Origin of the sequence: Oscillibacter sp., assembly GCF_031978065.1 — a bacterium.
In the GTDB taxonomy this organism is placed as follows: Bacteria; Bacillota; Clostridia; order Oscillospirales; family Oscillospiraceae; genus Oscillibacter.
On the sequence record NZ_DALZCH010000008.1, the window covers coordinates 1 to 54,151 of the forward strand.

At 52.6% G+C, this 54,151-nt stretch carries 55 protein-coding genes and 2 pseudogenes; 27 read left to right on the forward strand and 30 right to left on the reverse strand.

Annotated features, from left to right (window positions below):
• The 15 genes and pseudogenes from RTK01_RS02130 to RTK01_RS02210 all read right to left on the reverse strand — a co-directional run.
• Window positions 1-143 (reverse strand): cysteine-rich VLP protein (locus tag RTK01_RS02130; protein ID WP_397352171.1); only part of this gene is annotated, 143 nt, incomplete at its 3' end.
• A gap of 207 nt (window positions 144-350) precedes the next feature.
• On the reverse strand, window positions 351-1,019 hold the full coding sequence (locus tag RTK01_RS02140) for a DUF4366 domain-containing protein (RefSeq protein ID WP_397352151.1): 669 nt from the start codon (window positions 1,017-1,019) through the stop codon (window positions 351-353).
• The gene (locus tag RTK01_RS02145; protein WP_312279396.1) at window positions 1,016-1,285 is read right to left on the reverse strand and encodes a DUF4315 family protein; all 270 of its coding nucleotides are present in this window, start codon (window positions 1,283-1,285) and stop codon (window positions 1,016-1,018) included. The genes RTK01_RS02140 and RTK01_RS02145 overlap by 4 nt, the downstream gene beginning before the upstream one ends.
• A 17-nt stretch (window positions 1,286-1,302) precedes the next feature.
• Window positions 1,303-2,874: pseudogene (locus RTK01_RS02150) on the reverse strand (CD1108 family mobile element protein).
• A 253-nt stretch (window positions 2,875-3,127) separates the two neighbouring features.
• Window positions 3,128-5,497 (reverse strand): VirB4-like conjugal transfer ATPase, CD1110 family, encoded by a 2,370-nt coding sequence (locus RTK01_RS02160; RefSeq protein WP_397352153.1) that lies wholly within the window; start codon window positions 5,495-5,497, stop codon window positions 3,128-3,130.
• Complete coding sequence (locus tag RTK01_RS02165; RefSeq protein WP_312279399.1) at window positions 5,445-5,840, reverse strand: PrgI family protein; 396 nt, start codon at window positions 5,838-5,840, stop codon at window positions 5,445-5,447. Before RTK01_RS02165 ends, RTK01_RS02160 begins: the two co-directional genes overlap by 53 nt.
• Window positions 5,841-5,887: 47 nt before the next feature.
• Window positions 5,888-6,283 carry a DUF7007 domain-containing protein gene (locus RTK01_RS02170; protein ID WP_397352155.1) on the reverse strand — a complete coding sequence of 132 codons (396 nt, stop codon included), beginning with the start codon at window positions 6,281-6,283 and terminating at the stop codon, window positions 5,888-5,890.
• Window positions 6,284-6,330: 47 nt separating this feature from the next.
• On the reverse strand, window positions 6,331-6,804 hold the full coding sequence (locus RTK01_RS02175; RefSeq protein ID WP_312279400.1) for a septation protein SpoVG family protein: 474 nt from the start codon (window positions 6,802-6,804) through the stop codon (window positions 6,331-6,333).
• 56 nt (window positions 6,805-6,860) lie between these two features.
• On the reverse strand, window positions 6,861-7,727 hold the full coding sequence (locus RTK01_RS02180) for a VirB6/TrbL-like conjugal transfer protein, CD1112 family (protein ID WP_312279401.1): 867 nt from the start codon (window positions 7,725-7,727) through the stop codon (window positions 6,861-6,863).
• Window positions 7,728-7,738: 11 nt separating this feature from the next.
• Window positions 7,739-7,951: a Maff2 family mobile element protein gene (locus RTK01_RS02185; RefSeq protein WP_010723056.1), complete on the reverse strand. Its 213-nt coding sequence runs from the start codon at window positions 7,949-7,951 to the stop codon at window positions 7,739-7,741.
• Between the two features lie 91 nt (window positions 7,952-8,042).
• Window positions 8,043-9,881, reverse strand: coding sequence for a VirD4-like conjugal transfer protein, CD1115 family (locus RTK01_RS02190; protein ID WP_312279402.1), 1,839 nt, complete (start codon window positions 9,879-9,881; stop codon window positions 8,043-8,045).
• Window positions 9,871-10,344: a PcfB family protein gene (locus RTK01_RS02195; RefSeq protein ID WP_312279403.1), complete on the reverse strand. Its 474-nt coding sequence runs from the start codon at window positions 10,342-10,344 to the stop codon at window positions 9,871-9,873. The genes RTK01_RS02190 and RTK01_RS02195 overlap by 11 nt, the downstream gene beginning before the upstream one ends.
• Before the next feature lie 75 nt (window positions 10,345-10,419).
• Entirely contained in the window at window positions 10,420-11,217 is a 798-nt protein-coding gene (locus tag RTK01_RS02200) for a DUF6674 family protein (RefSeq protein WP_312279404.1), read from the reverse strand.
• A 49-nt stretch (window positions 11,218-11,266) separates the two neighbouring features.
• A complete protein-coding gene (locus RTK01_RS02205) occupies window positions 11,267-11,620 on the reverse strand; it encodes a hypothetical protein (protein ID WP_010723027.1) in 354 nt (117 codons plus the stop codon).
• Window positions 11,621-11,923: 303 nt separating this feature from the next.
• Window positions 11,924-13,429, reverse strand: a complete 1,506-nt coding sequence (locus tag RTK01_RS02210; protein WP_312279405.1) for a ParB/RepB/Spo0J family partition protein — start codon at window positions 13,427-13,429, stop codon at window positions 11,924-11,926.
• An 874-nt stretch (window positions 13,430-14,303) separates the two neighbouring features.
• On the opposite strand from RTK01_RS02210, the gene RTK01_RS02215 reads away from it, so the two are divergent.
• From RTK01_RS02215 to RTK01_RS02240, 6 genes and pseudogenes are all read left to right on the forward strand, one after another.
• Window positions 14,304-14,663: a hypothetical protein gene (locus tag RTK01_RS02215; protein ID WP_312279406.1), complete on the forward strand. Its 360-nt coding sequence runs from the start codon at window positions 14,304-14,306 to the stop codon at window positions 14,661-14,663.
• A gap of 95 nt (window positions 14,664-14,758) precedes the next feature.
• The gene (locus RTK01_RS02220; protein WP_312279407.1) at window positions 14,759-15,229 is read left to right on the forward strand and encodes a methylated-DNA--[protein]-cysteine S-methyltransferase; all 471 of its coding nucleotides are present in this window, start codon (window positions 14,759-14,761) and stop codon (window positions 15,227-15,229) included.
• Window positions 15,216-15,647, forward strand: coding sequence for a hypothetical protein (locus RTK01_RS02225; protein ID WP_312279408.1), 432 nt, complete (start codon window positions 15,216-15,218; stop codon window positions 15,645-15,647). Before RTK01_RS02220 ends, RTK01_RS02225 begins: the two co-directional genes overlap by 14 nt.
• Window positions 15,648-15,756: 109 nt before the next feature.
• A complete protein-coding gene (locus RTK01_RS02230; RefSeq protein ID WP_312279409.1) occupies window positions 15,757-16,443 on the forward strand; it encodes a DNA alkylation repair protein in 687 nt (228 codons plus the stop codon).
• Window positions 16,444-16,458: 15 nt separating this feature from the next.
• A complete protein-coding gene (locus RTK01_RS02235; RefSeq protein ID WP_312279410.1) occupies window positions 16,459-17,022 on the forward strand; it encodes an Ada metal-binding domain-containing protein in 564 nt (187 codons plus the stop codon).
• Window positions 17,019-17,117, forward strand: a pseudogene (locus RTK01_RS02240) (DUF1848 family protein); the annotation flags it as partial. The gene RTK01_RS02235 and the pseudogene RTK01_RS02240, both read left to right, overlap by 4 nt.
• A 145-nt stretch (window positions 17,118-17,262) precedes the next feature.
• On the opposite strand, the gene RTK01_RS02245 reads toward RTK01_RS02240, so the two are convergent.
• The 9 genes from RTK01_RS02245 to RTK01_RS02285 form a co-directional block, all read right to left on the reverse strand.
• Window positions 17,263-18,210: a hydroxymethylglutaryl-CoA lyase gene (locus tag RTK01_RS02245; RefSeq protein ID WP_312279411.1), complete on the reverse strand. Its 948-nt coding sequence runs from the start codon at window positions 18,208-18,210 to the stop codon at window positions 17,263-17,265.
• A 65-nt stretch (window positions 18,211-18,275) separates the two neighbouring features.
• On the reverse strand, window positions 18,276-19,607 hold the full coding sequence (locus RTK01_RS02250) for a sodium/glutamate symporter (RefSeq protein WP_312279412.1): 1,332 nt from the start codon (window positions 19,605-19,607) through the stop codon (window positions 18,276-18,278).
• A 92-nt stretch (window positions 19,608-19,699) separates the two neighbouring features.
• Window positions 19,700-20,854: an iron-containing alcohol dehydrogenase gene (locus tag RTK01_RS02255; protein WP_312279413.1), complete on the reverse strand. Its 1,155-nt coding sequence runs from the start codon at window positions 20,852-20,854 to the stop codon at window positions 19,700-19,702.
• Between the two features lie 103 nt (window positions 20,855-20,957).
• Complete coding sequence (locus RTK01_RS02260) at window positions 20,958-22,394, reverse strand: aldehyde dehydrogenase family protein (protein ID WP_312279414.1); 1,437 nt, start codon at window positions 22,392-22,394, stop codon at window positions 20,958-20,960.
• Between the two features lie 698 nt (window positions 22,395-23,092).
• Complete coding sequence (locus tag RTK01_RS02265) at window positions 23,093-23,854, reverse strand: ATP-binding cassette domain-containing protein (RefSeq protein ID WP_312279415.1); 762 nt, start codon at window positions 23,852-23,854, stop codon at window positions 23,093-23,095.
• 16 nt (window positions 23,855-23,870) lie between these two features.
• Window positions 23,871-24,248, reverse strand: a complete 378-nt coding sequence (locus RTK01_RS02270; protein WP_312279416.1) for a hypothetical protein — start codon at window positions 24,246-24,248, stop codon at window positions 23,871-23,873.
• Window positions 24,249-24,305: 57 nt separating this feature from the next.
• Window positions 24,306-24,863 carry an ABC transporter transmembrane domain-containing protein gene (locus RTK01_RS02275; RefSeq protein WP_312279417.1) on the reverse strand — a complete coding sequence of 186 codons (558 nt, stop codon included), beginning with the start codon at window positions 24,861-24,863 and terminating at the stop codon, window positions 24,306-24,308.
• Window positions 24,864-25,033: 170 nt separating this feature from the next.
• Complete coding sequence (locus RTK01_RS02280; RefSeq protein ID WP_312279418.1) at window positions 25,034-25,465, reverse strand: ATP-binding cassette domain-containing protein; 432 nt, start codon at window positions 25,463-25,465, stop codon at window positions 25,034-25,036.
• Window positions 25,410-26,156 carry an ABC transporter transmembrane domain-containing protein gene (locus tag RTK01_RS02285; protein ID WP_312279446.1) on the reverse strand — a complete coding sequence of 249 codons (747 nt, stop codon included), beginning with the start codon at window positions 26,154-26,156 and terminating at the stop codon, window positions 25,410-25,412. Before RTK01_RS02285 ends, RTK01_RS02280 begins: the two co-directional genes overlap by 56 nt.
• Window positions 26,157-26,581: 425 nt before the next feature.
• On the opposite strand from RTK01_RS02285, the gene RTK01_RS02290 reads away from it, so the two are divergent.
• The 4 genes from RTK01_RS02290 to RTK01_RS02300 all read left to right on the forward strand — a co-directional run bounded on the left by RTK01_RS02290 (window position 26,582) and on the right by RTK01_RS02300 (window position 28,531).
• Entirely contained in the window at window positions 26,582-27,385 is an 804-nt protein-coding gene (locus tag RTK01_RS02290) for a hypothetical protein (protein ID WP_312279419.1), read from the forward strand.
• A 17-nt stretch (window positions 27,386-27,402) separates the two neighbouring features.
• Window positions 27,403-27,534 carry a hypothetical protein gene (locus RTK01_RS16795; RefSeq protein WP_397352173.1) on the forward strand — a complete coding sequence of 44 codons (132 nt, stop codon included), beginning with the start codon at window positions 27,403-27,405 and terminating at the stop codon, window positions 27,532-27,534.
• A 71-nt stretch (window positions 27,535-27,605) separates the two neighbouring features.
• Window positions 27,606-27,854 (forward strand): hypothetical protein, encoded by a 249-nt coding sequence (locus RTK01_RS02295; RefSeq protein WP_312279420.1) that lies wholly within the window; start codon window positions 27,606-27,608, stop codon window positions 27,852-27,854.
• Between the two features lie 197 nt (window positions 27,855-28,051).
• Window positions 28,052-28,531: a hypothetical protein gene (locus RTK01_RS02300; protein WP_312279421.1), complete on the forward strand. Its 480-nt coding sequence runs from the start codon at window positions 28,052-28,054 to the stop codon at window positions 28,529-28,531.
• 495 nt (window positions 28,532-29,026) lie between these two features.
• Here the strand turns inward: RTK01_RS02300 and RTK01_RS02305 are convergent, their stop codons facing one another.
• Window positions 29,027-29,296, reverse strand: coding sequence for a zinc-ribbon domain containing protein (locus RTK01_RS02305; RefSeq protein ID WP_312279422.1), 270 nt, complete (start codon window positions 29,294-29,296; stop codon window positions 29,027-29,029).
• A gap of 439 nt (window positions 29,297-29,735) precedes the next feature.
• On the opposite strand from RTK01_RS02305, the gene RTK01_RS02310 reads away from it, so the two are divergent.
• Together RTK01_RS02310 and RTK01_RS02315 are read left to right on the forward strand one after the other, a co-directional pair.
• Entirely contained in the window at window positions 29,736-30,575 is an 840-nt protein-coding gene (locus RTK01_RS02310; protein ID WP_312279423.1) for a pirin family protein, read from the forward strand.
• A 233-nt stretch (window positions 30,576-30,808) separates the two neighbouring features.
• Window positions 30,809-31,237 (forward strand): RNHCP domain-containing protein, encoded by a 429-nt coding sequence (locus RTK01_RS02315; RefSeq protein WP_312279424.1) that lies wholly within the window; start codon window positions 30,809-30,811, stop codon window positions 31,235-31,237.
• Window positions 31,238-31,470: 233 nt separating this feature from the next.
• On the opposite strand, the gene RTK01_RS02320 is transcribed toward RTK01_RS02315, so the two are convergent.
• On the reverse strand, window positions 31,471-32,178 hold the full coding sequence (locus tag RTK01_RS02320) for a GntR family transcriptional regulator (RefSeq protein WP_312279425.1): 708 nt from the start codon (window positions 32,176-32,178) through the stop codon (window positions 31,471-31,473).
• Window positions 32,179-32,474: 296 nt separating this feature from the next.
• Between RTK01_RS02320 and RTK01_RS02325 the strand changes: the two genes are divergently transcribed.
• The 8 genes from RTK01_RS02325 (at window position 32,475) to RTK01_RS02360 (ending at window position 40,224) form a co-directional block, all read left to right on the forward strand.
• Window positions 32,475-33,575, forward strand: a complete 1,101-nt coding sequence (locus tag RTK01_RS02325) for an extracellular solute-binding protein (protein ID WP_312279426.1) — start codon at window positions 32,475-32,477, stop codon at window positions 33,573-33,575.
• Complete coding sequence (locus tag RTK01_RS02330) at window positions 33,572-34,711, forward strand: CaiB/BaiF CoA-transferase family protein (protein WP_312279427.1); 1,140 nt, start codon at window positions 33,572-33,574, stop codon at window positions 34,709-34,711. The genes RTK01_RS02325 and RTK01_RS02330 overlap by 4 nt, the downstream gene beginning before the upstream one ends.
• A 17-nt stretch (window positions 34,712-34,728) precedes the next feature.
• The gene (locus RTK01_RS02335) at window positions 34,729-35,862 is read left to right on the forward strand and encodes a CaiB/BaiF CoA-transferase family protein (RefSeq protein ID WP_312279428.1); all 1,134 of its coding nucleotides are present in this window, start codon (window positions 34,729-34,731) and stop codon (window positions 35,860-35,862) included.
• 29 nt (window positions 35,863-35,891) lie between these two features.
• On the forward strand, window positions 35,892-36,347 hold the full coding sequence (locus RTK01_RS02340; protein ID WP_312279429.1) for a MaoC/PaaZ C-terminal domain-containing protein: 456 nt from the start codon (window positions 35,892-35,894) through the stop codon (window positions 36,345-36,347).
• 126 nt (window positions 36,348-36,473) lie between these two features.
• Window positions 36,474-37,511 (forward strand): C4-dicarboxylate TRAP transporter substrate-binding protein, encoded by a 1,038-nt coding sequence (locus RTK01_RS02345; RefSeq protein WP_312279430.1) that lies wholly within the window; start codon window positions 36,474-36,476, stop codon window positions 37,509-37,511.
• A 159-nt stretch (window positions 37,512-37,670) separates the two neighbouring features.
• Window positions 37,671-38,177 carry a TRAP transporter small permease gene (locus RTK01_RS02350; RefSeq protein ID WP_312279431.1) on the forward strand — a complete coding sequence of 169 codons (507 nt, stop codon included), beginning with the start codon at window positions 37,671-37,673 and terminating at the stop codon, window positions 38,175-38,177.
• Window positions 38,174-39,457, forward strand: a complete 1,284-nt coding sequence (locus RTK01_RS02355; protein WP_312279432.1) for a TRAP transporter large permease — start codon at window positions 38,174-38,176, stop codon at window positions 39,455-39,457. The genes RTK01_RS02350 and RTK01_RS02355 overlap by 4 nt, the downstream gene beginning before the upstream one ends.
• A 14-nt stretch (window positions 39,458-39,471) precedes the next feature.
• Window positions 39,472-40,224 (forward strand): SDR family oxidoreductase, encoded by a 753-nt coding sequence (locus RTK01_RS02360; protein WP_312279433.1) that lies wholly within the window; start codon window positions 39,472-39,474, stop codon window positions 40,222-40,224.
• Window positions 40,225-40,356: 132 nt separating this feature from the next.
• On the opposite strand, the gene RTK01_RS02365 is transcribed toward RTK01_RS02360, so the two are convergent.
• The 4 genes from RTK01_RS02365 to RTK01_RS02380 all read right to left on the reverse strand — a co-directional run bounded on the left by RTK01_RS02365 (window position 40,357) and on the right by RTK01_RS02380 (window position 45,575).
• Window positions 40,357-41,346, reverse strand: coding sequence for an ABC transporter substrate-binding protein (locus tag RTK01_RS02365; RefSeq protein WP_312279434.1), 990 nt, complete (start codon window positions 41,344-41,346; stop codon window positions 40,357-40,359).
• The gene (locus RTK01_RS02370; RefSeq protein WP_312279435.1) at window positions 41,343-42,782 is read right to left on the reverse strand and encodes a sensor histidine kinase; all 1,440 of its coding nucleotides are present in this window, start codon (window positions 42,780-42,782) and stop codon (window positions 41,343-41,345) included. The genes RTK01_RS02365 and RTK01_RS02370 overlap by 4 nt, the downstream gene beginning before the upstream one ends.
• Window positions 42,779-44,401 (reverse strand): response regulator, encoded by a 1,623-nt coding sequence (locus RTK01_RS02375; protein WP_312279436.1) that lies wholly within the window; start codon window positions 44,399-44,401, stop codon window positions 42,779-42,781. Before RTK01_RS02375 ends, RTK01_RS02370 begins: the two co-directional genes overlap by 4 nt.
• A gap of 103 nt (window positions 44,402-44,504) precedes the next feature.
• The gene (locus RTK01_RS02380) at window positions 44,505-45,575 is read right to left on the reverse strand and encodes a GntR family transcriptional regulator (protein WP_312279437.1); all 1,071 of its coding nucleotides are present in this window, start codon (window positions 45,573-45,575) and stop codon (window positions 44,505-44,507) included.
• Between the two features lie 534 nt (window positions 45,576-46,109).
• Between RTK01_RS02380 and RTK01_RS02385 the strand changes: the two genes are divergently transcribed.
• The 7 genes from RTK01_RS02385 to RTK01_RS02415 form a co-directional block, all read left to right on the forward strand.
• Window positions 46,110-47,126 carry an ABC transporter substrate-binding protein gene (locus RTK01_RS02385; RefSeq protein WP_312279438.1) on the forward strand — a complete coding sequence of 339 codons (1,017 nt, stop codon included), beginning with the start codon at window positions 46,110-46,112 and terminating at the stop codon, window positions 47,124-47,126.
• A 132-nt stretch (window positions 47,127-47,258) separates the two neighbouring features.
• A complete protein-coding gene (locus tag RTK01_RS02390) occupies window positions 47,259-48,776 on the forward strand; it encodes a sugar ABC transporter ATP-binding protein (protein ID WP_312279439.1) in 1,518 nt (505 codons plus the stop codon).
• On the forward strand, window positions 48,773-49,894 hold the full coding sequence (locus RTK01_RS02395; protein WP_312279440.1) for an ABC transporter permease: 1,122 nt from the start codon (window positions 48,773-48,775) through the stop codon (window positions 49,892-49,894). The genes RTK01_RS02390 and RTK01_RS02395 overlap by 4 nt, the downstream gene beginning before the upstream one ends.
• A 1-nt stretch (window position 49,895) precedes the next feature.
• Complete coding sequence (locus RTK01_RS02400; protein ID WP_312279441.1) at window positions 49,896-50,954, forward strand: ABC transporter permease subunit; 1,059 nt, start codon at window positions 49,896-49,898, stop codon at window positions 50,952-50,954.
• Between the two features lie 19 nt (window positions 50,955-50,973).
• Window positions 50,974-52,491 (forward strand): FGGY-family carbohydrate kinase, encoded by a 1,518-nt coding sequence (locus tag RTK01_RS02405; protein WP_312279442.1) that lies wholly within the window; start codon window positions 50,974-50,976, stop codon window positions 52,489-52,491.
• Between the two features lie 17 nt (window positions 52,492-52,508).
• The gene (araA, locus tag RTK01_RS02410; protein WP_312279443.1) at window positions 52,509-53,975 is read left to right on the forward strand and encodes an L-arabinose isomerase; all 1,467 of its coding nucleotides are present in this window, start codon (window positions 52,509-52,511) and stop codon (window positions 53,973-53,975) included.
• 12 nt (window positions 53,976-53,987) lie between these two features.
• On the forward strand, window positions 53,988-54,151 hold a 164-nt coding region (locus RTK01_RS02415; protein ID WP_312279447.1), incomplete at its 3' end, for a class II aldolase/adducin family protein.

Here is a 54,151-nt window from a genome sequence, read left to right on the forward strand (position 1 = left end):
CCCGCCCGCCATTTATCCCGCCTATAACAGCCGCCATAGTCAAGGGCCAGACATCCGTATTCCCTTTCATAGTTGGCGCACATGAAAGTGACCAGCTTTCGGTTAGCCGCTCGTTCCCCACGGGTCAGCTCTCGGCTATCCATGACTTTGCCCTCCCTCCAACTTCGCGCCAAGTTGGCCCGAAGTTCTGGAAAGGGTCAACTCCCGGTAGCATATCCCCAAGCAGGGAATCCCCCTCCAGTAAGAACAGCCATAGCAGGGGGAACCGGGCGGCGGCTTTTTCGGTGGGGCTGGGCGCATAGGCCGGGGTTTCTGTTTCATCATTCGTTCAAAGGGGTTATCGGTGAAATTCATGCGTCACCGTCCTCGCTGTCGACCCCGGCTTCGTTCTCGTCCCACGGTACGCTGTCGTCCTCCTGTTCTGCATAGGGGTCATCTTCATATTCGCTGTAATCGTCCTCGGCATTATCGGCCCGTTCCTGCTTCGGGCGGTAAACCTTGAAGTAATACCCGGCCCCACCTCCAGCCAGCAACACCAGGACAACGACAATCATCATGCCGTTACCGCCTTTTTCCGGTTCGGGGGCGGGTTCCGGTGTCGGCTCCGGTGTAACAGAGGTTGCAGGTGTTGCAGGCTCGGCGGGTTCTTCCGTTTCCCCGGATTTTTCCGCAAGGGCCAGCAGATCTTTTTCTGTTACAGCATTGAGGAAATAGACATTTTCCTGCTCCCGCTGCTTGTCGATAATCAGGTAGAACACGTTTTCACTTGGAGTCATTATGGTGTAAAACTCTTTCCCGTCCTCGTCCGTGGCGTTGTCAATGACGGTTCCGGTCCCGGCAGGGGTGAAGGGGTTGGGCGCTGCTACCGGCTCTTGTTTCTGTTCCGGGGCCGGGATTTCCGTCACTTCCTCCGGAATTTCCTCACCGCCACCAGCATAGGCGGTCAAAGGAAAAGCCGCCATGCAGAGCATAGCGGCGGCAAGCAAGGTTAATATACGTTTTTTGGGTTTCATCTTCATTCTTCGATTTCCTCCGTTTCTGTGTTGGTGGGCGGTTCCGACTTCGGGCCAACTTGGCCCGAAGTGGTGCCTCCTGATTTTGCCGCTTTCAACAGGGTTGCAAGGTCGGTCAGAGAAATGTCCATGCCCCGCACGGCGTCCACGATTTCCATGTTTTCAAGCTCGGTTTTCTGCTTTTCCAGTTCCCGCAGCTTTGTTTGAAACTCATTGATTTTGTCCTTTGTTTTTTGTATGTCCTTGCTTACACGCTCAATTTTTGGGTTCAAGATACCACCTCCAAATATCAGGGCAAACGCCCGAAAGAATAATAGTGAGATTGCCAGTAGTTGGTTTCGATAGAGGTATAGCTGATGGGATTTCCGCAATGCAACATCATTCCCCCGCCTACATAAATGCCCACATGCGATACGCCGGGGGTGTCATAGGTTCCTACAAAGAAAATCAGATCTCCCGGCCTTGCATTGGCAGAGGACACAGGCGTACAGATGTTAAACAGCCCTTGCGCTCCAAGCCGCCCCACATTCCAGCCGCTGTGATTGACTACCCACGACACGAAGCCCGAACAGTCAAAGGAAGTGGAGGGAGAGGAACCGCCCCAAACGTAAGGGTAGCCCAAATATTTCTCCGCTTCTGCAATCAGGGCCGCAAAGGCCGGGTCAGCAAGAGCCGCTGGCGGTATGTCGTAATCCGTGTATTCGCCGGGGTGGGTATAGATATTGCCCTCAAAGGGATTCGGACGGTTGCCTTTGGTCTTTTGGGACACATGGTAGCGTTCGGTCTGCTCCGGGTCGAGATTGGCAAGGGCCACAGCCCCAAGCGAGTTGTTTCGTAAGGTCACATTGAGGATATAGTAGTTGTAGGGAACCTCCACCTCATAGGTGTCGGAATGGGTCGTGGTTTCCCCGGTTTCTGGGTCGGTTTCCGTCCATGTGTCCGTGCGGGTTTCAGTGCGGTAGCGTACCTCCACGGTTTCCGTGATGGTAAGAGTATACTGTTGCTGAATAAGATATTGAAGCTCGGCCTCAACCTTTGCAGGGGTGTAATCGTCATATTTGGCGGTCAGGTAAGAAGCAAGCTCAAAGGGGTCATGGCCGATTTCGTCTACCGAATAACGGTACTCGTCATAGGACGGATAATCCCTTTCTATCCGGGCCAGCTTTTCCCGTAGGGCGGTTTCCAATGCGGTATAGTCGGCTTCCACGGCTTCAATATCGCTGTCTGATGAACCATAGGAAGTGCCGCCTACAGCTCCAATTAGGCCGTTGCCAATGGTGGTAAGCGCTCCCATGCAGGATTGCAAGACCACAATCAGCAGGAACAGGCAAGCCGCAAGCAGTATGATTTTGGGATTGCTCCGCACAAACCGCCATGCGGCCCCGGCAATATTTTTCACTGTGATCGCCGTTTTCTTTGCCGCCTTTGCGCCTGTTTAAGCGGCCTCCTTCGCCTGTTTGCGGTACTGCTTTTTTAGCTGTCGCTTTTGCCACAGCCGGGAAAGCGGATTGCTTTTCAGCCCCGGATTTTCCTGCACCAACTGGCGGTAGGCATAATCGGCTTTTGCGCTAAGGGTTTTTCGTTCCCACTTACGAACCTGCCGGGCCGGGCGGGTACGGATACGCTTTTTGATAAAGCGAGTACCGCCCCGGATAAGATGTTCCCCGGCAAGCTCGGTTTTGTGAGCCGCTTCAATCCCTACGTTTTCACGTTCTACCTGATGAATTTTGCCATGCACATACCGCCAAGTCTGATGTGTTGCGGCCCGGCCCACGGTTTTGATGGGGCCGGGCTTCTTCTGTGGCTTCTGCGCCGCCAATTTCTCACGGGCGGTATTCAGCTTTTCGTCGCTCTTTTCCATGCGGAGCTTGGATTTCTCCATGCGCTTACCGTTTTCTGCCTCCTTTTTATTAGCAGGGCCAGTATGGGGAGCGGCCCCGTCCCCGGCGGATTCACCACCGGGCGGCGGTTCTCCATCACGCCACAGGCGTTCAGAGGGGCGGGGTGCTTCGCTGTCTTGGCGGAGCTTTCCCGACTTCGGGCCAAGTTGTCCCGAAGTTGCCTCCCGTTCCTCATGCTCAAACGGCAAACGGCCTAATGACCCCTTGCGGCCTTTATCCTCCATTTTTGCCCTCCCTTGCTATGTCCTCCGGGCGAGTGGTTAGTAGATTGTATATCTCACCACGGGGAAAACGGTCTACAAAAGGAATGGTGGTACTGCCGAAGAACAAAAGTCCTTCACCGGGGTTGCTGTGGGCGATATAGGAAAGCTGGTGTTCGGAGATACCAAGCTGTTTGGCGAGGATTGCCCGGTCTGCCTGTGCCTGCGCCAGCAGTATCATAAAATCGCTGTTGTCAAAGATATTTTCTACCTCACGGCTTGCAAGCAAATCCTTCACGTTCTGCGTGAGCGCACTTGGCACACAGCCCTTTTTACGGAGCATTTTCCAGACACGCACAAAATAGCTTGCGGAAAGTGCGTCCTGCAACAAAATATGAAATTCATCATAATAGCACCAAGTCGCAAGGCCAGCCGAAAAGTTTTCGTCAACCGCCTGTGTCACAAGCTCGTTGGTAATGTGCATAGCGATTTTGCGGAGGTTTTCGCCCATGCTTTTCAGCACGATACAGATAATCCGCTTGTCGGTCTGTACGTTGGTGGCGAAGTTGAACATATTGAGGGAACCTGTGCAGTAAAGCTCCAGAGCGGTTGCAATTCGTTTTGCTTCCGGTTCCGGTTGCTGGCACAGGGTTTCATACAGGTCTTGCAACAAGGGCATTTTCCCGTCCCCGATACCAAGGGCAAGCTCCCGGTACACAAGGCGCACACAGCGGTCAATCACCGTTTTTTCAATGGGCTGTAAGCCCTCTTTGCCGCCGATTATCAGTTCACAAAGGGACAATAAAAAATCCGCTTTCATGGAAAGCGGGCTGTCCTCTGCGGTCATATTGAGCTTTAAGTCCATTGGATTGATGTGGTGGGGGCTGTCGGGGGAAATGTCGATTACCTCACCGCCAAGCCGTTTTACCAATGGGGCGTATTCGCCCATTGGGTCTATAATGATAATGCGGTCTTGGGTGGCAAGAAACACATTGATTAGTTCACGCTTTGCGGAAAAGCTCTTGCCCGAACCTGTACTGCCAAGATACAGGCCGTTGGCGGATTTCAGCTTTTTGCGGTTCGCCATGATAACATTGTGGGAAAGAGCGTTCATGCCATAGTACAACGCCTGTCCGTCCATTCGGAGTTCTTGGGTCATAAACGGCACAAAGATTGCGGTACTGCTCGTTGTCATGCCCCGCTGTATCTCAATACCGTTGTACCCAAGAGGGAGCGAGGACATAAAGCCCTGCTCCTGCTGAAAGTCCAGCCGTTTCAAAAAGCAGTTGTATTTCTGTGTAATGCCCGACACGGTGAAAATGTCGTTTTCCAACTGCTGGCGGGTGGGGGCCGTGTTCACCACAAGGAACGTAAGCAGGAACATTCGCTCATTGCGGCTTTGTAAATCTGCCAAAAGAGCGGCGGCATCCTTACTGTATGTCAGCAAATCAGGGGGTAAAATGTCAATGTCATACCCGGCCCTTGCCGCTTTTTTCTGCTCGTCCATCTTCATTTTCCCTATGTCGGAAAGTTTGGCCTTGACGGTTTTCACCGCCTTTGTCTGGTCTACCGTTTGAATGTGCATGGTAATGGTCATTTCGGCGTCCATTTCCAGAAGCTCCGCTAACAGCTTGTCGGAAAGCTCCGAAGCCATAATCTGCATATAGGCCGCCGCTCCCCATGTCGTACCGACACGGAACAGGCGGCTTTGGCGAAAGTCAAAGGAAGTGGGAGCGATAAAGTCCTTTGTTCCCATTCCTGTTTTGGGTATCATATCCCACGAAAAGCGGAACGGCTCCCGCCCTCCGGGGTGGAGCTGGCTGTGCAGAACTTCTAAGCGTTCCCGCCCTGAAAGGGAAGAAGATTGTACGCCCAGCTTCTTGAAATTGCCCATAATATCCGCTTCGATACGCTCCAACCGGGGCCGGGCTATATTGATTCCGTCCGCTTGAATCCCAAATGTGATGTACTTGGAGCGAACAATACCGTTGTTGCTTCTGGCAATCTGGCCTTTCAGCATATCGGTAAACTCATGCCGAATCTCGTTACAATCATCATTCTGCGGGGGTATGTTCACGCTGTAACGATTTTCGGGCCGGGAGCGGTGGTTGATGAACGACATTTGAAAGGGCAAGGCACTGTCAAAGTAATTGAGAAAGGAACAGTACCCGTCAAAAATGGTGCTTTGGTCGTCCGTTGAAGCCACGGCGTAATTTATATCTTCATAAGAAAGGGTCTTTGTGTAATAGCCCTCCCGCACCTTGCAGATACCGTCTTTCAGCATTTCCTTATAGGGAATGGTCTGCTGTGCGGTCTGCGGCCCACGCTTTTTAGGCTTTGCGCTTCTTTTGGGAATGGGCGGGTGTGTTTTTGTTTGTGCCAATCTGCTGTACCTCCTTTCCGGGGCTGCTTAAATAGGCATAGATGTTTTGGGTTCGGTATGGCCTTGTAGTGGGCCACAGGAATTTGGAGCGTACAATATTCCGTACCACCTTTTCAAAGGGAAGTCCGTCACGCTCATACATGGCGAAGAAAAAACAAGGGAGCATAAAGGCAATCATCAGGAACATAGCCCCGGTATTGCCAATGGCGGTACGGGTGAACAGGTAGGCGGGTACGCCGATTACCGCCGCCGCTCCAAAGCAGATTAACTGGCGTTTGGTAAGGTTAAACGCCAGTTTTGTTTTTATTTTCGATAAATCGTTTGGTACACTTACATATGCCAATGGGTAAAATCCTCCTTTCCAACTTCGGGCCAACTTGGCCCGAAGTGTCAGCGTTCGGTGCTATGGACAGAAACAGTCTGCCGGGCAGGGGCCTTTTCAAGCCCGGCCTGCCGTATACGCCAATAGTCCGGGTTGTACTCCCGGATAGATTTATTGATGTTTTCCTCAAAAGCGGCCTTATCCTTAATGCGGTCAGGAACAGCCCACAGCTTTTTATCCAAAAGCTCCCGGAAAGCAACATCTTCCTGCGAATCTTCCTCAAAGCAGAGAAAGCCGCCGTGACGAAAGCCGCATTTCCGGGCGGCGGGAGAGAGAACCGCCGCCATATCCTTAGAAAACATTGTGCCGCCGTGACTGGGGGTGCTTACAAGAAACACGCCGGGGCAGAGGGTTTCGCAATGCTGAACCTTGCCCCACGGCGATTGTTCGGGCTGTTGGTACATAAAAATCTCCTTTCCACTTCGGGCCAACTTGGCCCGAAGTCACAATACTATCTTTCTGCACTTTTCGCCTTGCTGGCCTTTGCGGGAGCAGGGCGGGCGGCTTCATTTTTCGCCGCCTGTTTCGCTCCCTCGGCAAGCTGTTCCGGGATAGATTTCTTTTCCGGGGCGGTAACGGCAGCGGCACGGGTTTGTAATCTTTCCACCTCCGCATGATAGGCGGCAACCACGGCCCCGGTCAGCTCCTTGCGGAACTCGGCGGTAATGGGCTTTGCCGTATCCCGGTAGCCGGTCTTGCTGGTCTTATCCGGTTTGCTCGGCATACCCACAAAAATGCCCTTGTCGCTCTGCAAAATCTTGAAATCCTCCACGACAAAAGCACCATTGAATTTGATACTGGCAAAGCCCACAAGGTTTCCTTTTGGCTCAATGGGCCGGGCGGTAACGTCCAGTTTCAGCGGCATTGCCGCCTGTTCGGGTTGCTGTTCCGCTTCCTGCGGAACGGTGTTCTTTTCATTACTCACGTTAATGCAACTCCTTTCCACTTCGGGCCAAGTTGGCCCGAAGTTATCCTGTGGGGTTAATGCGCACCAAAAATGGATTTGGCAACGCCCCCGGTCTTGAACATGGTGAAGCACAGCAGGACAGTATAGCCAATCAGTGTCCATATGGCCCCGATAGGGTCGCCGCTGATGGCGATACTCTGCACCAGCTTTGCGTAAATCCCCACGCACACCAAAATCAAAAGGCCCTGCATACCAACGGCGCACAGGGATTTCAAATAGTTCTGGCCCATATGTCCGATTTCCCGGTTGACCATCGTTGCCATCGGCACAGGGGCCAAGCTGGTGAGCAGATATATTTCAATCATTCTGCCGTAGACAATCACGAAAACCACGATATTGATAGCTACAACCACCAGCTTTATTAGGAAGGATTGAAGCCACAGGCCAAGCAGGGGGCCAATGTCCATTGCCATAAGTTCATCACGAAAAGCGTCCAGCATATCGGGGCTTACCGCCGTACTGCCTTGAATCAGCCCCCCGGCGTTGCTTATGACGCTTTGGGAAACATCAAATATTGCCATAACAATATTGAATGTATTGGACAGTATCAGCACCGCCGCCGCTGTTTTGAAAATCCACTTGAAGAAAATCCAAGTATCTATGTCATGCAGATTGTTGCGGTCAATGATAAGCTGGATAAGCTCATAGGTGGCTACAAAGGTCAGAACAAGCCCGGCAATGGGTAAAACAACCGTTTCAGATAGGCTGCGGATAAGGGAGAACACTCCGGGATTCCAAGCCCCCGGAGTGGTTCCCACCTGTGTCGCAATCTCCCCGATCTGGTTGTTTACGTTCTCAAAAAGCCCGCCTAAGTTGTCCATGATACCATCAACCAACAGGCTCTTTATCCACTCATTTATCCAGTCGGTGAGAAAATCCATAGGCTAACCTCTTAAAACAGGCCGGACAGCAGAGGAACAAGCGTCGTACCTAAAAGGATAATTCCACCGCCCGCCATAAGCTGCTTCATGCCCTGCGATTTTGCGCCGGGATTGTCGGACCCGTAACCTTCCAAAAGGTTGATAACTCCCCATACGGCAAGGCCCGCACCAAGCGCAACAACAAGGGTCTGCAAGGTACTAACTGCACTCGTAAAAAATCCCATAATCTAATTACCTCCATTTTTTCGTTTTGTTTTTGGGTACAAAAAAACCGCCATTTCTGGCGGCTCCACTTCGGGCCAAGTTGGCCCGAAGTCAGGCAAACGCTTCCGGGTCGTCCACATCATCATAGTTGAGAATGTCCTCGTCCTCGTCTATGGCGGCGGCTTCCGCTTCGGCGCTTACTTCATAAAGGGTATACTGCTCATTGGGGTTGAGCTTTTTCATGCGGCGGTTTATCAGCTTTGAAGCGTCAAAAGTGTTGCGCTTGTCGGCTTCGGCTGTACGCCCGTAATTGGGGTGCTTCTTCAAATCATATTTTGGGGAAAGGAAAGGCCGCAATCCTCGTAATTGCAGAATACACTTGTTTCCCGGCATGGTGGTAAGTTCGTCCATTGTCATAAGCTCTTTGCCAAGCCGCTGCATATTCTGTCCGTAGCTTTCCGACTGGCCCCGTGTTCGGCTTTCCGTCTGCATGGAAATGGTTTCTTTCCCCAAAACCTCCGATAGCTCCTTGATGGTGGAATGTTCTCGCCCACCAAGAAAAATCACGCTGTCCATATTGCCCATAATTGTTTCCGCGTGGTCTTTGTATAAGGCTTTAAGTTGGCTCTGCGCCTGTAAAAACAGGCACAGGGAGATTTCACGGGAGCGGATAACGGCAACCAGTTTTTCCAGTTGCGGAACCTGTCCCGTGTTAGCGGCTTCGTCCCATAATACCCGCACATGATGGGGAAGTCTGCCGCCATGTACTGTGTCGGCCCGTTCGCAAAGCAAATTGAACATCTGCGAAAAGGCAAGGGCAACTATGAAGTTATACGTTGTGTCGGTGTCGCTGATGATGAAGAAAGTAGCGGTTTTTCTGTCACCCATGCGGTCTAATTCCATTTCATCATAGCTTGTAATCTCCCGAAGCTCTCCAATATCAAAGGGGGCCAAACGTGCGCCACAGCTAATCAAAATGGATTTTGTGGTCTTGCCGCTTGCTAATTTGAACTTCTTATACTGCCTTACGGCGAAATGATGGGGGTTGCGCTTCTCCAAGCCCATAAACATATAGTCCACGGCGTTCTTGAAATTTTCATCATCTTCCCTTGTTTCCATGCTGTTAATCATATCCACAAGGGTATTGATATTGCGTTCTTCCTCCGGCCCCTCAAAGACGATATATCCGATTAAAGCGCAATACAAAAGAGTTTCGCTTTTCGTCCAGAACGGGTCGCCCTCCTTGCAGTCCCCCTTGGTATTTTCAATCAGAGCATTTACAAACTTCAAAATATCGCTCTCTGTTCGGATATATGACAAGGGGTTATAGTGCATGGATTTTGAAAAATCCACACTATTGAACACCTTTATTTTATACCCCTGCGCCTTTGCTGAAAGAAAAGTGCCCACCTGCCCCAAAATACCGCCCTTCGGGTCCACCACTACATAAGACGAATGGGCTTGAAGCAGATTCGGGGTCAGCCAGAAGCGGGTTTTACCGCTTCCGCTAGAACCTATCACGCAACAATTCAGGTTCCGGGCGTTGGCGGGATTGGCGGGGCGGGTGTTCATAGTAAGAAACTCTGTGCCTGTGAGTATCACGTTGTTGCTGAATTTGGGGTCGATAAAAGGCTTTATGTCCTTTTGCGTTCCCCACCGGGCCGAGCCATATTCCACATCCCTCCGAAACTTTTTTGCGTTTTTTACCTTATACCACACTACCAGCCTAAGAATCACAGCCCCGGCAAGGCCAATCAGCCAATCGGATAGAACAAGGCCCGGCGCTATGGTTTCCAACGCCGGGCCTATGGTTTTCACTATGCCAATCAGCTTATTGCCGAAGTCTGCGCCGGGGGCCATTCGGTAGGCTGTGCCAAGCTTCAGGAAAAACCAAAGTGCAAACAAGTACGGAATGTTCGGCAATACATATTTTCGGATTTTATCGTTCATTCCGCACCGCCTCCCGTTTTCGTTCACGCTGGCGGGGCTTGGTGCGCTCCCGGTCTGCAAAGGTTTTAAGCTGTTCCAGAATAGAGGGGCGGCGGTTCTTGCCCCGATTCAGTACCAGCTTGCTGTATTCGCCAAAACAGGCGGTAATAGCGTCTGCCTGTCCTGCCTTAAAAAACAGCAGGTACTTATTCGGCCCGGTCTTATGGAAAGCATAGTCCACATTGTATTTCCGGGCTACACGGTCAAAGAGCTTTGTATCCCCGGAGAGGTCAAGGCTTTTCGTGGAAGCGCCGTGGTTCATCAGCTTTTTTACGCTCTGCTTTCCTTGTGGGGTCTGTCCCTTTTGGTAGTCCTTTTGGATCTTCCGCACCGCCGCCCCTAAAATCTTCGCCAACGCCCGGCCCGTCAGCTTTGTGGCATTGACGGATAGGGCAACCGTTCGGCGTTCTATATCTTCCTGCATGAAATTCCTCCTTTCCTGCCAGATAGGGCAATATCACAGGCGGGAGGACTTCGGGCCAACTTGGCCCGAAGTGGTTTACCGCTCCGCATTGGCGGGGCGGGGACGCTCTGCGGGGGGAGCGTCCTTTTTCGCCTGTGCAATTTTTTCATTGTGGGTTTCAAGAACTTCCCGGATTGACGGTTTTTTCTCTGCCGCCCGTTCCTCCAGCCGTGACATTGCGCCAATAGTTTTATCAACATTCCGTTTTATGGCGGCAAAGCAGGAACGCTCGGCCCTGAATGGGGCGGATATGACCGCCGCCAGCTTACCGGGCTGTTTGGCTTCCTGTAAGGCTTCTCTGCCAAGCATGGCCCGGCCCATGTTTTTCAAATGCCGCCCGGCCTGATGGTATTCGGTGCTGATGGCTTCAATTTTGGCAATAGCCTTATCGTCATACTGAATATCCTTTGTAAGAGTGTCCCGCATGGTTTCCAGAATGGGACGTACCTTGAAGAACCGGGCTACGTTATCCAGAGCGGAAATGCCTGTTTCCTTAAAAGCGGCAACGGCGTTTTTACAACCGTCTATGATATTCTGCTTTAGCTGTGTAAGCCGTTCCCGCAGGTCAAGCACCTGTCCCTGTGCAACAATGACCGCCTTTTGCAAAGCGGTCTTAACCGGGTGGTTCTGCTCCTGCGCTGTTTTTAATTCCTGCCGCATGGCGGCAAGCTCCTTTACAGCGGCTTCAAGCTGTTTTTCCATAGCGCCCACCTGATTCAACACCGCCAGAAAATCCTTTGTGGACGGGGAATTGTGTTCCCGCAATACCGCCAGAAGCTCTTTCACATGCTCATTGTCCATAATCGGCTCGGCTGTGGTTTTGCCTTTTGCCATAGGCTTTTACCTCCTTTCGCACTTCGGGCCAACTTGGCCCGAAGTTGGCTTAATCAAGCGGTTTCGCCCGACCCTGTGTTTTCACAGTCAAAATTCCGTCCAGCGTGGTTGCTGTGATATTTAGCCGCCCGGCTATGGCAATGTCGTTTTTCATATCCTCGTCAACCTCATTGCCGCACACTACCAGTACATGAGAGCGGCGCAAGAGGTCACGGCCCATGTCAATGCCGCTTTTGTGTTCCTCCGGGATAGCGGTATTTAGGAATAAGGGCAGATAGAGCAGGGGGCAAATCGGGGAAAAACCCGCTTCATAGACCGCCCTGCAATACTGCGCCGCCTGTTTGGTGTCCGTATCGTGATCGCCGCACCATGCGGCGGTAATATATGCTAATGGTCGTTTCATTAATATAAGCACCTCCGTTCTTGTTGCGCTGAATGTGTCAACCTATCCCCCGCCCTTTCCATGCTTTGGAAAGGGAGCGGCTCAAAGGAATATATATCCCCGTCGCTTGACTGGCTTAAAGCATATCCGGGAGAAATCCGTCAAGAGTGCGAAGCACCGCCTACGGCGGCAGGCTCTTGACGGATTTTCCCGGATATGCTACCTGATATATGGCGACGGGGAATATATTATATCCTTAGAGCTTTGGGGTGCGGGGCAACGCCCCGCAAAAGAAAACTTCGGGTCAACTTGGCCCGAAGTGGGTTATTTCTCCTGCTCGGCTTTCTTTTCCGGGGCCGAAATGTCTTTCAGCTTATCCTTGTTTTCCTCAAGCAGCTTCATAATGGTGTCTTTCATTTCCCTTGGTGTCTTTTCTTTCCCGAAATACTGTCCGAGTTCTTGGCTGGATAAAATCACTTTGTCTACCTCCTTTTTTTCTTCGAGCATAATACCGTCAATAACATCCGGGTTTAACAGCTTTTTACCGTCAAGCTCGTGCATACGCTGTGCCTGTGACAGTGAGGGGGCCGACTGCTGGCCCTCAATGGCAACGGCGATATACCGCTGATTTTTGGGTGCAATGAACGCAAGCTCCACGGCGGGGGTGAACGCTATTTTCTTTTCGTCCACCATTTTTATTAGGTCGGGTACAAGCTCATTGAGCTTGATATACCGCTGAACCTGCTTCACCGTCATTTTGTTGCGTTCGGCCACAACCTCATTGGAACGCTGTCCGTTACCGGTTCGTGCGCCCTGCTTCTTAATGGCTTCCAACTGCATTTGCAGGGCTTTAGCCCGTTCACTGGGCAAAATGGCTTCACGTTGGGTGGTATTGTCCTCCACCATCTGCGTAATGGCCTGTTCGTCTGTCAGGTTGCGGACAATGCAGGGCATATTGGTAAACCCGGCGAGTTCGCTTGCCATCTGGCGGCGGTGGCCCGATACGATTTCATAGCCGCCATCTTCACGGGGGCGGACAATAGCGGCTTGCGTTACGCCTTTGTCCTTGACGCTTTCCACCATTGCCGCCATTTCCTCGTCTTTGCGGACTTGGAAAGGGTGGCCTTTGAATGGGTGAAGTTCGGAAAGACTGATATATACAATCTGTTCCTTTTCATCGGAGCGGGGGGCCTCCCTCGGTTCGGGCGGTTGAACAGAGGCCGGGGGCGGCGTTTCCTGCTTGGGCTGTTCTGTGGATTTTCCTGAAACAGAACCGCCGCCGATTCCCACCGATTGCTTTTGCTTGGCGGATTTTTCAGATTTCTGCGGTTTTTCCTGTTTGGCAGGACGGGAAGGCTTCTTGTCTGCTTTTTCGGTGGCTTTCGGCTGGTGGGATTTGGGCTTGCTGTCAGCCGTTTTCGGCTCGTTTTCCTTTCCCTTATCCGGGCCGGGCTTCTCTTGCTCTGCTTTTTTATCGGCGGAACCTGATTTTTCCGCTCCCTGTTTTGCGGGGGTGGCCTGTTCCGCTTCCTTTACTGCCGCTTGTTTCCCCGAAACAATCTCATTGATTTTGTCAAAGGAAACCACCACATCACCGGGGGCGGGAATGTCAAAAGGCGTGGGCGGCTCCAAACCATCGTCACTGATTTCATGCAGGGCCGCTTTATCCTCATGGACGGTTGACTCCGCTTTTTCGGCAGTCTTTTCCGGGGTAGGAGCTTCGCCGCCAATCTCCGACATGGGTGCGGGAGTGCTTTTTTCTTCTGCCGTAGTTTCCTGTGCCGGGGTGGTTTTTACGTCGTTCGGCTTATTTGGCTCATTTTTTGCCATTCGTTTTTCCTCCTTGTCTGTTTTATGGCATGAAAAAAGGGCCTGATTTTTAATCAAGCCCCACGGGATATTTGCAATCCCTCCTTTCCACTTCGGGCCAAGTTGACCCGAAGTTCCGCTATCCAGACACAGAAATACCGCCTATCTTGTCCAATTAGGCGGTATTCTGTGTAATGTGATAGCTCATATTTTATTTTGGTATCTCCTTATCCTGTATAGAATAAGGGCTTTTGCAGTTTTCCTTAATTAACTGGTTCAGTAGGGCCCGCTGGCCCGACCGGCGCAGATGGCGAAGAAGGGCCCACTGGCCCCGCTGGTGCATCTTCTTTTGGTGGCTTATACAACGATACAGATGCGACGCTAACCCTTAATCCATCGGTAGCCACAACAATGCCACTATCCGTAAATATGCCGAGTAATAATGTGTCTTTGGGTGCGAACGGTATTACCATTGCGGAAGATGGAGTTTATTCGATAAGTTGCTACTTCTTAGCGCGCGCTTCTACCGGCTCCTTTGATTTTTCATTGCATGTAACAAGAAATGGAACGGCGTTGCCCTCCCTTATAACCGGTGTACCACTAGGTAGTGAGTATATTGCTTTTTCCCTCAGCTCTTTGGCATCACTAGCGGCTGGTGATATTATTTCAGTGGTTGTTGTCAGTATCGCGGGAGGTACGGTTCAATTTGGTAATGGTGTTGCAGCAAATCTAAGCGTTGTGAGTGTACAGTAGCCTCTTTTTAAATAGATGCTGCTGCAAAATTGAATTAGCCGCAGATGTCAGAATTAATTGGCATCTGCGGCTTTATTGTTCATACACATAAAGCAGTTTGACACAGACTGTCTTATCCGTGATACATACGCAGATAGCGGTCATGGCTGGCGGTGAATATGTACAGCACGTCCGTAAAATGTGCGCCACATATCGCAGGCGTCACGATGTGTTTGTGCAGGAATGTGCAGAACAGTTCGGCAGTCAGGTTGTGCTTCATGGACAAGGAGCCAGATTGCATTTCATTCTGGAATTTTCGGGTGGCACGAATATCGAACGACTCATGAACAAGGCAGAAGAAGCGGGGGTTCGGGTATATTCCGTAGAACCATTTTGGAATCATCCAGAGGACTGCCCGTCCAATCTGATTTTTATGGGATACAGTCTTTTGGATAAAGTAAAAATACGCGAAGGTATTCAAATTTTGCGGGGTGTTTGGTTTGATGAAATCAAACAACCTTAGAATACTTAAATTCATAAAAATTGAATGGTGCAAAATCGGAAGACAAAGATAAGAATATGGGGTATATTAAAGCCACCAAAAGGAGGCGAAACCCTATGAAATATACAGCCTATATGCAGACCTCATTGGGGCTGATTGGAATAACCGAAACAGATGGGGCTATTACAGAGCTGCTTTTTGAAACGGACACACAAAAGAGCGACTGCGGAGAAAAGACACCTTTGCTTGAAAAGGCGGAAAAGCAGCTTGCAGAGTACCTGTCAGGCAATCGTGCGGACTTTGACCTTCCGCTTGCCGCAAAAGGGACAGTCTTTCAGAAAACAATCTGGGATGCCTTGCGCCGGATTCCCTATGGACAAACACGCAGCTATAAACAGGTTGCGGAAATGATCGGAAAGCCAAGTGCTTCCCGTGCCGTGGGGATGGTAAACAATAAGAATCCTATCTTGATTATGACGCCCTGCCACAGAGTTGTGGGAGCGGATGGAAGGCTGGTAGGTTATGCAGCCGGTCTGGACATCAAGGAAAAGCTGCTGAAAATGGAACGGACACATGCTGACGGTTGAAACAAAGCTCTTTGACTGTGGCAAAGAGGAAATGGAAAACCTCTCCGCTGTTTCAGCAGATGACATTCAGCGCTTCGGGATGACCATGAAAAAGGCAGTGGTAATTTCCGAACTTTCGGAAGGGATACTGCAAGGCAGAATTTCTCTGGAGAACCTGCGGGAACTGCCCGATGAGGAAGTCATTCTCCAATTGACTGCTTTGAAGGAGATTGGTCGTTGGACAGCGGAAATGCTTCTGATCAATTGCATGGAATGCCCGAATGTTGTTAGCTGGGGGGATATTGCCATACGAAGAAGGATGGAAAAGTTATATGGCTTTCCGAAGCTGACAAAGCGCCAATTCGACGTGTGTAAAAGTCGATACTCGCCTTATGGCTCAGTAGCTTCCATTTATCTGTGGAAGCTTTCCTTTTTATAGGGGAACTGAAACGGCCGCACTTTTGCTGGGGAAAAGCGTTTCAAATAACATAGAAAATTCTATGAATTGTTTGTAAGATGTAAAAGCATAAATAAGACGGAGGAAATGAATGCAGGAAAAAATCAGACAGCAGATAGAAGTACTGGCAGAAGAAGAATACCGTGTTTTTTCTTCCGGATTACTTCCCGGTACCAGGTATGTTCTGGGTGTGCGTCTTCCCCTCCTTCGGAAGCTGTCAAAACAGCTTGCGCAGTCGGATTGGAGAGAGTATCTGCAAACGGCGCGGGAGGATTCCTTTGAGGAAATCATGTTGCAGGGCATGGTAATCGGCTGTGTAAATTGTTCGGTGGAAGAACGACTTTTACATATGCAGAATTTTGTCCCCAAAATTGACAATTGGTCGGTGTGCGACAGTTTTTGTGCAGGGCTCAAATTCACAAAAGAAGCACAGGAACAGATATGGGGTTTTATAAATCCATACCTAAAGTCAGAGCAGGAGTTTCACATTCGCTTTGCTGTCGTCATGCTGCTTTTTTATTATATCTATGAAACACACATCGATAAGGTTTTAGACAGCATGGACAAGGTACGTCATGACGGTTATTATGTAAAAATGGCAGTTGCATGGGCAATCTCTATTTGCTATGTTCGGTTCCCCGAGCGTACCTTGGGATATCTGAATCAAAATAGCTTAGATGACTTTACCTACAACAAGGCGTTGCAGAAAATCACAGAGTCCTTAAAGGTGGACAAGGAAACAAAGAAGAAAATCCGTGCGATGAAACGGAAGCCGTGAAGGGAGTGGAAGCAGATGACGGAAGAGGAAAAATGGAAGGCGGCACTGTCCTGCGATGCCGCTTACGACGGACAATTTTTCTATGGCGTAAAAACAACAGGGGTTTTCTGCCGCCCATCCTGTAAATCGAAAAGTCCCAAGCGGGAACATGTTATTTTCTTTGATACGGCAGAACAGGCGCGCAAGTATGGCCTGCGTCCCTGCAAGCGGTGCCGCCCTGATTTATTGGAATTTCATCCACAGAAGGAAGCGGCAGAAGAAATTAAATTGACTTATCAGCAGTTCTTTTCAGATCATATTCACTTAAAAGAGGAATTGAAGAAACTTGGCCTTAGCAGAAACAGAATTACCCAGATATTTCAGATGCAATATGGGAAGACTCCGACAGAATATTTAAACGAGCTGCGTATATCCCGTGCTAAAGAGTTGCTCATGGATACAAAGGACAATATATTGCAGATTGCACTGCAAAGCGGGTTTGAAAGCCTTTCCGCTTTTTATACGCAGTTTGGAAAAGTAGCCGGTGTTTCGCCGAACGAATACAGGGAAGCCGCAGCCGACAAGGAACAAACCCCATGATTATCAGCGCAAGCCGCGGCACGGATATTCCTGCCTTCTATTCTGAATGGCTGCTGAATCGTCTTGAGGAAGGCTATGCGCTGATTCCTAATCCGTGAAATCCGCTCTGTTTCAGTTGGGTAAGCCTGAATCCGCAAACGGCTCATGCAAAGGCCGTCGGGCTTGCCTTCAGTACAAGACCATTGGCATTGCAGGCAGTCTGCGTTGATTTAAAATAGAAGACAGGGATTCAAACCAAAGTCACTGACGTTTGAGCTGTCCGGTGGGCAGTTCCCGGATGAGGTCCTTGGACTTACCCGCCCGCAGCAAATAACTATCAGTGCTGTGCGCCAAAATTTCCACAAGATGGCGGCTGACTTCCATGGCAGCGTCCAAATTTACGCCAGTGGTAACGCCCATCTCGTCACACATATGAAGGACGTCCTCGGTAGACACGTTTCCGGCTGCACCGGGTACAAATGGACAGCCGCCAACGCCTGCAAAGGCGGTGTCAAACCGAGTGAAGCCAGCTTGCATCCCTGCCAAGATGTTGGCAATTCCCAGCCCCCGTGTGTTGTGAAAATGCAGCCACCATGTCACATGAGGATATGCCCGTCTCATCTCTGCGCAGATATCGTATACTTGCGTGGGGTACGCTTGGCCGGAGGCATCCGACAGAGAGATTTCCGTGATTCCAACAGCCAGATAAGCGTCCACGATTTCCTGCACGTCCTTTAAAGAGATCTCCCGATCCCACGGAGAGCCGAACGCCATGGAGATTGAGCCGGAGATGGCAATTTGGGCGTCACGGGCAGCGTCCACACAGGCACGGAAACCAGCCACCGACTCCGCCGGTGTCCGGTTTAAGTTTGCCAAATTATGGGCCTTGCTGGCAGAAACGTTGAGCTTTACTTTTTTGCATCCGCAGGCAACCGCCCGTTCGACTCCTTTCAGATTGGCAATCAGGGCGCGGTACTCCACGCCATCCTTTCGCCGCAGCTTCCGGAATACCTCGTCTGTGTCGGCCATCTGAGGGACTGCCTTTGGGCTGACAAAAGAGCCGACCTCAATGACCGGAAGACCGGCATCTGTCGATCCCTCAATCAGCGCCAGCTTTTCCTCGGCGGTCAACAGTTTCTTTTCATTTTGCAGGCCGTCTCTGGGGCCAACTTCACATAGGGTAATTGCCTTGACAAGATCCATAGACATAAAAAGCCTCCTGAAAATAATTGACCGGGGCGGCCCAATGCGGGCCGCCCACAGTAATGTAGACGTTATTTTTTACGGAAAAAGATAAACCCGATGACCAAGGGAACCACCATGAAGGCGAAACCCAGCCAGATTGGGACAAACATTCCGATGGTCACTGCGAACAGCGGCAGCAAAGCGGGCATTGAGCCGTAGACGGGAGCCCACAGAGAGTTGCCGATGGCCAGAGTGTCGGCCGCGTCGGTTTTGCCATCGGGGTCCACGCAGCGGATCAGAGCCAGACCGGTAGGCACCGAGCCAGTGGCAGCGCCGAAGGAGCCGCAGCACTTCTCAAACCAGTTGGTTCGATGCCACATTTTGCACAACACCAGACAGAACACGGCAGTCAGCGCGATGATGATGGCGCTGAGCAGCAGGATGGGGACAATCAGCACAGAAATCAGCTTCAGATCCATGGTGGCCACAGCTGATACAATGGTGATTTCCAGACCCAGTCCGGAGATGGAGTTAATGGTCTTGCGGTCCACAAACCCCTTTAGTTTGGTACGCTTGACCACGTTCCACACCAGCATACCAGCCAAGATGCCGTTGATCAGGGAGGGGAGCTGAGACAGCGCGCTGAGATAGGGGACATTGGCGATGGCGGTTTTGAACAGGCCCATGAACCAGTTGCCGAAGGCCATGCAGGACAGGACGATGGCAAGCTGGAAAGAAAAGTTGTCGATTCCGGTACTGGGGACTCTCGCAACTCCGATGGGGGTCCGCTTGTCCTCGGACAGCAGGCCACCGAAGAAGCTGGGGTTGCTTTTGAAGTCGTTGGACGCCTGTGTGGCCCATCCTTTGCGGACTCCCACATTGATCATGATCATGCCGAACACGAAGCAGGAAATCACGCCCAGAGTGGACATAATCATACCAACCGAGGTGTTGCCAAGAACGCTGTATTCCTCCCAGGCCGCGCCGGCGCTGGCGGCGGTACCGTGGCCACCCCAGAAGGAAAATACCGCCTCAGAACCCCAGCCGAAGGGCAGGGCAGGCCAGGCTTTTTCCATAAAAGCCCCGATGCCGCAGCCTAGAAACATTTGCATACCGTAGACGGATACCATGATGCACAGGTGGGTGAAGTATGCGCTTGCCTTGGATTTGTCCATGTCCACGCCGATCACCGAACAAGTCAGCACCAGCATGATCATCACAGAGGCCATGGAGCCGAAGGAGGCGGGAATTTCCACCAGGTTCAGCACCTGAGGGCCGACGATCAGTGCCACAACTCCGCCGATGATGGATGCCGGAATGTAAAGCTTCTGGAGCGGTTTAACGATCTCACGAATGACAAACCCGATCAAAAGAAACGCGAACAGCGTAATCAGATCGTTGAACAGGCTACTAAAGGTCATAGAATATTCTCCTACCATTTTTTTATTTTCTGGTGGGGATCCGGGACTCCCAACACGTTTGTATTCCCGGTGCGAGGATGAATCGCGCACAATCAGTGCTTTTTCTTTAGCAAGCTATTGGTATAAATCTGTAAAACTTCCGCCTTACCCGCAGGTTCAGGATGACGGACAAAGCGGTGCTTCTGCCCGGCAAATTCCTCCGCATAGGCCTCAATTTCTTCGGGAGTCGGGGTGATATTTGCGTCCAACAGAAGCATACTGTCCATAAATTCCGAAAAATCGTTCAGATCTTGGAAGCCGCACAGATGAATCGCGCGATCAACACAGGCGATGTTTTCCGGCTGTTTAAAGATTTTCAGATATTCCGCGATCAGCAGTCCACAGGCCAGCCCGTGAGGGATATGCTTGTGGTGGGTCAAGGCGTAGCTCATTCCGTGGGGCAGGCAGGTGCCGGTCTGGGTGTTGGCAATGCCTCCGATTAAGGATACCATCATGTGCTTTTCGCGGATTTCATAGGTGTATGGTGTTTTGCTCTGCGCGCAGGCAGAATCGTTCAAAACGGTTCGCATGGGTTCCACACAGTGAGAGAAATAAGTAAAGCCGATTTCGCAAATGGCTCTGGAAAGCTCGCTTCCGGCGGTGGAGATGTAGGATTCCAAACAGTGACACAGCGCGTCGATGGAGGTGGAGCAGCTCAGACGCAGAGGCATTTCCATGAGATACGTTGCGTCCAGCAGAGCATATCGGGGGAAAATGCGCGGTGCGATGGCCTGCTTGGTATCCTTGTCGCTGCGGGTGAGGACAGAGAAGTGCGTCACTTCCGCACCTGTTCCTGCGGTGGTGGGAATGGCAATGATGGGCAGGGATTCCAGCGTTGAATCACTGTATAGATCAAGTCCGGAGTTATTTGGGTTTTTTAAAAGAACACCAATGGCCTTAGAGGCGTCGATGGGGGAACCGCCGCCGATGGCAATGAGAAAATCGGGGGCAAACTCACGCACGGAAGCGGCCACCCGTTCTGCTGTCTCGGTGGAGGGATTTTCTTCAATGCCGGTCTCTATTTGATAGAGAATCCGGCTTTCATCCAGAACCGCCGTCACATCCTCCAAGGCGTAGTGCCGTCCGGGAAGTGTGTAAGTAATAATATAGGCCCGCTTACCCAGACTGAGGAACAGATCTTTCTTCTCTTTGACAATGCCCTGACCGAAGAAGACCTCAGTGGGCATAAAGTAGCGAAATTCGTTCATTGCGCATTAGCCTACCTTTTTTTAAAATACCCGAAAAATGCAGCCTTCTGCCCGCTAGAGCTTCAGGCGGTGCAAATGCCGGTTGGAGTCGGCATTGGTGAAATTACTCCTGATCCATCCCGTCCTTATAGAAGGGCCCGAACAGCTCTTGAAGAGAAGGCATGTCTTCGGGGATGGGATGGGCAACCCAGGTGGTATTCATGTAATGCTTCAGGGCAATATTTTCGGAGACAATGTTTCCGCCCCAAGTGCCGCAGCCCATAGAGGACGTGGGAGGCATACCGTTGGTTGCAGAGCCCGCATTGCCCTTGTTGTTGGGCTGACGAACCATAATGCGAGAGACAGGCGCAGCCAGACCGAGACGATGGATGTGCTCATCGTTCCAAGAATAGATGCCGCAGGAGTGGCCCTTGCCGCCAACCTCAAAGAGTGCACGCATCATATCCAGTGCGTTTTCAAACTCGCCGTCATACTTGAACAGGGCCAGCAGAGTGGTCAGCTTTTCAGAGGAGAAGAAGTGCTTCTTGCCCACCTGCGCCATGCTGCCGCCGGTGACCATGATGAACTTGGTGCTGTCGGGAATTTCAATGCCTGCGGCCTGCGCCAAAGCCTGAGGGCTGATGGCCACAGTGTCGGGCAGACGATGCCCTGCGTCATCCCACATGACGTTTTTCAGACGTTCGGCCTGCTCTTCATTGGCAAGATAACCGCCTTCGGCCTTCAAAGCCTCTATCATCTCATCGTAGATCGAGGCGTGGATCACCAGATTTCCGTCGCAGGAGCAACCGGAACCAAAGTCGGAGGTTTTGGAAATACGAGTGTTCTCCGCCGCTTCTTTGCGCCGCTCTGCGGTATTGGCCGTGTCGTCAATAATCACAGTGGCGTTGCCTGCGCCGGAGCCGTAGGCGGGAGTGCCGGAACTGTAAGCGGATTTAACCATGGGCCGGCCGCCGGTAGCGATGACCAGATTGCAGCGTTTCATCAGCTCCTGCGTCAGCGCAATGGAAGGCTCCTGAATGCCTTGGATGATATCGGCAGGCGCACCCTCCCGCACCAGTGCTTCCCGAATAATGTTGACGCACTTGTTGGTTACGATCTTGGCCCGGGGATGGGGGCTGCAAATCATGACGTCTCTCGCCTTGATGGCGTAAATCGCCTGCCCGGCAGGCGTCAGGCAGGGATTCGTGGTGGGAACCAGAGAGGCGATCACACCCACGGGCTTTGCATACTTGACAAGACCCTTTTCTGGAATCTCCTCAATGATGCCGACGCTCCTGCTCCGCAGACAGTCCCGCAGGATCAGCTTGAGCTTATTGCGCTTATTACGCTTGGTTACCTTATCGCCCAGTTGTGTTTCATCCACTGCTTCGTCGCACAGGGGCGCCCAGACTTTTGCATCATACAGCGCCGCTGTGACTGCGCGGCAAAGAGAATCCACGCGCTCTTGGTCATAGGTCTCGATGATTGCCGCTGCCTTCTGGGCACGGGAAATCAACTCTTCAATCATCTGAATCTGCTCTTCCGTTACTTCTTTCGGCATAAAAACACTCCTCATCTTTCTGCATTTGACATATTGACTGAATGCAGTTCAACTTTCTGAAAGTATTGTATGTTTTGTCCAATTGTTTGTCTAATACTTCATTTGAATCAAATGGATAGAGAAAACTCTATTATTTGTATCTGAAGAAATGGAGGGTCCTTATTGAAAATGAATAAACTTGACGACGGCCCGGTAATGGACTATTTTAATATAACAATAGACAAAACAAAGTGGTTGTGGAGGTGTGCTATGACGCTTTTGCAGCTACAATATTTTCGGAATCTGGCTCACACGCTACACGAACTGAAAGAGAATCAATCCGGACGTGATATGCCTGTGGAGAGGCATTGTTGTTGCCGGAAAACACGCTGGGGGAGAGGCGGCCAAATTTTTAATTTTTTCCACGAGGATTGGTTTGAGAATTGGGCCTGAACCCAAAGCGTACCAGTTTAGCTTTGCTTGCAGCCTGCGGAAAACGGCTCGAAAAAACACCGCCGCAGCTTTAGCTGCGGCGGTGGCGAATCAAGCGCCGCTATGGCAGGTTCTTTTCCGTGCATCAATTCGGATGGGCCTAAATAAAACCTTAATATTAAAGGGACTTCTTTCACGGTTGTGCTTACCGCGGGGCAGAACGAATCAAAGAAAATTTCTAATTGTTAAGCCTTAAATATTTATTGCGCGCCTTTTCCTGCCCTCCCTCATCGGGCTGTACCCGGTATAGGGGTAGAGGCTTTCCCGTGAAAGTTCCAGTTCAGGGATTTTTGCTGCATATTCCAAAGCTTTGCATACAAGTCCTCTTGTGAAAGAAGCCTCTGGTGCGTGCCTTCTTCCTTCAACTGCCCATCCTCCAGCACGAGGATTTGATCCGCGTTTTGCACTGTTTTCAGTCGATGGGCAATCATAATCACCGTGGTATCTTTTACAAGCTCGCTAATGGCCCGCTGTACAAGGGCTTCGTTTCGGGTGTCCAAACTGGCGGTCGGTTCATCCAAAAGAAGAACGGGGGCTTTTTTGAGGAGCGCCCGTGCAATAGATATCCGCTGTTTTTCCCCGCCTGACAGGGTACTGCCGCCTTCGCCTACCATAGTGTTATACCCGTCGGGAAGCGCCATAATGAAATCGTGGCAGCCTGCTTTTTTAGCGGCTTCTATCATCTCTTCCTCGCGGGCATCCTTTCTGCCGAAAAAGATATTCTCCCGGATGGTTTCGTTGAACAGATAGACTTCCTGCAACACCATGGATGCCGTCTCCTGCAACAGCTCCGGCGACAGGGAGGAAAGGGGCTTTCCGTCAATGAGAATTGCACCTTCGCTCACATCCCAAAACCGCGTAATCAGCCGCAGAATGGTGGATTTTTCGCTGCCCGAAGGCCCTACGATGGCGATTAAGCCGCCGCGGGGAATTGCAAAGGAGACATCCCTCGAAACCCTCTCTGCTCCCTCAGTATAGGAAAAACCCACATGGTCAAAGCGGATTTCAGGATCGTCTCCCGGTTTGCTGTCCCAGACATTTCCAGCGCCTGCATCGTGCTATCCAGTCTTTTGCCGAAACATAGTTATTTCGTAGCATCATCATATTGTTGACCGCTGTAATCACAGTAGTCAATATCTTGGTGCCGATAATAATGATGATGATAAATTCTATGGCTGTGAGGGAACCGCCCATCAGCAGGTAGCCCCCCATACACATCAGGGGCAGACCGAACTGCACGATAGAGGTGCACAGGCGCATTAAACTACCGGAGCCGCTTTCCACTTTGATGTACGTTTCCATCAGGTGATGATATGCGGTTTTCAACTTTCCGAAGCCCTCTCCCGTCTGGTTATAGCTTTTCAGCGTTTTTATACCACCCAAATACTCACCCAGATTGGTTGCCGTCTTATCTCGTGCCAGTGCAATGTGGGTGGCGTTTCAATTCAATGTTTTCATAGACACCGCTATAATGATTGCCGCGACAGGCAGAGAGATATAGAATGCCGCCGCCATCAGAGAGTTAAAAATGAACATGAAAATTGAGGTGAGCACGCAGGAGAGGACTACGCTGAAAAGACCCGAAAGCTTGCCGGTCATGGCCTGCTGGATGCTTAAAAAATCTCCGGCAAAGTTATTGATCAGCTCGCCCTTTTCCTTGTTGGAGAAAAACCCGAGGGGCAGGCGGCGCAGCTTTTTTACAAAGGAAATACGGTTCTCCGCCGTATGTTCTGCTGACGGCAGGAAGCTGTTGCTGTAAGCGAAGTATCCGATCACGAACTGAGCGAGAGTCAGAACCCCTAAAATGCCTGATGTAATCCACAGCATGCGGAAGTTCAGGGAGTTTGGCACCCCAAAGGCGCCCGCAATCATGTTGATGATGACATAAATAATGATCGCGGGAAACAGATTGGAAAAACCCTCAAAGAAAAGCCATACCGCAGGGCGGGCCAAATGCTTTGGATGACCAAAGGTCAACTTTTTTAGAACCTGTTTCATATGGCCTCGCTCCTTTCCCGATTGGTGGTGCCTTTTTTAATACTCCAGAAGTCCACCTCGTTTTGGAGTGTCCAAAGTTCCTGATACAAAGTGTCCCGCCGCATCAGGGTGTCATGTGTGCCGGTTTCCTGAATCTCGCCCCCGCTGAGCACCAGAATTTGATCCGCACCTTAAATGATTGGCAGTCGGTGGGCGATAATGATTACCGTCCGATTCTCAATCAGCTTGTCAATTGCCTGCAGAATCAGGTTTTCGTTCTCTGCGTCGGAATAGGCCAATGCTTCATCGAAAATAACGATGGGCGAATCTTTGAGAATGGATCGTGCAATCGCTAAACGCTGGGCCTCTCCGCCGGACGGCCCTACCAAAGTGGTCATTTGCTTTTGCGGCGCGGTGAAGCTGATGTGGCTTAGTGCCAGCGTATGAGAGGGATCGGTGGTATCCTGATAGGAAAAGGATACGTCATGGAACTGGACTTCGAAAGATTCCGGAACCTTTGGGCTGACCGGTTCGGGCACCGGCTCCATGCGATTGATTTCGTCGATGTTATGCAGCGCAACGGTGATTTCCCCCATGCGGGTGCCATAATTGACAAGCTCCATCAGCGAGCGTCAAGATAAGCCCCATAATGACCGACAGTAAAACCGACGTGTTTCCGGAACTCTGCCAAATGAGAAATGTCCCCACCGGAACCACGACGGCTAGCAGGGAAAGTATCATCGTTTTATAGCCCTTATGAAACGGAGCCACCCGTTTGTAGAGCATCATTTTCCAATTGCCGTATTTCTTTATGGTATCGCCGAGGCCTCTGGTGATGGTGCCCATCAGACCAAACAGCTTTACCTCGGCAATGCCTCGGACATATTCTGAAAACGCTCCTGTCATTTGTCCCGATACTGTTGCAAGGCCGGTCAGAATATCCTGACCACGGCTTCCGCCCCACACCGAAAGCTGTAAGGCGCACGCAAGGATGACAGCGGCAACAACCACCAACGCCAGCCATAAATTCAGACTGCCAAGCCCCAGCAGCAGCACCAAGACAGCGCATGCCGAGCCGATTAAATCGGGCAGCAGATTTGCAATGAATATCTCGATTTTTTCGATGCTGTCATCCATGGTCTTTTGTACGCTTCCGCTGGTATGCTCCGTGAAGAACCCCATTGGCAAGCGCCCCATATGCTCCATTACACGGATGCGAATTCCGTACAGCACACGGAAAGCAACTTTATGTGCGCCAAAGCTTCCGAAAAAGGATAAAACCGTGTTGAGTAATCTACTGATAGCAACCGCAATGCTTCACAGTAAAATTCCGCCGGAGAGATCGCCTTGCCCTGCCGCCGGAAGCAGCAGCCGGGCGATATGATAAACAGATAAGTAGGGGATCATACCGCAGAGCGTGCCAAGGGACATGAAGATACAGCTAAGTAACAGCTTGCCTTTTCCTTTGGCGGCGATATCAAAGAGCCTAAATAAAACAGGCTTTTTTTGTTCATGTAGATGCCTCCTTTTCTTGAGTTAGCAAAATCTAACCAAAAAAGCATAGCATTGAACAAAGTGTGATTCAAGACCTTGAAAGCAGGACTTTATAGATACTGTTGACATCTTATGTTTGCTTATTTATACTGAAAACACAGGGAATTTATTTGTGAGTATATTTATTTAATTGTCCTAAACAGAACTATATATTCCGAAACAGAACCCCGAAAAGGGGTGTGTATATGCAATGCTTTTACAGCGTATCAGACATGCTGCGTCAATATGAAGCGTATGGATGGAAACGAACCGGTATCCGCTATGGGAGTTGCTTTGAGCCGCCGGTCGAAGTTGTGTCCGGGCATATTCAGGCATGGGGAAATCCAGAAGCTTGTTGTTTTATTGATACAGATATTGTTTTTCATGCGAATTTGATGGAGCGGTATTATTATCAGGCAAAGAGCATTCAAATCACGTTTGTTGAGGATATGGCTTTGAGCTATTACCAGAAAAAAACCGAGCGCAATGAGGCCCGGTTCGGAGTTTTCTGCTATGTAAATAATCTTCCGCGACCGTGGTATAAGCGATTTTCTTCCGGTGAAGTGCAAAAAGCATCCACGATTTATATAACAGATCAATTTCTTGAAGGCACCGGAGCAGTATTTTCGGACAATTTCTGGAATCGCACAGCACATGCAGTGAACAACAGGGATGTGTCACTGCCTCTATTGGCTGATATTTGCAGAGAAATTAAGTCCGCTGAGATGAGCGGGGAAGCTTTCTCCTTGTTTTTGCAGGGGAAAGCTCTGGAAGCCGCCGGATTGCTGGTAGATTACACGCTTTCCTTTGGCTTGAAAAGGACGCCAAGTCTAACTACCAAAGCGAGGGATGCGGCGAAGTCGGCATTGCAAATCTTAAACCAATCCTTTGTCCAGCCTCCGGTCATTGAAGATCTGGCAAAGCCAATCGAGATCAATAAACAAACGCTTCAAAGAGCGTTTCAGCAATTGACCGGTCAGTCTATCCATGAATATATTAAGTCAATTTAACTGATACGACAAAAACGATTGATGACATCGCCAAAGAAGTGGGATATCAAAGCAAGGGAAATTTTTATAAGGAGTTTGCGGAAACCTTCTGTTGCACACCAAACGAAATGCGAAAAAATGAGGCGGGTTCAGTGAATTTAAATAGTTAAATAAGGGCCACGAACTGAGACGGAGCTGGGGACTACCACGATACCCATTAAATAAAAGGGGGATATAAGTTGTGGTTATTTTTGATGAATGTGGTATAAAAATTTTTCTGAAAGATGGAAAATACTACATGGAAATCGACGTGGGGCACTTTGCAGAGGAATATGTTGAGATTGAGATTTCGAAAGAGGATGCGGAAAAGGTTATGCAGGATGTGATGTATTCCTCCGACATTGCTTGCAGATGGAGAAATAAAAAACGAGGGCTGCTAAAAAAGCGTCGAAAAAACCTCTTGCTGACTGCCTGTAAGCTATTGATATGACTCGGCTTTTGTAAATCATACAGCTTCCTTACAACAAAAACCGCTGCGACTTCAAGCCGCAGCGGTTTTCTTATTTATAAGCGCTCGAATACAAGGGTGGCCTGAATGCGGTCGCAGTCAAGAAGGCCGCCGCTTTGTCCCGATGCTGTGGAAATGGTGTGCAGACGATATCCCTTTGCTGTTTGGGCGTTAATTACATGTTCCAGCTCAGTCAAATTGCCGGAGCCGATGCCAATAAACTTTTCTTTAAGTATCACCTGAAAAACAACTTAGGGCAGATTACTTCCGGAAGCCACGGAATAGGAGGATTCTTTGCGTGCATTGTCCATAAAACCCATAAAAGAATTTTCTTTCGATTTCATTCCGCTCTAGGGCGATTTTTCACGGCCTATTTGCCTGTGGTTGCGTACATTGTGATCCACCAAACAAGGCCCGTTGCCGCCACGGCAAGCCCCCACCACGTCTTAAAAAGCAACGCGCAGCCGATGAGAAGAATTGCGCCGCCGGATAACAGCATTCCCCAGAAGCGCGTGTCCGACGTGCCATCAAGCCTGACAACATCAGCGCCCGAATATCGTATGGGCCTTGCATCGGGCTTACAGACACAAACGATAAGCCATATCCACCAAAGGAAAAATCCTCCGATTGCATTTCGGATACACGAATCGTTTGAATGACCTTTGTTTTTTACGACTGTCCGACAGGCAAGCCCAAAGATAAGTCCCCCGATAAAGTATCCGCCCAACACAGCAACAATGTGCGTCTGCAAGATACTGAACAGTCCGCTATAAAACGATCCCATAAACAACTCCCTTCCGCGTACTATTGCAAGATTGGGTTACTCTGGCCCGAATTGAGCCTTTCCGGCTGGAACGCTATTTTGAAATCCCACGCTGGCGCTTGCGATAGCGCCTTCCGGGCGAGAGCGGCTATGAATTTTCGTTTTGGATTCGTCGGCTCCGGCGAATCCATCTGAAGTGCAGCCTCCCCGTGAGATTGAGTGCATTCCTTATTTATAATATCTTTAAGCATAATACCACATTTTGGTAAAATCAACCGCAAACAATTGTAAAGAGCCCACTTAAAAAATAATTTTATGAAATGTCCAATAAGTGAATGAGGGCAATGGAAATAAAAAAAGGCGCCTCCGAAGAGGCGCCTGGGTGCAAGGGTTATCTACGGAAACAATCGCTGCAATAGATGGGGCGATCTCCCCGGGGCTCAAAGGGAACTTTGCAGGGCTTTCCGCACTCGGAGCAAACAGCGTCGAACATCTGGCGAGCATTGCCTCCCCGGACGTTCCCCTTGCGGGCGTCACGGCATGATTTGCAGCGCTGGGGTTCATTGGTGAAACCCTTCTCCGCAAAGAACTCCTGCTCTCTGGCGGTAAAAGTAAATTCCTGGCCGCAGTCCTTGCAAGCGATGGTTTTGTCTTGAAACATGAGATACCTCTTTTAAATTAGTTCGCCCTGTTTGGCGACATAATTAGCATACGCCTATATGAGCAATAAGTCAATACAATGTTTTGGATATTGCAGAGAAATAATAGGGGATGAGTAAGTGGAAGTCGCCCTTGACGGGCAAAAAAGGCTGCTGCGCGGGCTTCGGACGTGATGCGGCACCCACCATTTCGGAGGCCGTGCTCACTCAGGTTCAGCCTGAAGAGTATCCAATGGTGCCCATAAGATGAACAGGAGGCCAACATAATGAAGATTTTCAATGAACGCGGGTTAAGTCTTTTTTTGTGAAAAAATGTGTGGTATTATTAAGATATGACCGAAATGCCATCAAACGCACAGAATTGGGGACGTATTTACTATCCCTAAAGAAAAAGAACACAAAGGCAGAGAAGTCGATTTATTTACGCAGGAGGAAAAGTATATGGAAAGAAAAGTTCAGCAGAAGGTGCAGGGATTCCGAACTCAGGACGGAGCCGGAGTGAGTCTCGTTCGCGTCTTGGGACATGGGACTGTTGAGGAATACGACCCGATTTTGATGCTTGACTCCTTTGACAGTATAAACCCGGATGAGTACACCGCCGGTTTCCCCATGCATCCCCACAGAGGAATTGAAACCATCAGCTACGTCTATCGCGGGCAAATGACCCATAGGGACAGTCTTGGGAACTCGGATACCATTGGGGACGGAGAGGTTCAGTGGATGACGGCGGGCTCGGGAATTCTGCACGAGGAAAAGCTGCCCGCGTCCGAAAGGCTGCTGGGTGTGCAGCTCTGGCTGAATCTCCCGGCGAAGGACAAGATGGTGCCTCCGGCCTATCACAGTATCAAAAACGCCGAAATTGAAGAGATTCCACTGGAAAACGGAAAGCTAAGGCTGCTCGCCGGGGAATATGAAGGCAAAAAGGGCTATGCAGGCAACTATCTGCCGCTGGACTATTACGATATTCATTTGAATGCCGGGGCTTCCGTCGTGATCAATACGGAAGATACGCGTTCCGTCATGGTTTTCACGCTGCTGGGCAGCGCGACTGTGGGGGGAGAACTGATTCAGGAAAAAACCGCGGTAAAACTTACAACGGGGAGCCATGTGGAAATTAAGGCGGGCACAGAAAACGCGCAGGTCCTCTTTATCAGCTCCGTGTGGCTGGATGAGGCTGTCGCTTGGGGCGGCCCGATTGTTATGAACACGAAGGCCGAATTGCAGAAGGCGTTTGACGATCTGGACCGGGGGACTTTCCTGCAAAAAGAGATCGCATACTGAGAGATGAAGAGGATATGTCGGACAAAATCCGACAAAAAGATTTTCTTTTCCTCTGGGTTTTTCTGTGCCATCATTACCATACGGTAATGGTACCGAACTAAGAAATGCTGGAAGGAACAACTTTTTGAAAAAGATGAGTAATATGGAGATTGTTGCAAACCGGGAGGTTTGCGACAGATAATCCCGCATTCCTCCCAAAAGGAAGACAATTCACTTTTTGGAGGATATACTTTATGAACCGTGAAAACAAGCGCAGACAATATGAAAAAGGTTATTTTAAAACGCATGCCTGCAACGATGTATTTACCTGCAAGGTCTGCGGAAAGCAGGTTTTTCCGCTGGGTGCCGGGAGCAATCACCGGAATCACTGCCCGAACTGCCTATCCAGTCAGCATGTGGACATTGAGCCGGGGGATCGGGAAGCCGACTGCGGCGGAGTGATGGAGCCTGTGGCTGTCTGGGTGCGCAAGGGCGGCGAATGGGCGGTGATTCACCGATGCCGCGTTTGCGGGGCTCTTTCTTCTAACCGTGTTGCGGCGGATGATAATCCAATGAAGCTTATGAGCATGGCCATGAAGCCTCTGTGTGAGCCGCCGTTTCCGCTGGAACGCATAGAGGAGATGGTGGCCTTAATGGGCGGCGAGGGCGGCTTATTGAAGTGACAAAAAATGGGCAAAGATGCCTGTTGGAAGACGAAATCCCACGGGCGTTGGTGCGGCGTGGAATTATGACTGCACTTATTTTGTATCAATAAAGCAACGGCAGTTCCCCTTGAGAAGTCTCAGGGGGAACTGCCGCTTTTTGTAGGGTGCCACCAGCCTCCAGCATCCGGATAACGCCCGCTGACAGCGGGCGAGTCAAGCCACCCCCGCTGTGGGTGAATGAAGGGCGGTGATTATGAGCTGAACGTAAAATCCTTCACAGAGGCGTCAAAAAAGGCGTTAATCGCTTTGCCTACAGACTTATAGTCGCCCCGCTCAAATTCCAGAGCCACCAGACTCCGTTTTTCAACGGAGCTCTTACGCTCATAGGGGGATTCCAGAATTTTTAGGGCTGCCTCCCGGCGCAGCAGGATAATGGTTTGCATCAGCTTGTAAAACACGTCGTTTCCGCAGTTTTGGGCCACATAAATGTCCAGCCCTTCCAGAAGAGCGTTAAACTTCTCCGGTGTGCAGTCGTCCGCATAGGCCTGCGCCAGCATAGTCACCCGCTTGCGGATATTGATGACGATATCATCCGTTTTCCGATCAAAGCACGAAAGATATACGGCGGTTTCAATCAGACGGCGGGCCTCGTAGACCTCGTGGTAATTGCTGACCTTCTGGCGGAAGAGCCAGACAATCGTCTCTTCCGGCATTTCGTCAATCTGATTGCCCACAAAGGTGCCGCCGCCCGGCTTGATGGTCACAAAGCCGATAAGGGACAGCGCCCGCAGCGCTTCCCGGATGCGGCTTCGTGAAACCTCCAGCATTTGAGAGAGCTCTCTCTCCGGCGGAAGCTTCTCGCCGGGCTTCAGCTCTCCGCTGATAATTTTAGCCGCAAGCTGCTGCATGACCTGTTCGGTTAAAGTAACCTTATTTAAGGATTCAAACTGCACGCTCATACGATTACCCCTATATTTCTGACCTGATTTTCCCAATCAGTATACCATACTGCATATTTTTGTCAAATGGTTCCAAAGGGAGAAAATTGATAATTTGTTTAAAAAATAGGAAGAGTTTTGTCGATGCGCACAAATATTATTTAATATATTGACATGTAATCAATCAAATGATACATTATTTTTGGAACGTGGTACTACCAGAATAACAAAGACCAACTATTTTTGGTATGGAGGAAACAACAGTGCCTATTCATTTGACGGGGATAACGTGGTCCCACAGTCGGGGCTACCCCCCAATGGTTGCAGTTTCACAGCGCTATGAGGAGCTTCATCCCGAGATTCGGATTACATGGGAAAAGCGGTCGCTGGCCAACTTTGAAAGCCAGTCAATTGAGGAGCTGGCCCAGCGGTACGATATGCTGGTGCTGGATCATCCGTGGACGGGGCGGGCGGTGGCGTCCCAAATACTTATTCCGCTGAATGAGTTGCTTCCTCCGGACTTTTTGGAGGATCAAAAGAGGAACAGCATTGGCCCTTCCTATCGCAGCTATACCATGCAGGGGCAGCAAATTGCGCTGGCGATTGACGGGGCGGCTCCGGTGGCGGTTTATCGGCAGGACCTTCTGGAAAAAGCGGGAGGCGGAGTGCCGGAGACTTGGGAGGATGTGCTCTCCCTTGCCAAGGGGCGGGGCGTCATCTTTGCGGGCGGCCCGGTGTATACGATTCTGGATTTCTTCTCCCTGTGCGCGACGATAGCCGGCGGGGATGAAGCCTTGTACGGGGAAGAGGAACTGGTTCCTTATGCCGTTGGAGCGGAAGCGCTGGAGCGCCAACGGGAACTGGCGGCACTGTGCGACCCGGTTCTTTTTGAGATGAATCCGATTCAGGTTTACGAGGAGTTGAGCAGGGCGGACAGCCCTTACCTATATAGTCCTTTCCTTTTCGGCTATGTGAATTATTTCCGTCCGGGCTATGGCGAAAGGGTGCTAAAGGCGGCAAACGTAGTGTCCTATCACGGCACGATGCTGAAAACCACCTTGGGAGGAACGGGTCTGGCGGTTTCCGCCAATGCGAAAAACCGGAAAGAGATTGCGGACTTCTGCCAATACGTGGCTTCAGAGGGGATTCAAAGGACGCTCTTTTTTGACGCGGGCGGACAGCCCGGTTATAAAACCGCATGGGAAGACCGATGGGTGAACGAGCGGTCCAACGGATTCTTTAAAGATACCGCGGACACGCTGGAGCATTGCTCCATTCGGCCGAGATACAACGGATACATGGATTTGCAGAATCAAGGCGGATTCATTGTGCAGGAATATATGAAAACGGGGACCGATGTTAAGGGCGCTTTGGAAAAGCTCAATGCGCTGTATTTGAAGTCCCGGAGAGGAACATGATGAAGCTGCTAGAGGGAGTCATTGTACTTGATTTTTGCCAGTTTTTATCCGGCCCGTCGGCGGCCATGCGGCTGGGAGACTTAGGCGCGAGGGTGATCAAGGTGGAGCGGCCCGGAGTGGGCGACAGCGGACGCCAGCTCACGCTGAATAATCTGACATCCGACGGGGATTCGGTCAATTTCCAGATTATCAACCGGGGCAAGGAGAGCTACGCCGCGGATTTGAAAAATCCGGAGGATATAAAGTCCGTCCGCCGTCTGATTGACCGGGCGGATGTAATGATCTCCAATTTCAGGCCCGGCATTATGGAACGGATGGGACTGGATTACGAAACAGTGCAGAAGACGAATCCCGGAATCGTCTACGGCACGGTGACTGGGTATGGGACGGAGGGCCTTTGGGTGAAAAAGCCCGGACAGGACCTGCTGGCGCAGGTGATATCCGGCGCGGCGTACTTAACGGGGGACCGGGATGACCCGCCTATCGCGCTGGGACTTTCTCTGGCGGACTCCATTACGGGCACCCATCTGGTACAGGGCCTGCTGGCCTGCTTGGTGCGGCGCGGGAAAACCGGAACAGGCGGAAAGGTCGAGGTTTCCCTTCTGGAGTCCATGATGGACCTTCAGTTTGAAAACTTTTCTAATTACCTGAACAGAGATGGGCGGCTTCCCCAGCGCAGCAATCTGGGGAATGCCAACGTGGACCTTGGCGCGCCTTACGGAATCTACAAAACAAAAGACAGCTTTATTGCGGTTTCCATGGGCTCCGTAAAGGCCCTCGGCGCGCTGCTGGACGAGCCGGAGCTGATGGGAGACGACGACCCCATGGAAAAGCGGGACAAGTTGAAGGACATCATTGCCCGGCGGCTTGCAACGGATACCACGGCGCACTGGCTGGATGTGCTGCAAAAAGGAGATTTCTGGTGCGGGGAGATTTACGACTGGGATCGGATGGTGGACTCGGAATTTTTTACGGCACTGGACACGCTGATCGACATTCGCCGCCCTGAGCTGAAGGACTCTATCTGGACCACTAAGTGTCCCATCCGTGTGAACGGAGAACGCGCGGGAAAGGGGACCTTCGCGCCCCGGCTGGGGGCGGATACCGAGAAGCTCAAGCACGAGTTTGGTCTGTGAGGAGGGGATTGAAAGGCATGAAACCACTGGAAGGATTTACGATTTTGGATTTCAGCCAGTTTCTAGCGGGTCCGTTTGCAAGCCTGAGACTGGCAGATATGGGCGCCACCGTCATCAAGGTGGAACGCCCGGGCACCGGGGATTCGTACAGAACCAACTACGGCCCCGCATTGAAATTTAACGGCGATAACGCGAGCTATTATTTTGCAAACCGAAATAAGGAGAGCGTGAGTCTGGACCTGAAAGATCAGGAGCAGCGGGAGAAGCTGATTCCTTTGATACAGTCGGCGGACGCAATGCTCATCAATTTTCGGGCTGATGTGACGGACCGGCTGGGCCTTGACTATGAATCGGTGAAAAAAATCAACCCCTCTATTGTGTATGGAGAAATCACGGGCTATGGACGGGACAATCCGTGGAAGGACCGCCCGGGGCAGGACCTGCTGGTGCAGTGCGCCACGGGGGCCTGTTATCTGAGCGGCAGCGGCCCGGACCCGATTCCCTTCGGCATTTCGGTGGCGGATGAATTCAGCGGAATGTATATGGCGCAGGGTATTCTGGCGGGCCTTTATCGCCGGGGGCGTACAGGGGAGGGCTGCAAAATTGAAACAAGCCTCGCCGAGGCGATGCTGGACATTGAATTTGAAAACTTCGGAGCATACCTGAACAGCGGACGAAAGCTCTCGCCCCGCAGCGAGGTGAACGGCGTGAATCCCTGCCATGGAGCGCCCTATGGAATTTACGCGGCGCAGGGAGGATATCTGGCTCTGGCCATGACCCCGGTGCCGGAACTGGGAAGATTGCTGGGCTGTGAGCCGCTGACCCGGTACACCCAAAAATCGGACTGGTTCGATAAAATGGACGAGATTAAAAGCTTTCTGCGGAACCATCTGGAAACCGGCACGGTGGACCGCTGGCTGCAAATTCTGGAACCTGCCGACATCTGGTGTGCCCGGGTTTATAACTGGGAGGAGCTGCTGGAAACAGAGGGCTTTCAAAGCCTTGAAATGCTTCAGACAGTGGAACGGGAGGACGGCAATTCCTTTGCCACCACCCGCTGCCCTATCCGCATAGACGGCGAAAGGCTGCTGAATGAAAAGTCCGCGCCCGCCATTGGCGCGCAGAACCAAAAGTACGGCGTGGCAAATTGATTAGTTTATCAGAAAAAGGAGAGATATTTATGGACACCATGGCAATCTATTTTGAGGATTTTAATGTCGGAGACACGCACACTACTTATAGCAGAACCATGACGGAGACGGACATTGTGCTCCACGCGGACCTTGGCGACGTATTTCCCCACCACATGGACGTGGAATTTGCGAAAAAGAGTGAGTTCCGCCAGCGCATTGCCCACGGAGCGCTGACCTTCAGTATGGCAGTAGGCATGAAGGCCGCCACCATCAACACCGTGGGCTTTTCTTACGGGTATGACCGCCTGCGCTTTGTAAAACCCGTATTCATCGGAGACACCATCCATGTGGTGGTGACCATCACAGAGAAGCGCGACCATCCCAAACGCCCGGACATGGGGATCGTCGTTGAGCATATGGACGTAATCAACCAGCACGGAGAGGTGGTTTTGATCTGCGACCATCTGACATTGAACGAGCGGCGCACGCCCCTTTCCAAGTAAGCCTGCTGCCGCGGATTTACGCTTCAGTCGTTCCCTCCCGTCCCGCCCCGTCCCCCAGAGCAAGGAACCTATAACCGGCGAAAGCTTCACGCAGCAAGAAAACCTATAAATGAAAGGGAATGGATTATGAAAAGATTTTTGACATTACTGCTTTCTCTGGCAATGACTTTCTCTCTCGCCGCATGCGGGAACAACGGCGCTACATCCACCCCCAATGCGTCCTCCGGCTCCGCGCCCGCCGATGGAGACGGAAAGGTTTACACACTGAAGATGTCCTATACCATTTCTGGAAACGAAACCGTGGCCCAGTGCGCGCAGGCTATGGCCAAAACGGTTACGGAACGGACCAACGGCGGCATTGTTTTTGAAAACTTTCCCGACGGTCAGTTGGCCACGGACACGGACGCGCTGGAACTTTGTGCGCAGGGCGCCAACATCATTTCCTTTGGCACCCCTGACTTTCTGGCGGCATACGTGCCCGACCTCGGCATTCTGGACGGCCCCTTCCTCTTTGCTGCCCCCAGTGAGTTTAAGCTGGTAGACCAGTCCGACTGGATGCAAGATATGCGTGGCAACTTGGAGAGCCAGGGAATCAAAAATCTTGGAATGAGCTGGTATTTTGGCTCCAGAAACCTGATTTATACCGGTGACAAGGGCGTTTCATTGCCTTCGGATTTGAAGGGGATGAAGATTCGCTCCGCCTCTTCTCCCACCCGTGTGGGGATGCTGGAGGCCATGGGCGCTACCGTCACCCAGATGCCTTGGAACGAGGTGTACAGCGCATTGCAGCAGGGCGTGTGCAACGGCTGCGAAGCCCCTCTTTCCACGCTTTACAGTTCCAAAATCTATGAGGTCTGCAAGAATATTACGCTGGACAAGCACATCATGGCCATCTGGAGCGTGAATATGTCCGCCGATTACTTCAACTCCATGCCTGCGGAGTATCAGGCCATTCTTCAGGAGGAAATTAACAATGCGGCACAGGTCACCATTGACAGAGTGACAGTGGACGAGGCGGGGTTCCAGAACATGCTGGAGGACGAGGGCGTTAAGTTCTATGAAGCGGACCACGACGCGTTTGTGGACGCCACAAAGTCCGTCTACGGGAATATCAGCGGCTGGTCCGACGGTCTGTACGACACCGTATCCGCCATCCTGCAATAAGAAGACAGAAAGAACCGGGCGGCGTAGGGCGCGCCGCCGGCAAAGAAACAGAAAAACACGGAAAGCTTCTCATTACATAAATTTGGACCGGGCGGGAATGTCCGCCGGCAGGCCGATTTGCAAGCGGCCTGCCGGCAGGCAAAAAAGGAGTTGGGTGCTATGAAATTATTTAGGTGGATCGGCGATCATATCTTGGAGACGGTTTCCGGAGCCGTGTTTGTCATCATGATCTCAGTGGTTTTTTTCAATGTAATCCTGCGATTTACTACGGGCCGCTCTCTTGTGTGGAGCGAAGAAGTTGCTGCAATCGGCTTTATCTGGACAATTTTTATTGGGGCGGCAGTCTGCTGCAAGGAGCGGGGCGGCCTGATCAGCGTGGATATCTTAATCAATCTGTTTCCTTCCAAAATCAATAAGACGGCTACGCTGATTATTGATATCGCGCAGGTTATGATCTGCGCCATGATGTGCGTGCTGGGTTGGAAATTTGCCATGAGTGCGGCCAACAAGGTGTCGCTGAGCCTTCATGTCCCCTACACGGTTTACGACATTCCCATTGCAATCAGTTTTGCGTTTATGACTTACTATACGGCAAAGCGTGTGGCGGAAGATATCAAGGCATTCAAAACCGCCGCCGCAGAGAATGAGGGGGAAGACGCCGAATGAACTTTATGCCGCTGATTATTTTGTTGGTCCTCTTTTGTCTGAATATTCCCATCGCGTATTCGCTGATGGTGTCCGTGCTTTACTATTTCATGTTTTGCAACACAACGCTGGCGCCCTTTATGATTTTTCAGAAGATGGTGGCACAGGGCGAATCTTTTACCCTGCTGGCAGTCCCGTTTTTTGTCTCCGTAGGTGTTATTATGAATTACTCGGGCATTGCCACGCGCCTGATGAATGTGGCCGACATGCTCACCGGACGCATGGTGGGCGGTCTGGCGCAGTCCAATGTGGTTCTTAGCGCGCTGATGGGCGGCGTTTCCGGATCGGCAAACGCCGACGCGGCCATGCAGTCTAAGATGCTGGTTCCGGAAATGACCAAACGGGGCTACAGCAAGGGCTTTTCTGCCGGTGTCACGGCCGCATCCTCAATCCTCACGCCCATTATCCCGCCGGGCATCTGCCTGATTCTCTATGCCAGCCTTGCCAACGTGTCCGTTGCGAAGATGTTTCTGGCCGGGTACGGTCCGGGTGTCTTCCTGATGATCTGCCTGATGGTCACGGTGCATTTTGTCTCTAAAAAGAAAGGCTATCTGGGAACCAGAACCACAAAGGTGAAGCTGGCGGACGCTTTGCGCACGCTTCGGGATGCGTTTTGGGCACTGCTGATTCCTCTGGGAATCATTATGGGCCTGCGGATGGGTGTATTTACAGCCACAGAGGCGGGGGCAATCTGCGTGTTCTACTGCGTTTTTGTAGGTGTTTTTATCTATAAAGAGCTGAAGATCAGCATGTTTCCCCAAATTATCAAGGAATGTGTTGTCAGCACGGCGGGCGTGATGCTGATTATCAGCGCGGCGGCCTCCTTCGGAAACTACATGAGCTGGGAGCAGATTCCCACCAAGCTCTCCGAGGTTCTGCTGTCCATCACAACCAACAAATATGTGATGCTGTTGCTTGTAAACCTGTTTTTGCTGGTGGTGGGAATGTTTTTGGAGGGGACCGCGTCCCTGATTATTCTCACGCCGCTGCTGGTGCCTACCATGGTTGCGCTGGGCGTGGACCCGATTCTCTTCGGAATCGTCATGTGCGTCAACGTCACGCTGGGCGGTATCACGCCCCCGTTTGGAACGCTGATGTTTTTGACCTGCTCCATTATTAAAATAGGCATAGACAGATTTTTGAAGGAGTCGTGGATGCTGATTCTCGCCATGATTATCGGACTGCTCGCAATTACCTACATTCCACCCATCACACTGCTGCTGCCACGGCTGCTGGGGTAAGGAACGGTGCGGTGATGTTTGACTTAACAGGGAAAAAGGCGATTGTCACCGGGGCTTCGCGTACAACGGGCCTGTGCTTTGCACAGGCTCGTGCCTTGCGGGAGGCCGGGGCAAGCGTCGTCCTGCTGGGCGGTTCGCTCAAAAATCTGGAAGCTCTGCGCGCCGGTTTGAAAGAGCCTGGTTATTTCGTCGTGGACGGCGACCTGACCGACCAAACGTCAAGGGAGTCCGCTTTTCACAGGGCGATTGCGCTGCTGGGCGGCTCACTGGACATTCTGGTCAATGGGGCCGGGACCCAATTCCGCTGCCCCGCGGAGGAATTTCCTCCGGAGCAGTGGGAGCGCCTGCTTGCAATCAATCTGTCCGCCATGTTCTATCTGTCGCAACTGGCGGGGCGGGTAATGCTGGCCCAGGGGTCAGGTAAAATTATTAACATCGCTTCCATGACTTCCTTTTTTGGCGGGCAGAATGTGGCGGCCTATTCTGCCAGTAAGGGCGGAGTTGTTCAGTTGACGAAGGCGCTGTCCAACGAATGGATGCCCCACGGAATCAACGTGAATGCCATCGCGCCGGGGTATATGGAGACGGAGTTAAGCCATGACCTCATGGTCAGCGAGGCCGGTGCGCGGATTACCGGGCGCATTCCCGCAGGGCGCTGGGGCAGGGGAGAGGATATGAAGGGCACAACCGTTTTTTTGGCCTCTGCCGCTTCAGATTATCTCTCGGGGAACGTCATTCAGGTGGACGGCGGATTTCTATGCAGCTAGGAGCAGCCTGCGGAAGCGGGCGTTGATTACATCCGGAGAAAAGCAGAAAGGACAGAGATATAATCTCTGTCCTTTCTGCTTTTTAAAGCGTTCTTCGGCGGCTTGAATCGACTCCAAAGAAAGCTGCTGAACTCAGTATAGCCGCGCGGCAATCAATTCCTCCGTCAGCGTTTCTTTAGTAAAGGAACGCTCTTCGATATAGTGCTCTTTTTCGGGGGTGCCGCCAGCCTCCAGAATCCGGATGACGCCCGCTGTCAGCGGGCCCAGCAGGGGATTGCACTCAACCGCCAGAGAGATTTTCCCGTTCAGGCACTGGGTAAGGCAGTTGCGGGTGGCGTCAAACGAGATGACGGCGATGCCGCCTTCGCCGCAAGTATATCCAGCTTCTTCCAGCGCTTGAATGGCGCCGAACGCCTCGTTGTCATTTTCACAGTAGACCACATCAATCTCCGGAGGAACTTCTTGTTCGGACAGGTATTGTTTCACTTGTTCATAGGTCTTTGCCTGCGTGAAATCCCCGTCCAGCCGGGCTTGCAGCGTCCAGTCAGCGTGGCTTTCCAAGGCCTGCTCCAGCGCCGCCGTGCGGCCAATCTGGGCGGTGGAGCCCATTGTTCCCTGAATATGAATGATATTCAAAGTTTCCTTTCCTCCGGAGCGGGCGTAGTCCTCCAGCCAGGCGACTGCTTTTTCCCCCTCCATGCGGAAATTGGACCCCACATGGGCGATAAAAAGCGTTTCATCCTTCACGTCCACCATCCGATCAGCCACAATCACGGGAATTCCGGCGTCTTTGGCCTCCTGAAGCACGGAATCCCAGCCGGTTTCCCGCAGGGGCAACAGCACGATATAGTCCACCTTTTGCTGAATGAATTTGCGGATAGCGGTGATCTGGTTTTCCTGCTTTTGCTTGGCGTCCTCAAACAGAAGGCGATAGCCGCTGCTCTCGGTGAAAACCGCTTTCATGGATTCGGAGTTGGCCACCCGCCAGTCGGATTCGGCCCCCACCTGAGAAATGCCCACGACAATCAAAGCATCCTCAGGCGCGGGAGAAGGCGTTTGTCCGGCGCAGCCGGACAAAATCACCGCCGAAATCAACGCGGGCAGTATCCATCGTATCTTCATGGCGTGCTTTCCTCCTGCAAAAAGCGTTTCGGAATCCGAACTGTCACGGTGGTGCCGATTCCTTCACGGCTGGTAAGCGTCAGCCCGTAGCCCGGGCCGAAAAACAGCCGGATGCGCTCGTGCACCGTGGAGAGGCCGAATCCAACCCGCTCTCCCCGGGCCATAGCCTGACGCAGTTCCTCCAGCCGCTGGGGCGGAATCCCCACGCCGTCATCCGTCACCTGAAGCACCACGTCGCCGTCCTCCGCCCGGCCCACCACATAGATGTGGCCCAGCCCCCGCTTCATTTTGATCCCGTGATAGAGGGCGTTTTCCACCAGCGGCTGCAGCGTCAGCTTTGGAATCAGAAATTCCCCCAGCTCCGGGGCAATGTTGACGGTGTAATGCAGAATATCCTTATAGCGCACCTGTTGGATTTGGAGGTAGCTGCAAACATGGCGGCCCTCCTCCTGCAAGGAGATGACGTCCCGGCCCTTGCTCAGGGAATGGCGGAAAAAGTCGGAGAGATTGGAAACCATCTCCACCGCCTCCTGCGTCTTGTCCGCTTCGATGAGCCAGATGATGGTATCCATGGTATTGTACAAAAAGTGAGGGTTAATCTGAGATTGAAGCAGCGCCAGCTCCGTTCGCCGCAGCGTGGCCTGCTTTTGTGTGTTCTCCCGGATTTGGGCGTTGAGACGGCTTACCATTTGCTCCACGCCCACGCTGAGGGTCTGAATCTCGTACATTTCGGACTGCACCGGCGTGTGGGCGTTTAAGTCCCCCGTGCTGATGGCCTCCACCCGGTCGCACAGATTTACAATCGGCCCCGTGATGGATTGCCCCAGACGGAAGCTTCGCCGAGTGGAAAGCAGCACCAGAGCGATGATGAGAACCGTCACAAGCACAACCTCCACGAAAATCTGGTGAGAAAATTGCGTTTGCAGGGTATTCAGATAAACTGCTTCATGATAGAGGTAGGTATACATATATTCCTGAATTAGGGCGGTGAGTACATAGATGTTGTTTTCAAGTTGGGCCTGCCGCTCGTCATAGCTTCGGATTGTCTCAATCTGAAAAATCTTTTCCTCCAGATTTTCACACAGGTCCAGTACGCTGGAAATTGCGAGACGGCTTTCCTTCTGCGTGGTGGTGCGTAGAAGGCTTCGGGCCAGAAGCTGGGCGTTCTCCACCTCTCCGATGGGAAGACCTTCGGAATACTGGCTTTCAATGACATAGTAGTACATCTTGAGGTCGATGGTTTCCTTGAAATCCTGATTGAACTCCGAAGCCGTGGTCACGTTGTGCAAAAGACCCTCGTAGTGCCGGTTGTAGGCTGTGAGCAGCCCCAAGATAGCCGCCAGTATCACGATGGCGGGCATGGCGAAGGACACCAGAAGTCGGCGCATGTTGCTCTGGACCGAAAGCGATTGGTCCTCACGGGCAAACAGCTTCATGGCCTGCCCCTCCCGGCGCGATAGTCCCGGGGGGTGCAACCCTGCGCTTTTTTGAAGAGGAAGCTGAAATAGTGGGGGTCCTTGTACCCCACTTCAAACGCGATTTCTCCGGAGCGCTTCGCGGTGGAACGCAGCAGCTCCCGTGCCTTTTCCATCCGCTTTTCCGTCAGGTATTCCGTCAGGGTACAGCCCATCTCCTGACTGAATACGGCGGAGAGATAGTTGGGGCTGATATTGACCTGCTGGGCCACCCGGTTCAGCGAAAGCTCGTTTTCCATATAGTGCTGGTCCAGATAACGGACCGCCTGCTGCAAAAGACCCTGGTACTGGCGGTTGGAGGTTTTGTCCCGCAGGTCCGCCGCGGCGATTAAAACCTCGCGCAGGTATTCTTTCAGTTCCTCCGCTGTGACGTTCCGGCCCACCAGTTCCAGACAGCCGAGACTGTCTAAAAACGTCTCTTGGTTGCAGCCCAGCGTCTGGGCGTACTCTGCGGCGGTGAAGCGGGCGCTCAGCATGAGGTACTGGCAAAAGGGCTTTGATTCAAGGGCCTCCGCTATGCCGCCCAGATACTCGTCCACAAAATTGGGGATTTCCTCCACACCGGCGCTGCGCATTACCCCCAGCAAAATAGAAGGATTGACCTTGGCTGCGTCCAGCCGCGTCAAATTGCCGTCGCCGCCGGTACCGACAAAAAAGTCCACGGTGTCCTTCGTCAGAACGTGCCGCTCCGGTACAATGTGCCGGTACGCCCACAGACGGGACACCTCTTCAAAGCAGGCGGGCAGCGTGCTGAGCCGTTGTGTGGGGGTTCCTACCGCCACATACCAGCTCATTTCGGAAGGGCCTGACTCATATAGGCCCTGAACGGTGCCGATGCACCGCCGTATATAGTCCGGCATCCGGGAGGTGTCCCCCTTGAGCAGCACGGCGTAGGTGGTCAGATTCCAGCGCAGGAGGGTATATTCCGGATATTTCAAAAAATGCTCCAGCAGCGCGTCCCGAATCTGCGTCCCCGGCTCTGAGTACTGTTCTGCTTCCCCCGGCTTTTCCGGCAGGATTGAGAAAAAGGCAATGGTATAGCACTGGGCCCGCAGGTCCAGATCCAGCCGGTCGGCCTGCTCGTAAATCTGCTGGATGGAGAGCTGCCCAGCCACCACTTGCTCAAAAAAGCGGCGGCGGGCGTACTGCTCGTATTCCTGTGCCTCCACATGAAACTGGGTCAGGTAGCCGCCCTGAACCCACTCGCTCTCAATCTTTTCGCGGATATGCTCCAGTACCTCCAAAAGCTTGCTTTTGGTAACGGGCTTGAGCAAAAACTGCTCCACGCCGATGTCGATGGCCTGATGGGCATACTCAAAGTCGTCATAGCCGGAGATAATGATGACCTTTGTTTTCGGCAGCTCGCTGAGCACCAGCTTGCTTAGGGCCAGACCGTCCATAAAGGGCATCCGGATATCGGTAATCAGCACGTCCGGCTTTGTCTGGCGGATCATGGGCAGGGCAAGCTCGCCGTCGCCGGCTTCCCCCGCAAACGTATATCCATACTGCCCCCAAGGCACCGTGTCCCGCAGAGTCTCGCGGATGATGCTCTCGTCCTCCACCAAAAATACGCGCAGCAAAACGGTCCCTCCCCCCAGACGGTCTCCGCCGCCTTTTTTAACAGAATACCATATTCGCCGGAAAACTTCCATCGCGGTTTCAAAATTCAAGATTTGGTCGAGCTTAGCTGCTGGAGCGCTCTATCAGTTCCCAACCCAGCGCATGAGAGGAGCCGCCCAAGCCCTGAAACATATGAATCAACTGCTCGGCGGCGACATGCCCCATCTTGTTGTTCCTGTGGCACAGGGAGGTGATGGGCGTGGAGCCGATCTGGCTGTAATAGCTGTTGTCAAAGCTGACCACTGCCATATCCTGCGGAACTCTGATCTTCATGGAGAGCAGCGCCTGCACCAGCAGGTGGGCGATTTCATCGTTATAGCAGATGACTGCCGTGGAGGCAGAGGCTTGCGGCTCCAAAAGGTGACGGAGCAATTGTGGATCGCGTTGGTCCAGCAGCACTGTCCGGTCGTGGGTATCATACCAGCGAAAGCTGTCGTCACGGATGGGAAGGCCTGCGTCACGCAGGGCGCAGACTACGCCATGGTAGCGCTGAGGACCTTGAATATCGTCGCTTTTAAAGATTCCGGCAATGTTTTTATGCCCTTTTCCGATGAGATAACGGGCCAACTGATAGCCGCCGCCGTAATTGTCGTCGGAGACGCAGGGGACGCCAGCCAATTCGGCATAGGCGCCGTGAAGAAAGACGATAGGGATGTCCGCCTGACGCAGCTTTTCATACAAATCAATGTTGGGGCTGGGCAAGGCTGTTTTCGCGCCCTCCACCAAAATTCCCCGTACCGGCTCTAAAAGCAGCTTGCATAGGATTTCCCGTTCCCGCATGACTTCATTCTCCGTGGAGAACACCAGCGTGGAATAACCCTCCTGCGCAAAAACGGTCTGCGCATCATGGAGCACCGTCGGGAAAATGTAGTCGTCCAGAAAAGATGTAATCACCGCAACCTGACGGAAGACAATATCAACCGGTTTTCCGGTGCCATAGATGCCGCTGCCCTGCCGGGTCGCCACCAGCCCCGCCTCCGCCAGTAGCTGAATCGCGTGCCGGACGGTCGGGCGGCTCATCCGATATCGCCGGGCCAGCTCTGCTTCCGTGGGAAATTTGTAGCCGCCTGAAATGCCCCCGCGGAGCAGCTCCTCTCGCAGGATGCCGGCTAAAATACTGTACTTTGACGCCATTGTATCCACCTCTGTCTCTGTGATCAATAGTTTGATTATACCAGAGTTACCATAATATAGCTAAAAAATTAAGTTAATTTTTTTGGGATTTTCGCAATATGCCCAAAACAAATTTTGAAACTTATCCCATCTTTGTACAAGAAATTGGACATGCAGACCATAAAATAATCCACTTTTCAAAAGGAAGTTCCCGCCATCAGGCATGAAATGGGCAAGTATGTATACCCTCTGCTGCTTGTGAGGACATGGCTGGAATCATAAAATTTTAAACAAATACATAGTTAGACCGTAAAATATTAAACAAAAACCCCGAGAAAAGCAATGCTTTTTTTAAACTTGTACGTAGCTTTTTAATTTTTGTGAAATTTGTTTTGTTTATGCATACAAATATGGTGAAATAGTACAAGCGCATATTGACTTTATGACTAGAATCAGGTTTAATGCAGACAAGAAAGCCTGACGGAGGAAGGAAGTACTTCCGGATGACGGTTCTCGTATCACACCAAACGTGATGAATGAAAGTGAGGATGAAACATGAAAAAGTTGCTTAGTCTTGCATTGTCTCTCTGCATGGTTCTCGCTCTGGCCGCCTGTGGCGGCAACGGCAGCGCTCCCGCCGGGAGTGCCGGTTCCGCCGGAAGCGCCTCCTCCGCCCCCGAGGGCGGCAGCGACCTGATCAAAGTCGGTATCATCAACAACGACCCCAACGAATCCGGCTACCGCACCGCCAATGATAAGGATATGAAGGCCACCTTTACCGAGGCCAACGGCTATGAGGCTTCCTTCGCGTACAGCCTGAAAAATGACGAGCAGATTGCCGCCGCTCAGAAGTTCATTCAGGACGAGGTGGATTATCTGCTGATCTCCGCGGCAGGCACCTCCGGCTGGGATTCCGTCCTGCAGGATGCGCAGACCGCCGGTATTCAGGTCATCCTGTTCGACCGTACCATTGACGCGGATGAGAGCCTGTATGTGGCTTCCATCGTCTCCGACATGGCCAAGGAAGGCCAGACCGCCGTGGATTGGCTGGCTGGCCAGAAGCTGGATACATATAACGTCATCCATATCCAGGGTGTGATGGGCTCCGCTGCTCAGATCGGGCGCACCGGCGCATTGGACGCGATAGTGGCCGCCAACGACAACTGGAACATGATTACCCAGCAGACCGCCGAGTGGAACGCGGAAACCGCACAGCAGATCGTGCAGTCCGTCATCGACTCCGGCAAGTCCTTCAACGTCATCTATGCCGAGAATGACGACATGGCCAAGGGCGCCGTGGCCGCGCTGGACAAGGCCAACATCTCTCACGGTGTGAACGGTGACGTCATCGTCATGGGCTTCGACTGCAACAAGTGGGCTCTTGAAGAGCTGCTGGCCGGGAACTGGAACTATGACGGACAGTGCAATCCGTTCCAGGCTTCCTACATCAACGACATTATCCATGAGATGGAGAAGGGCAACGCCCCCGCCGAGAAGGTTGTCATCATGGACGAGAAGGGCTTTGACGCCTCCACCATCACGCAGGCCGACGTGGATACCTACGGTATCTAAGCTCTGACAGCGTTAAATCTCAAATAAACCCGGGCGCGCGGTACGGCATATTTGGATGCTTGATCCTTGTATCCGCGCCGCGCGCCCCTTTTATTTTCAAGTATCTCATCCTTGACTGGAGGCGAAGAAGCTATGCAAGAGGGCGCCGTATTGGAACTGCGCGGTATCTGCAAGAATTTTCCGGGCGTACGCGCCCTGCAGGATGTGGACTTTACCCTGCGCGAGGGAGAAATCCATGCTCTGATGGGCGAAAACGGTGCGGGAAAATCCACATTGATCAAGGTCCTTACGGGTGTGTATCCGAAAGACGAGGGGACCATTTACATTCGGGGGTACGACGGCCCCGCCGTCATTAAATCCCCGCAGGACGCGCAGGAAATGGGCATCAGCACGGTCTATCAGGAAATTACCCTCTGCCCCAACCTGACCGTGGCGGAGAACATGTACATCGGGCGGACAAAGGGTTCGCTGACAAACTGGAAAAAGATCAACCGGGACGCGGGGGAAATTTTAAACACACTGGGCATCCCGGCAAGTCCCACGCAGCAGCTTGCAAGTTGCTCCATTGCCGTGCAGCAGATGGTGGCCATCGCCCGTGCGGTGGATATGGAGTGCAAGGTGCTGATTCTGGACGAACCAACCTCCTCTCTGGACGAGCAGGAGGTCACCAAGCTCTTTAATCTGATGATAAACTTGAAATCCAAGGGCGTGGGAATTGTCTTCGTCACCCACTTTTTGGATCAGGTATACGAGGTCTGCGACCGGATTACCGTCCTGCGGGACGGACAGTTGGTCGGAGAATATGTCATAGAGGATCTGCCCAGAGTTCTGCTGGTTTCCAAAATGCTGGGCAAGGAACTGAACGATCTGGACGGCGTGAGCAAAGCGGAGACGCAGGTCGCATACGACGCGGACGGCGCCTGTGTGATGGAGGCTGTTCAGCTTGCCAGCACGGCGGGAATCAACCCCTTCGATTTCTCCATTCAAAAGGGCGAGGTCAACGGGTTTACGGGCCTTTTGGGCTCTGGCCGCAGCGAGTGCGTCCGGGCGCTGTTCGGCGCGGACCGGGCGACCGGCGGCACGCTATCCATGAACGGAAAAAAGGTGCGGATTTCAAAGCCCTTGGACGCCATGAAGCACGGTATCGGCTATCTGCCCGAGGACCGCAAACGGGACGGTGTCGTGGGCGATCTGTCCGTCCGGGACAATATTATTCTGGCCCTTCAGGTGATGAAGGGGTTCTTCCACCCCTTTACCCGGGCGCAGGCGGAGGCATTTGCCGATGAGTACATCAAGCTGCTGGACATTAAGACGGCTTCCGCCGATACGCCGGTGAAGTCCCTTTCTGGCGGGAATCAGCAAAAGGTCATTTTGGCCCGCTGGCTGCTGACCAATCCGGTGTTCTTGATTCTTGACGAGCCCACCCGGGGCATTGATATCGGCACCAAGCTGGAAATTCAAAAGCTGGTGCTGAAGCTGGCGGCGCAGGGCAAGAGCGTCACCTTCATCTCCTCGGAAATCGACGAGATGCTGCGCACCTGCTCCCGCCTGATCGTGATGCGTGACCGCAAGGTGGTAGGCGAACTGACCGGGGATGACCTGACACAGAACAAGATCATGACGACCATCGCCGGAGGTGAGAATCCATGACAACATCTACAAAAACACCCGTTCAGGCCCCGCCGCAGCGCGTGAAAACGGGCTCGCTGCTCTCCCGCCTGACTCGGCATCAAATCTTTATCCCCATTGCGGCGCTGCTGATTCTGGTGGTATTCAATTTGATTGCCGACCCGTCCTTTTTCGCCATTTCATTGGACCACAACAGCGCCGGGAATCCGGTTCTGTCGGGATATCTCATCACGATTTTAGACAATGCCTCCGAGCTGGTAATCCTCGCCATCGGCATGACGCTGGTGACGGCCGCCTCCGGCGGACAGGACATCAGCGTGGGTGCGGCCATTGCCATCGGCGGCAGCGTGGTGCTGCGGGTGCTGTGCGGGACGGACTCCCGGCCGGAGGTGCTCCACGCACCCATTATCGTGGCCTTTCTCGTGTGCTGCCTTGTTTCCATGCTTTTCGGCGCGTTCAACGGCGTGCTGGTGGCCTATTTTAAAATTCAGCCCATGGTGGCAACGCTGATTTTGTTTACGGCGGGCCGCTCCATCGCCGCATGGATCAACAACAACGAGCTTCCCATTATCAGCGACGCGACCTTCGGCTATTTTGGAAACTTTATTCCCGGCATTCCAATCCCTACGCCGGTCTTTATCGCCGCTGTCTGTATGCTGATCATTGCAGCCGCATTGAAATTTACGAATCTGGGGCTGTATACCCAGTCAGTGGGCATCAACGCCCATTCCTCCCGGCTCAACGGGATTGACCCCGCCTTCATCAAGTTTATCACCTATGTGATTATGGGGCTTTGCGTGGCGGTGGCGGGCTTTATCAAGGTCAGCCGCTTTTCCACCATCAACTACTCCGTGGTGGCCAAGGATATCGAGATGGACGCGATTTTGGCGGTGGCTTTGGGCGGCAGCGCCCTCAGCGGCGGCAAATTCAACATGACCGCGTCCATTCTGGGCGCGTATGTCATTCAGTTTCTTACCACCACGCTGTTCAAGTTCAACGTGGTGTCCAGCGCGCTGCCGGCGTATAAGGCCGTGGTGGTCATCCTGCTGGTGGTTTTGAGCGCCCCTGTGGTCCGGGAGAGGCTGGGAATTCTCGCCAAGAAATTCTCGCCTGCCAAACCGGCAAAGGAGGTGGGTTAATATGCCGACCGCAAACATTGTGACGGCGGGGAAAACGCCCCGGCTGAAAAGCCGCGGAGGCATTTCCGACACGAACCTGCTTCTAATGATCACCGTCTCCGTATTCATCGCCATGTACATTTGCGCGATTTTGTTTCTGGGCTCCGGCTTTTTGAAGCCCCAGACCTTTTTCAACATCCTCAATGAAAATGCCAGCCTCATTATTCTCTCCTGCGGCATGAGCATCGTCATGATTACCGGGGGAATCGACATCTCCGTGGGTACGCTGACGGCGCTGGTGTGCATGAGCTGCGCCGTCCATCTGGACTATCAGGGCGGCAGCGTGCTCACGTCGCTTCTGCTGGCGCTGGGTATCGGTCTGGCGTTCGGTGTTGGTCAGGGCTTTTTGATTGCCTATCTGGAGATTCAGCCCTTTATCGTCACTCTGGCGGGCATGTTTTTCGCCAAAGGGATGACCACCATCGTCAACGCCACCCAGTTCAATGTGGAAAATGAAGCGTTTCGGGCGCTGAAGGCCACCCGGCTCTATGTGCCGGGCATGGGCTCTGTCAACAAGCTGGGCGCTTACGTGCCCGCTTATGTGGAGATCGGCGTGGTGGTGGCGGTGGTCACGGCAATCCTGCTGTTCTGCCTGCTGCGCTGGACCAGACTGGGCCGCAATTTTTACGCTGTGGGCGGCAACACCCAAAGCGCCAACATGCTGGGCATCAACGTCAAGCGCACCAAGTTTATGGCCTACCTGCTCTGCGGCCTGCTGGCGGGCATCGGCGGCTTTGTGTACTTCCTCCATGTTGGCTCCGGCTCGCCTTCCCACGCCAGCGGCGCGGAAATGAACGCCATTGCTTCCTCCATTATCGGCGGCACCATGCTGACCGGCGGCGTGGGAAACATTGCGGGCACGTTTTTCGGCGTGCTGTCTCTGAGCACCATCAAGAATATCGTCTCCTCTCTGGGGCTGGACGAGGCGTGGTGGACCAACATTACCGTGGCGGCCATGATCTGCCTGTTCCTGGTGATTCAAAGCGTGGTTCTCCTGCGCAAAAACAAGAGCAAGCAGTAAGCGGAAGGAGCTTGTGCGTATGAACACATTTCTTGGCATCGAGCTGGGTTCCACCCGCATTAAGGCGGTGTCTGTGAACACGGCCTGCGTCCCCGTTTTCTCTGGGGATTACACATGGAAAAGTCGCTATGAAAACGGCGTCTGGACATATCCTCTGGAAGAGGTCTGGACAGGGCTGAAGGCGGCGCTGGGCGGCATTCAGGACCGCCGACAGGTGCAGGCCATGGGTGTTTCCGCCATGATGCACGGCTATCTGGCTTTTGACCAGAACTGGAAGCTGCTCACGCCCTTCCGCACATGGCAGAACACCATGACCGCGCAGGCGGCGGAGGAATTGACGGCGCTTTTTGACTTCAACATTCCCCAGCGCTGGAGCATTGCCCACCTGTATCAGGCCGTATTGAACGGGGAGCCCCATGTGGAGCGGATTGCCCATATCACCACGCTGGCCGGGTATGTCCACTTTATGCTCACCGGCGTCAACGCCGTGGGCATTGGCGAGGCCAGCGGAATGTTTCCCATTGACAGCTCTGTTCACAATTACAACGAAGAGATGCTTCAAAAATTTGAGAAGCTCACAGCGGAGCAGCCTTGGAGCATCCGGGACCTGCTGCCTCGCGTGCTGCCCGCCGGAACGCTCGCCGGTGAGCTAACCGAAGAGGGCGCCCGCCTGCTGGACGGATTGCTTTCTCCGGGGATTCCCTTTGCCCCCCCCGAGGGGGACGCGGGAACCGGCATGGCGGCCACCAACGCCGTGGCCCCCCGCACCGGCAATGTTTCCGCCGGTACGTCCATTTTTTCCATGGTAGTTCTGGAAAAGCCGCTTTCCAAGGTTTATCCGGAAATCGATATGGTCACCACCCCCGCGGGCGCGCCTGTGGCCATGGTCCATTGCAACAACTGCACGGGCGATATGAACGCGTGGGCAGGTATACTGGGGGAGACTGCGGAGCTTTTCGGCGCGTCGGTTTCCACCGGAGAGCTTTTTACAAAGCTCTATCAGAAAAGTCTGGAGGGGGACCCGGACTGCGGCGGCGTGCTGACCTACAACTATCTGGCGGGAGAGGGCGTCACCCATCTGGATGCGGGGCGGCCCTTGGTAGTCCGCCGTCCGGACAGCACCTTCACCTTAGCTAACTTTCTCCGCTCTCAGCTTTACGCCACCATGGCCACCCTGAAAATCGGCATGGACATTCTGGCATCTGAGGGCGTGATGATCGACACCTTGACGGGACATGGAGGCCTTTTCAAGACCCCGGTGGTAGGGCAGCGGTATTTGGCTGCCGCCAGCAACGCCCCCGTCACCTGTATGGAAACCGCTGGGGAGGGCGGACCTTACGGGATGGCGCTGCTGGCGGCCTATCTCCATAACGGGCAGGGACGAACGCTGGTGGAATTTTTGGCCCGGGATGTCTTCGAGGGAATCCCCGGCTCCGTTCAGAAGCCCGACGAGAAGGACATAATCGGCTTTCGCAGCTATCTTGAGCGGTTTCGCGTGGGCCTTGCAGTAGAGCGCACCGCGGTGAGCCATTTGTAAAAGGAGAACATAATACGATGAAACAATATGAATTTTGGTTTGTGGTGGGCAGCCAGTCTCTGTACGGGCCCGAGGTTTTGGAAACCGTGGATGCCCGCGCCGCTGAGATGGCGGCGGAGCTGAGCCGGGTGCTACCGTACCCTCTGGTCTATAAGCTTACCGCCAAGACCAACCGGGAGATTGCCGATGTGGTCAAGGAGGCCAATTACGACGACCGCTGCGCCGGTGTCGTCACTTGGTGCCACACCTTCAGCCCCTCTAAAATGTGGATCAACGGCTTTGTGGATCTGCAAAAGCCTTATTGCCATTTTGCCACCCAGTATAACCGGGAGATTCCCAATGAAGAGATCAACATGGACTTTATGAACCTGAATCAGGCCGCCCACGGCGACCGGGAGCACGGCTTCATTGCCGCCCGGCTGCGTATGCCCCGCAAGGTGATTGCGGGCCACTGGCAGGACGAAGCCGTGCGGGAACGGATGGGAAGCTGGATGAAGTCCGCTGTGGGCGTTGCTGTCTCCAAGGGGCTGAAGGTGATGCGCTTTGGGGACAACATGCGGGAGGTAGCTGTCACCGAGGGTGACAAGGTGGAGGTGCAGGCAAAGCTTGGCTGGCAGGTGAATACTTGGGCCGTGGGCGATCTTGTACAGGTGATGAACGCCGTCACCGACAAAGAGATCGACGCGCAGATGGCCGTTTATGAGAGCCGGTACACCATGGCCACCGACGACATGGACCTCGTGCGCTATCAGGCCCGGGAAGAAATCGCCATCCGAAAGATGCTGGATGCGGAGGGCTGCATGGCCTTTTCCAACACATTTCAGGACCTTTACGGCATGGAGCAACTTCCGGGTCTTGCCTCCCAGCACTTGATGGCTCAAGGCTATGGCTACGGCGGCGAGGGCGACTGGAAGGTGGCCGCTATGACCGCCATTTTAAAGGCCATGGGCGAAAACGGAAACGGCGCGTCTTTGTTCATGGAGGATTATACCTATCATCTGGTGGAGGGGCAGGAATATAGTCTGGGCGCGCATATGCTGGAGGTCTGTCCCTGCTGTGCCGCGGAAAAGCCCCGTATTGAAACCCACCATCTTGGCATCGGCATGAATGAGAAGGACCCGGCCCGGCTGGTTTTCGAGGGCAAGGCAGGGGACGCCATCGTGGTCAGCCTTGTGGACATGGGGGGCCGTCTGCGCCTGATTTGTCAGGATATTCACTGCGTCAAGCCGATTCTGCCCATGCCCAATCTGCCGGTTGCCCGGGTTATGTGGCAGGCCGAACCGTCACTTACCACCGGCGTGGAGTGCTGGATTACCGCCGGGGGCGCACACCACACGGTGCTCAGTTACGACGTGACCGCAGGGCAGATGAAGGACTGGTGCGCCATGATGGACATTGAGTTTGTCCATATCGGGAAGGACACCACGGTGGAACGGCTGGAACACGACCTATTCCTCAGCGATCTGGCCTGGAAGTTGAAGTAAGGAGCTGAAAGTATGCTGGAAGCACTGAAACAGCAGGTGCTGGAGGCCAACCTCCTCCTGCCGGAACACCATTTGGTGACCTTCACATGGGGCAATGTCTCCGGCATCGACCGGAGCCGGGGCCTGATGGTCATTAAGCCCTCCGGCGTGGAGTACGGCGAGATGAAAGCGGAGGA

Coding starts and splice junctions, on each gene's coding strand:
- RTK01_RS02395 (WP_312279440.1), top strand. CDS start 48,773: ATGACAACATCTACAAAAACACCCGTTCAGGCCCCGCCGCAGCGCGTG.
- RTK01_RS02245 (WP_312279411.1), bottom strand. CDS start 18,210: ATGTCTATGGATCTTGTCAAGGCAATTACCCTATGTGAAGTTGGCCCC.
- RTK01_RS02225 (WP_312279408.1), top strand. CDS start 15,216: ATGCTGACGGTTGAAACAAAGCTCTTTGACTGTGGCAAAGAGGAAATG.
- RTK01_RS02390 (WP_312279439.1), top strand. CDS start 47,259: ATGCAAGAGGGCGCCGTATTGGAACTGCGCGGTATCTGCAAGAATTTT.
- RTK01_RS02370 (WP_312279435.1), bottom strand. CDS start 42,782: ATGAAGCTGTTTGCCCGTGAGGACCAATCGCTTTCGGTCCAGAGCAAC.
- RTK01_RS02210 (WP_312279405.1), bottom strand. CDS start 13,429: ATGGCAAAAAATGAGCCAAATAAGCCGAACGACGTAAAAACCACCCCG.
- RTK01_RS02290 (WP_312279419.1), top strand. CDS start 26,582: ATGCAATGCTTTTACAGCGTATCAGACATGCTGCGTCAATATGAAGCG.
- RTK01_RS02335 (WP_312279428.1), top strand. CDS start 34,729: ATGAAACCACTGGAAGGATTTACGATTTTGGATTTCAGCCAGTTTCTA.
- RTK01_RS02170 (WP_397352155.1), bottom strand. CDS start 6,283: ATGTACCAACAGCCCGAACAATCGCCGTGGGGCAAGGTTCAGCATTGC.
- RTK01_RS02260 (WP_312279414.1), bottom strand. CDS start 22,394: ATGCCGAAAGAAGTAACGGAAGAGCAGATTCAGATGATTGAAGAGTTG.
- RTK01_RS02400 (WP_312279441.1), top strand. CDS start 49,896: ATGCCGACCGCAAACATTGTGACGGCGGGGAAAACGCCCCGGCTGAAA.
- RTK01_RS02235 (WP_312279410.1), top strand. CDS start 16,459: ATGACGGAAGAGGAAAAATGGAAGGCGGCACTGTCCTGCGATGCCGCT.
- RTK01_RS02385 (WP_312279438.1), top strand. CDS start 46,110: ATGAAAAAGTTGCTTAGTCTTGCATTGTCTCTCTGCATGGTTCTCGCT.
- RTK01_RS02350 (WP_312279431.1), top strand. CDS start 37,671: ATGAAATTATTTAGGTGGATCGGCGATCATATCTTGGAGACGGTTTCC.
- RTK01_RS02250 (WP_312279412.1), bottom strand. CDS start 19,607: ATGACCTTTAGTAGCCTGTTCAACGATCTGATTACGCTGTTCGCGTTT.
- RTK01_RS02220 (WP_312279407.1), top strand. CDS start 14,759: ATGAAATATACAGCCTATATGCAGACCTCATTGGGGCTGATTGGAATA.
- RTK01_RS02305 (WP_312279422.1), bottom strand. CDS start 29,296: ATGTTTCAAGACAAAACCATCGCTTGCAAGGACTGCGGCCAGGAATTT.
- RTK01_RS02310 (WP_312279423.1), top strand. CDS start 29,736: ATGGAAAGAAAAGTTCAGCAGAAGGTGCAGGGATTCCGAACTCAGGAC.
- RTK01_RS02380 (WP_312279437.1), bottom strand. CDS start 45,575: ATGGCGTCAAAGTACAGTATTTTAGCCGGCATCCTGCGAGAGGAGCTG.
- RTK01_RS02230 (WP_312279409.1), top strand. CDS start 15,757: ATGCAGGAAAAAATCAGACAGCAGATAGAAGTACTGGCAGAAGAAGAA.
- RTK01_RS02325 (WP_312279426.1), top strand. CDS start 32,475: ATGGTTGCAGTTTCACAGCGCTATGAGGAGCTTCATCCCGAGATTCGG.
- RTK01_RS02275 (WP_312279417.1), bottom strand. CDS start 24,863: ATGAAACAGGTTCTAAAAAAGTTGACCTTTGGTCATCCAAAGCATTTG.
- RTK01_RS02140 (WP_397352151.1), bottom strand. CDS start 1,019: ATGAAGATGAAACCCAAAAAACGTATATTAACCTTGCTTGCCGCCGCT.
- RTK01_RS02330 (WP_312279427.1), top strand. CDS start 33,572: ATGATGAAGCTGCTAGAGGGAGTCATTGTACTTGATTTTTGCCAGTTT.
- RTK01_RS02320 (WP_312279425.1), bottom strand. CDS start 32,178: ATGAGCGTGCAGTTTGAATCCTTAAATAAGGTTACTTTAACCGAACAG.
- RTK01_RS02200 (WP_312279404.1), bottom strand. CDS start 11,217: ATGGCAAAAGGCAAAACCACAGCCGAGCCGATTATGGACAATGAGCAT.
- RTK01_RS02195 (WP_312279403.1), bottom strand. CDS start 10,344: ATGCAGGAAGATATAGAACGCCGAACGGTTGCCCTATCCGTCAATGCC.
- RTK01_RS02345 (WP_312279430.1), top strand. CDS start 36,474: ATGAAAAGATTTTTGACATTACTGCTTTCTCTGGCAATGACTTTCTCT.
- RTK01_RS02315 (WP_312279424.1), top strand. CDS start 30,809: ATGAACCGTGAAAACAAGCGCAGACAATATGAAAAAGGTTATTTTAAA.
- RTK01_RS02205 (WP_010723027.1), bottom strand. CDS start 11,620: ATGAAACGACCATTAGCATATATTACCGCCGCATGGTGCGGCGATCAC.
- RTK01_RS02280 (WP_312279418.1), bottom strand. CDS start 25,465: ATGGAGCTTGTCAATTATGGCACCCGCATGGGGGAAATCACCGTTGCG.
- RTK01_RS02300 (WP_312279421.1), top strand. CDS start 28,052: ATGTTCCAGCTCAGTCAAATTGCCGGAGCCGATGCCAATAAACTTTTC.
- RTK01_RS02190 (WP_312279402.1), bottom strand. CDS start 9,881: ATGAACGATAAAATCCGAAAATATGTATTGCCGAACATTCCGTACTTG.
- araA (WP_312279443.1), top strand. CDS start 52,509: ATGAAACAATATGAATTTTGGTTTGTGGTGGGCAGCCAGTCTCTGTAC.
- RTK01_RS02340 (WP_312279429.1), top strand. CDS start 35,892: ATGGACACCATGGCAATCTATTTTGAGGATTTTAATGTCGGAGACACG.
- RTK01_RS02255 (WP_312279413.1), bottom strand. CDS start 20,854: ATGAACGAATTTCGCTACTTTATGCCCACTGAGGTCTTCTTCGGTCAG.
- RTK01_RS02405 (WP_312279442.1), top strand. CDS start 50,974: ATGAACACATTTCTTGGCATCGAGCTGGGTTCCACCCGCATTAAGGCG.
- RTK01_RS02185 (WP_010723056.1), bottom strand. CDS start 7,951: ATGGGATTTTTTACGAGTGCAGTTAGTACCTTGCAGACCCTTGTTGTT.
- RTK01_RS02365 (WP_312279434.1), bottom strand. CDS start 41,346: ATGAAGATACGATGGATACTGCCCGCGTTGATTTCGGCGGTGATTTTG.
- RTK01_RS02215 (WP_312279406.1), top strand. CDS start 14,304: ATGGCTGGCGGTGAATATGTACAGCACGTCCGTAAAATGTGCGCCACA.
- RTK01_RS02355 (WP_312279432.1), top strand. CDS start 38,174: ATGAACTTTATGCCGCTGATTATTTTGTTGGTCCTCTTTTGTCTGAAT.
- RTK01_RS02180 (WP_312279401.1), bottom strand. CDS start 7,727: ATGGATTTTCTCACCGACTGGATAAATGAGTGGATAAAGAGCCTGTTG.
- RTK01_RS02360 (WP_312279433.1), top strand. CDS start 39,472: ATGTTTGACTTAACAGGGAAAAAGGCGATTGTCACCGGGGCTTCGCGT.